This window comes from Streptomyces sp. BoleA5 (genome assembly GCF_000373665.1).
GTDB lineage: Bacteria > Actinomycetota > Actinomycetes > Streptomycetales > Streptomycetaceae > Actinacidiphila.
The window spans coordinates 111,209-165,985 of the sequence record NZ_KB892135.1 but is presented as its reverse complement, the minus strand read 5'-3'; the positions used below and the strand labels follow the sequence as shown (position 1 = coordinate 165,985).

At 73.6% G+C, this 54,777-nt stretch carries 58 protein-coding genes and 1 pseudogene (2 of these 59 only partly in view); 23 read left to right on the top strand and 36 right to left on the bottom strand.

Features of this window, described 5'->3' with window-relative positions:
• The 8 genes from B085_RS0134470 to B085_RS49770 form a co-directional block, all read left to right on the top strand.
• A protein-coding gene (locus B085_RS0134470) for an LLM class flavin-dependent oxidoreductase (RefSeq protein ID WP_026251741.1) crosses the window boundary here: on the top strand, positions 1-474 show its final stretch. The gene continues 633 nt to the left of window position 1, outside the view; 474 of the gene's 1,107 nt are visible here — the last part of the coding sequence; the start codon falls outside the window, past its left edge; it ends in the stop codon at positions 472-474.
• A complete protein-coding gene (locus B085_RS0134465) occupies positions 471-1,103 on the top strand; it encodes an FMN reductase (RefSeq protein ID WP_018563161.1) in 633 nt (210 codons plus the stop codon). Before B085_RS0134470 ends, B085_RS0134465 begins: the two co-directional genes overlap by 4 nt.
• 8 nt (positions 1,104-1,111) lie before the next feature.
• Positions 1,112-1,435 (top strand): GNAT family N-acetyltransferase, encoded by a 324-nt coding sequence (locus tag B085_RS0134460; protein WP_018563160.1) that lies wholly within the window; start codon positions 1,112-1,114, stop codon positions 1,433-1,435.
• A gap of 141 nt (positions 1,436-1,576) precedes the next feature.
• Complete coding sequence (locus B085_RS0134455) at positions 1,577-2,566, top strand: pirin family protein (protein WP_026251740.1); 990 nt, start codon at positions 1,577-1,579, stop codon at positions 2,564-2,566.
• The gene (locus B085_RS0134450; RefSeq protein ID WP_018563158.1) at positions 2,563-2,931 is read left to right on the top strand and encodes a tetratricopeptide repeat protein; all 369 of its coding nucleotides are present in this window, start codon (positions 2,563-2,565) and stop codon (positions 2,929-2,931) included. Before B085_RS0134455 ends, B085_RS0134450 begins: the two co-directional genes overlap by 4 nt.
• Before the next feature lie 140 nt (positions 2,932-3,071).
• On the top strand, positions 3,072-3,797 hold the full coding sequence (locus B085_RS0134445; protein ID WP_234018722.1) for a VC0807 family protein: 726 nt from the start codon (positions 3,072-3,074) through the stop codon (positions 3,795-3,797).
• A gap of 117 nt (positions 3,798-3,914) precedes the next feature.
• Positions 3,915-5,312 carry a carboxylesterase family protein gene (locus tag B085_RS0134440; RefSeq protein ID WP_018563156.1) on the top strand — a complete coding sequence of 466 codons (1,398 nt, stop codon included), beginning with the start codon at positions 3,915-3,917 and terminating at the stop codon, positions 5,310-5,312.
• Positions 5,313-5,361: 49 nt separating this feature from the next.
• Positions 5,362-5,559: a hypothetical protein gene (locus B085_RS49770; protein WP_158689881.1), complete on the top strand. Its 198-nt coding sequence runs from the start codon at positions 5,362-5,364 to the stop codon at positions 5,557-5,559.
• A gap of 117 nt (positions 5,560-5,676) precedes the next feature.
• Here the strand turns inward: B085_RS49770 and B085_RS44740 are convergent, their stop codons facing one another.
• Together B085_RS44740 and B085_RS0134430 are read right to left on the bottom strand one after the other, a co-directional pair.
• Positions 5,677-7,899: an MMPL family transporter gene (locus B085_RS44740; protein WP_051102239.1), complete on the bottom strand. Its 2,223-nt coding sequence runs from the start codon at positions 7,897-7,899 to the stop codon at positions 5,677-5,679.
• A 428-nt stretch (positions 7,900-8,327) separates the two neighbouring features.
• Positions 8,328-9,539: a pyridoxal phosphate-dependent aminotransferase gene (locus B085_RS0134430; protein ID WP_018563154.1), complete on the bottom strand. Its 1,212-nt coding sequence runs from the start codon at positions 9,537-9,539 to the stop codon at positions 8,328-8,330.
• A 107-nt stretch (positions 9,540-9,646) separates the two neighbouring features.
• Here B085_RS0134430 and B085_RS0134425 point away from each other — a divergent pair, with 107 nt between their 5' ends.
• Entirely contained in the window at positions 9,647-10,258 is a 612-nt protein-coding gene (locus B085_RS0134425) for a winged helix-turn-helix transcriptional regulator (protein WP_018563153.1), read from the top strand.
• Between the two features lie 19 nt (positions 10,259-10,277).
• Positions 10,278-11,072: a class I SAM-dependent methyltransferase gene (locus tag B085_RS0134420; RefSeq protein ID WP_026251738.1), complete on the top strand. Its 795-nt coding sequence runs from the start codon at positions 10,278-10,280 to the stop codon at positions 11,070-11,072.
• Positions 11,073-11,188: 116 nt separating this feature from the next.
• Here B085_RS0134420 and lepB read toward each other — a convergent pair whose 3' ends face one another.
• Positions 11,189-11,860, bottom strand: coding sequence for a signal peptidase I (lepB, locus tag B085_RS0134415; protein ID WP_026251737.1), 672 nt, complete (start codon positions 11,858-11,860; stop codon positions 11,189-11,191).
• A gap of 114 nt (positions 11,861-11,974) precedes the next feature.
• Between lepB and B085_RS0134410 the strand changes: the two genes are divergently transcribed.
• On the top strand, positions 11,975-13,450 hold the full coding sequence (locus tag B085_RS0134410) for a glycosyltransferase family 39 protein (protein ID WP_037733031.1): 1,476 nt from the start codon (positions 11,975-11,977) through the stop codon (positions 13,448-13,450).
• A gap of 175 nt (positions 13,451-13,625) precedes the next feature.
• Positions 13,626-14,477, top strand: coding sequence for an LLM class flavin-dependent oxidoreductase (locus B085_RS0134405; RefSeq protein ID WP_018563149.1), 852 nt, complete (start codon positions 13,626-13,628; stop codon positions 14,475-14,477).
• A 27-nt stretch (positions 14,478-14,504) separates the two neighbouring features.
• On the opposite strand, the gene B085_RS0134400 is transcribed toward B085_RS0134405, so the two are convergent.
• The 15 genes from B085_RS0134400 to B085_RS0134330 form a co-directional block, all read right to left on the bottom strand.
• Positions 14,505-15,260: a sirohydrochlorin chelatase gene (locus B085_RS0134400; protein WP_018563148.1), complete on the bottom strand. Its 756-nt coding sequence runs from the start codon at positions 15,258-15,260 to the stop codon at positions 14,505-14,507.
• A gap of 2 nt (positions 15,261-15,262) precedes the next feature.
• Complete coding sequence (locus B085_RS0134395) at positions 15,263-16,156, bottom strand: ABC transporter permease (RefSeq protein WP_018563147.1); 894 nt, start codon at positions 16,154-16,156, stop codon at positions 15,263-15,265.
• Positions 16,143-16,937, bottom strand: coding sequence for an ABC transporter ATP-binding protein (locus B085_RS0134390; RefSeq protein ID WP_018563146.1), 795 nt, complete (start codon positions 16,935-16,937; stop codon positions 16,143-16,145). Before B085_RS0134390 ends, B085_RS0134395 begins: the two co-directional genes overlap by 14 nt.
• A 52-nt stretch (positions 16,938-16,989) precedes the next feature.
• Positions 16,990-18,117 carry an ABC transporter substrate-binding protein gene (locus tag B085_RS0134385; RefSeq protein WP_018563145.1) on the bottom strand — a complete coding sequence of 376 codons (1,128 nt, stop codon included), beginning with the start codon at positions 18,115-18,117 and terminating at the stop codon, positions 16,990-16,992.
• A 224-nt stretch (positions 18,118-18,341) separates the two neighbouring features.
• Complete coding sequence (locus B085_RS0134375; RefSeq protein ID WP_018563143.1) at positions 18,342-19,694, bottom strand: sulfate adenylyltransferase subunit 1; 1,353 nt, start codon at positions 19,692-19,694, stop codon at positions 18,342-18,344.
• A gap of 2 nt (positions 19,695-19,696) precedes the next feature.
• On the bottom strand, positions 19,697-20,632 hold the full coding sequence (gene cysD / locus B085_RS0134370) for a sulfate adenylyltransferase subunit CysD (RefSeq protein ID WP_018563142.1): 936 nt from the start codon (positions 20,630-20,632) through the stop codon (positions 19,697-19,699).
• Positions 20,629-21,174, bottom strand: a complete 546-nt coding sequence (gene cysC, locus B085_RS0134365) for an adenylyl-sulfate kinase (RefSeq protein ID WP_026251736.1) — start codon at positions 21,172-21,174, stop codon at positions 20,629-20,631. Before cysC ends, cysD begins: the two co-directional genes overlap by 4 nt.
• A gap of 32 nt (positions 21,175-21,206) precedes the next feature.
• Complete coding sequence (locus B085_RS0134360; protein ID WP_018563140.1) at positions 21,207-21,914, bottom strand: phosphoadenylyl-sulfate reductase; 708 nt, start codon at positions 21,912-21,914, stop codon at positions 21,207-21,209.
• Entirely contained in the window at positions 21,911-22,090 is a 180-nt protein-coding gene (locus B085_RS0134355) for a hypothetical protein (protein WP_018563139.1), read from the bottom strand. The genes B085_RS0134360 and B085_RS0134355 overlap by 4 nt, the downstream gene beginning before the upstream one ends.
• Positions 22,087-23,784, bottom strand: coding sequence for a nitrite/sulfite reductase (locus B085_RS0134350; protein ID WP_018563138.1), 1,698 nt, complete (start codon positions 23,782-23,784; stop codon positions 22,087-22,089). The genes B085_RS0134355 and B085_RS0134350 overlap by 4 nt, the downstream gene beginning before the upstream one ends.
• Before the next feature lie 169 nt (positions 23,785-23,953).
• The gene (locus B085_RS51745; RefSeq protein ID WP_324603893.1) at positions 23,954-24,037 is read right to left on the bottom strand and encodes a putative leader peptide; all 84 of its coding nucleotides are present in this window, start codon (positions 24,035-24,037) and stop codon (positions 23,954-23,956) included.
• Positions 24,038-24,130: 93 nt separating this feature from the next.
• Positions 24,131-25,168 carry a carbohydrate kinase family protein gene (locus tag B085_RS44735; RefSeq protein WP_018563137.1) on the bottom strand — a complete coding sequence of 346 codons (1,038 nt, stop codon included), beginning with the start codon at positions 25,166-25,168 and terminating at the stop codon, positions 24,131-24,133.
• 26 nt (positions 25,169-25,194) lie between these two features.
• Complete coding sequence (locus B085_RS0134340) at positions 25,195-25,773, bottom strand: GNAT family N-acetyltransferase (protein WP_026251735.1); 579 nt, start codon at positions 25,771-25,773, stop codon at positions 25,195-25,197.
• A 246-nt stretch (positions 25,774-26,019) separates the two neighbouring features.
• Entirely contained in the window at positions 26,020-27,312 is a 1,293-nt protein-coding gene (locus B085_RS0134335; protein ID WP_018563135.1) for a helix-turn-helix domain-containing protein, read from the bottom strand.
• 354 nt (positions 27,313-27,666) lie between these two features.
• Positions 27,667-29,301: an acyl-CoA dehydrogenase family protein gene (locus B085_RS0134330; protein ID WP_026251734.1), complete on the bottom strand. Its 1,635-nt coding sequence runs from the start codon at positions 29,299-29,301 to the stop codon at positions 27,667-27,669.
• Between the two features lie 18 nt (positions 29,302-29,319).
• On the opposite strand from B085_RS0134330, the gene B085_RS0134325 reads away from it, so the two are divergent.
• Together B085_RS0134325 and B085_RS0134320 are read left to right on the top strand one after the other, a co-directional pair.
• Positions 29,320-30,480, top strand: a complete 1,161-nt coding sequence (locus tag B085_RS0134325; RefSeq protein WP_026251733.1) for a YihY/virulence factor BrkB family protein — start codon at positions 29,320-29,322, stop codon at positions 30,478-30,480.
• 52 nt (positions 30,481-30,532) lie between these two features.
• The gene (locus tag B085_RS0134320; RefSeq protein ID WP_018563132.1) at positions 30,533-31,210 is read left to right on the top strand and encodes a helix-turn-helix transcriptional regulator; all 678 of its coding nucleotides are present in this window, start codon (positions 30,533-30,535) and stop codon (positions 31,208-31,210) included.
• Between the two features lie 76 nt (positions 31,211-31,286).
• Here B085_RS0134320 and B085_RS0134315 read toward each other — a convergent pair whose 3' ends face one another.
• From B085_RS0134315 to B085_RS0134295, 5 genes are all read right to left on the bottom strand, one after another.
• Positions 31,287-31,679 carry a VOC family protein gene (locus B085_RS0134315; RefSeq protein WP_018563131.1) on the bottom strand — a complete coding sequence of 131 codons (393 nt, stop codon included), beginning with the start codon at positions 31,677-31,679 and terminating at the stop codon, positions 31,287-31,289.
• A gap of 83 nt (positions 31,680-31,762) precedes the next feature.
• Positions 31,763-32,251 carry a hypothetical protein gene (locus B085_RS44730; protein ID WP_063741123.1) on the bottom strand — a complete coding sequence of 163 codons (489 nt, stop codon included), beginning with the start codon at positions 32,249-32,251 and terminating at the stop codon, positions 31,763-31,765.
• Positions 32,235-32,753, bottom strand: coding sequence for an RNA polymerase sigma factor (locus B085_RS0134305; RefSeq protein WP_420706637.1), 519 nt, complete (start codon positions 32,751-32,753; stop codon positions 32,235-32,237). Before B085_RS0134305 ends, B085_RS44730 begins: the two co-directional genes overlap by 17 nt.
• Positions 32,754-32,833: 80 nt before the next feature.
• Complete coding sequence (locus tag B085_RS0134300; RefSeq protein WP_018563129.1) at positions 32,834-33,466, bottom strand: class F sortase; 633 nt, start codon at positions 33,464-33,466, stop codon at positions 32,834-32,836.
• The gene (locus B085_RS0134295; RefSeq protein WP_018563128.1) at positions 33,463-33,792 is read right to left on the bottom strand and encodes an LPXTG cell wall anchor domain-containing protein; all 330 of its coding nucleotides are present in this window, start codon (positions 33,790-33,792) and stop codon (positions 33,463-33,465) included. The genes B085_RS0134300 and B085_RS0134295 overlap by 4 nt, the downstream gene beginning before the upstream one ends.
• A 287-nt stretch (positions 33,793-34,079) precedes the next feature.
• Here B085_RS0134295 and B085_RS0134290 point away from each other — a divergent pair, with 287 nt between their 5' ends.
• Complete coding sequence (locus B085_RS0134290; protein WP_018563127.1) at positions 34,080-35,144, top strand: hypothetical protein; 1,065 nt, start codon at positions 34,080-34,082, stop codon at positions 35,142-35,144.
• Positions 35,145-35,375: 231 nt separating this feature from the next.
• Positions 35,376-36,497: a ribosome small subunit-dependent GTPase A gene (gene rsgA / locus B085_RS0134285; RefSeq protein ID WP_018563126.1), complete on the top strand. Its 1,122-nt coding sequence runs from the start codon at positions 35,376-35,378 to the stop codon at positions 36,495-36,497.
• Positions 36,498-36,539: 42 nt separating this feature from the next.
• On the opposite strand, the gene B085_RS51540 is transcribed toward rsgA, so the two are convergent.
• From B085_RS51540 to B085_RS0134265, 4 genes are all read right to left on the bottom strand, one after another.
• Positions 36,540-36,674 (bottom strand): hypothetical protein, encoded by a 135-nt coding sequence (locus tag B085_RS51540; protein WP_018563125.1) that lies wholly within the window; start codon positions 36,672-36,674, stop codon positions 36,540-36,542.
• Between the two features lie 624 nt (positions 36,675-37,298).
• Positions 37,299-38,240, bottom strand: a complete 942-nt coding sequence (locus B085_RS0134275) for a carbohydrate ABC transporter permease (RefSeq protein ID WP_018563124.1) — start codon at positions 38,238-38,240, stop codon at positions 37,299-37,301.
• Positions 38,237-39,202 carry a carbohydrate ABC transporter permease gene (locus B085_RS0134270; RefSeq protein ID WP_018563123.1) on the bottom strand — a complete coding sequence of 322 codons (966 nt, stop codon included), beginning with the start codon at positions 39,200-39,202 and terminating at the stop codon, positions 38,237-38,239. Before B085_RS0134270 ends, B085_RS0134275 begins: the two co-directional genes overlap by 4 nt.
• A gap of 101 nt (positions 39,203-39,303) precedes the next feature.
• A complete protein-coding gene (locus B085_RS0134265) occupies positions 39,304-40,608 on the bottom strand; it encodes an ABC transporter substrate-binding protein (RefSeq protein WP_026251732.1) in 1,305 nt (434 codons plus the stop codon).
• A 483-nt stretch (positions 40,609-41,091) separates the two neighbouring features.
• Here B085_RS0134265 and B085_RS46045 point away from each other — a divergent pair, with 483 nt between their 5' ends.
• From B085_RS46045 to B085_RS0134250, 3 genes are all read left to right on the top strand, one after another.
• The gene (locus tag B085_RS46045) at positions 41,092-42,231 is read left to right on the top strand and encodes a hypothetical protein (protein ID WP_018563121.1); all 1,140 of its coding nucleotides are present in this window, start codon (positions 41,092-41,094) and stop codon (positions 42,229-42,231) included.
• 60 nt (positions 42,232-42,291) lie between these two features.
• Complete coding sequence (locus B085_RS0134255) at positions 42,292-42,726, top strand: roadblock/LC7 domain-containing protein (protein WP_018563120.1); 435 nt, start codon at positions 42,292-42,294, stop codon at positions 42,724-42,726.
• A gap of 85 nt (positions 42,727-42,811) precedes the next feature.
• Entirely contained in the window at positions 42,812-43,201 is a 390-nt protein-coding gene (locus tag B085_RS0134250) for a hypothetical protein (protein ID WP_051102238.1), read from the top strand.
• An 11-nt stretch (positions 43,202-43,212) separates the two neighbouring features.
• Here the strand turns inward: B085_RS0134250 and B085_RS0134245 are convergent, their stop codons facing one another.
• The 4 genes from B085_RS0134245 to B085_RS0134230 form a co-directional block, all read right to left on the bottom strand.
• A complete protein-coding gene (locus tag B085_RS0134245; protein ID WP_018563118.1) occupies positions 43,213-44,262 on the bottom strand; it encodes a LacI family DNA-binding transcriptional regulator in 1,050 nt (349 codons plus the stop codon).
• 146 nt (positions 44,263-44,408) lie between these two features.
• Positions 44,409-45,215 (bottom strand): polysaccharide deacetylase family protein, encoded by an 807-nt coding sequence (locus B085_RS0134240; protein WP_386986958.1) that lies wholly within the window; start codon positions 45,213-45,215, stop codon positions 44,409-44,411.
• A gap of 154 nt (positions 45,216-45,369) precedes the next feature.
• Entirely contained in the window at positions 45,370-45,852 is a 483-nt protein-coding gene (locus B085_RS0134235) for a DUF456 domain-containing protein (protein ID WP_018563116.1), read from the bottom strand.
• Between the two features lie 79 nt (positions 45,853-45,931).
• The gene (locus B085_RS0134230; RefSeq protein ID WP_026251729.1) at positions 45,932-46,921 is read right to left on the bottom strand and encodes a helix-turn-helix domain-containing protein; all 990 of its coding nucleotides are present in this window, start codon (positions 46,919-46,921) and stop codon (positions 45,932-45,934) included.
• A 224-nt stretch (positions 46,922-47,145) separates the two neighbouring features.
• On the opposite strand from B085_RS0134230, the gene B085_RS0134225 reads away from it, so the two are divergent.
• Positions 47,146-48,558 (top strand): protein phosphatase 2C domain-containing protein, encoded by a 1,413-nt coding sequence (locus B085_RS0134225; protein WP_018563114.1) that lies wholly within the window; start codon positions 47,146-47,148, stop codon positions 48,556-48,558.
• 86 nt (positions 48,559-48,644) lie between these two features.
• Here the strand turns inward: B085_RS0134225 and B085_RS0134220 are convergent.
• Positions 48,645-49,088, bottom strand: a pseudogene (locus B085_RS0134220) (alpha-mannosidase); the annotation flags it as partial.
• A gap of 90 nt (positions 49,089-49,178) precedes the next feature.
• Between B085_RS0134220 and B085_RS0134215 the strand changes: the two are divergent.
• Positions 49,179-50,594: a glycoside hydrolase family 47 protein gene (locus B085_RS0134215; protein ID WP_037733028.1), complete on the top strand. Its 1,416-nt coding sequence runs from the start codon at positions 49,179-49,181 to the stop codon at positions 50,592-50,594.
• A 19-nt stretch (positions 50,595-50,613) separates the two neighbouring features.
• Here B085_RS0134215 and B085_RS0134210 read toward each other — a convergent pair whose 3' ends face one another.
• The gene (locus B085_RS0134210) at positions 50,614-51,108 is read right to left on the bottom strand and encodes an OsmC family protein (RefSeq protein ID WP_018563111.1); all 495 of its coding nucleotides are present in this window, start codon (positions 51,106-51,108) and stop codon (positions 50,614-50,616) included.
• A gap of 2 nt (positions 51,109-51,110) precedes the next feature.
• Positions 51,111-51,764 carry a GntR family transcriptional regulator gene (locus tag B085_RS51535; RefSeq protein ID WP_018563110.1) on the bottom strand — a complete coding sequence of 218 codons (654 nt, stop codon included), beginning with the start codon at positions 51,762-51,764 and terminating at the stop codon, positions 51,111-51,113.
• Positions 51,765-51,938: 174 nt separating this feature from the next.
• Between B085_RS51535 and B085_RS0134200 the strand changes: the two genes are divergently transcribed.
• Positions 51,939-52,388 carry an ATP-binding protein gene (locus B085_RS0134200; protein WP_018563109.1) on the top strand — a complete coding sequence of 150 codons (450 nt, stop codon included), beginning with the start codon at positions 51,939-51,941 and terminating at the stop codon, positions 52,386-52,388.
• A gap of 108 nt (positions 52,389-52,496) precedes the next feature.
• Here B085_RS0134200 and B085_RS0134195 read toward each other — a convergent pair whose 3' ends face one another.
• Positions 52,497-53,534 (bottom strand): DUF2637 domain-containing protein, encoded by a 1,038-nt coding sequence (locus B085_RS0134195; protein ID WP_026251727.1) that lies wholly within the window; start codon positions 53,532-53,534, stop codon positions 52,497-52,499.
• 389 nt (positions 53,535-53,923) lie between these two features.
• On the opposite strand from B085_RS0134195, the gene B085_RS0134190 reads away from it, so the two are divergent.
• On the top strand, positions 53,924-54,736 hold the full coding sequence (locus B085_RS0134190) for a GntR family transcriptional regulator (protein ID WP_018563107.1): 813 nt from the start codon (positions 53,924-53,926) through the stop codon (positions 54,734-54,736).
• Positions 54,737-54,739: 3 nt separating this feature from the next.
• On the opposite strand, the gene B085_RS0134185 is transcribed toward B085_RS0134190, so the two are convergent.
• Positions 54,740-54,777, bottom strand: the final stretch of a protein-coding gene (locus B085_RS0134185; RefSeq protein WP_018563106.1) for a hypothetical protein. 757 nt of this gene lie beyond the right edge of the window; only the last 38 of its 795 coding nucleotides appear in the window; its start codon lies off the right edge, out of view — the gene reads right to left on this strand; the stop codon is at positions 54,740-54,742.

The window sequence follows — 54,777 nt, the reverse complement described above, 5'->3', positions numbered from 1 at the left end:
ATGGTCGAGCTGTACCGCACGCGTTACGCGCACTACGGCCACGGCACCCCGGAGCAGGCCATCGTCGGCCTGGGCGGCCAGGTGTTCATGCGCAAGAACTCGCAGGACGCCGTCCGGGAGTTCCGTCCGTACTTCGACAACGCGCCGGTGTACGGGCACGGCCCGTCGATGGAGGACTTCACCGAGCAGACCCCGCTGACCGTCGGCTCGCCGCAGCAGGTCATCGAGAAGACGCTGGGCTTCCGCGAGTACGCGGGCGACTACCAGCGCCAGCTGTTCCTGATGGACCACGCGGGACTGCCGCTGAAGACCGTGCTGGAGCAGCTCGACCTGCTCGGCGAGGAGGTCGTGCCCGTGCTGCGCGAGGAGTTCGCCAAGGGCCGTCCCGCGGACGCGCCGGAGGCCCCGACGCACGCCTCGCTGGTGGCGCGCCGCGATGCGCGGGCCCTGGAGGCGAAGGAGGCTGTGAAGTGACCCTCGCACCCCTGAGGCTGGTGGTCGTCTCGGCGGGCCTGAGCACGCCGTCCTCCACGCGGCTGCTCGGCGACCGGCTCGCCGAGGCCGTACGGCGGGCCGTCGCGGACGGCGGCCGTGCGGTCGACGTCCGCGTGGTCGAACTGCGCGACCTGGCCGTGGACATCGCCAACAACATGGTCACCGGCTTCCCCGGCCGCGCCCTGGCGGAGGCCGTCGCGGCCGTGACGCGGGCGGACGGCCTGATCGCCGTCACGCCGGTCTTCTCGGCCTCGTACAGCGGGCTGTTCAAGTCCTTCTTCGACGTCATCGACAACGACGCGCTGTCCGGCAAGCCCGTGCTGATCGCCGCCACCGGCGGTACGGCCCGGCACTCGCTGGCGCTGGAGCACGCCCTGCGGCCGCTCTTCGCCTTCCTGCGGGCCGTGGTCGTCCCGACCGCCGTGTACGCGGCGTCGGAGGACTGGGGCGGCAGCGGCGACGCGCTCACCGACACCCTGCCGACCCGCATCGCCCGCGCCGCGGGCGAGCTGGCGGCGCTCCTGGCGGCACGGCCGTCGGCCCCCGTGACCGCGGTGGATACGGTCGTTCCGTTCGAGCAGCAATTGGCCGCCCTGCGGCCCGAGTAGGAGAGACGATGGCACTGCGCGTCGCCGACAACCCCGGCAAGTCCCGTTTCGAGATCTTCGACGCGGCGGAGGAGGGCGGTGCCGAAGAGGTGGCCGGCTTCGCCGAGTACCACCTGTACCGGGACCAGATCGCGTTCATCCACACCGAGGTGGACCCCCGCTTCGGCGGCCGCGGCCTCGGCGGCGCCCTCGCCCGCGCCGCGCTGGACGCGGCCCGCGAGCGGGGCCTCGCGGTGCTGCCCTTCTGCCCGTTCATCCGCGGGTGGATCGGCAAGCACCCCGAGTACGTGGACCTGGTGCCGGAGGGCGAGCGCCCGCGCTTCGGCTTCTGAGGCCGGCGGCGGCAGCGGGGGAGTGCGGCGGGCGGCGGCGTCGGCGGCGGTCGGGGCGGGCGGAATGGATCCGGTTGGTTGAATGTTAAATCGACCGTGCGGGTCCGGACCGGGCCCGCCGGGACCGCCGAGGAGGGCGTCATGCCTGCCGTGACCGTGGAGAACACCCTGCTGCTGCCCCGGGTCGCCGAACCCGACCCGGTGACCGCGCAGCAGCGCCCCGTCCGCCGGGTGACCTCCGCACCGCAGGGCTTCGAGGGCGAGGGCTTCCCCGTGTACCGCGCCTTCGCGGGCGTGCCGGCGCGGGAGCTCGACCCGTTCGTCCACATGGACCAGATGGGCGAGGTCGAGTACGCGCCCGGCGAGCCCAAGGGCACCGCGTGGCACCCGCACCGCGGCTTCGAGACCGTCACGTACATGATCGACGGCCGCATGGAGCACCAGGACTCGCACGGCGGCGGAGGCACCATCACCGACGGCGCGACGCAGTGGATGACGGCCGGCAGCGGCATCCTCCACATCGAGGCGCCGCCGGAGGACCTGGTCGTCTCCGGCGGGCTCTTCCACGGCGTCCAACTGTGGGTGAACCTGCCGCGGGCGAACAAGTGGAACGCGCCCCGCTACCAGAGCATCGAGGGCCCGGAGTCCGCGCTGCTGTCCTCGCCCGACGGCGGCGCGCTGGTCCGCGTCATCGCCGGAGAGGTCGCGGGCCACGCGGGACCGGGGAGCACCTTCACCCCGATCACGCTGGTCCACGCCACCGTCAGCCCCGGCGCGCGGCTGGTCCTGCCCTGGCGGGCGGACTTCAACGCCCTCGCCTACGCGCTGTCCGGGCGCGGCACCGCGGGCGCCGAGCGCCGCCCGCTGGACGCGCACCAGATGGCCGTGTTCGGCGGCGGCGACACCCTGACCCTGGAGGCCACCGACCACCCCGACAGCCGCACCCCCGCCCTGGACGTCCTGATCCTCGGCGGCCGCCCGATCCGCGAACCGGTCGCGCACTTCGGCCCGTTCGTGATGAACACCAAGGCCGAGGTCATCCAGGCCGTCGAGGACTTCGAGCGGGGCCGGTTCGGACTGGAGCCGGCCGGCCGCATGCCGCACACCACACCCGGAGAGGAGCTCGCGTGAACACCGTCACCACCCAGGGGTCCTACGCCTCCCACGAGGAGACCACGGCGGAGCGCTGGGCGCGCGCCGGCCTCTACTTCGAGGCCAAGGAGTACACCGAGGCGGCCCGGCTGCTCACGGCCGTCGTCGACGAGGTGCCCGAGCAGGTCGCCCCGCGCCTCCTGCTCGCCCGCGCCTACTACCACTCCGCCCAGCTCGGCCGCGCCGAGGAGCAGTTGCGCGTGGTCGTCGAGCGCGACCCGGTCGAGCACTACGCCCACCTGATGCTGGGCCGCACCCTCCAGCGGCAGGGCCGCGAGGCCGAGGCCGCCCCCTGGCTGCGGCTCGCCGCCGCCTTCGCGGGGGAGCCGCTCCCGGAGGACTGAGCCGGTGCCGGGCCCCGGTGAGGGGCCCGGCGGCATCACATGGCGCCGCCGTTCTAAAGGCTGGGCAAAGCGCCCGGCAGGGCGGCGGCGCCGCGCGTATGTTCTCCTGCGGCTTCGGCGGCTACTACGGGGGGAAAGCCGTGTCCGAACGGTCAGGCACGTCGTCCGCGCTCGGCTGGGCGCTCACCATCACGTTCAACATCGTCCTGCCGGTCCTCACCTACGGCCGGCTCACCGACGCCGGATGGAGCGAGTTCTCCGCCCTGCTCGTCTCCGGCGTGTGGCCGGTGCTCGACACCGCCATCACGCTCGCCTGGCGGCGCAAGGCGGACGAGTTCGCCGTCATCACCCTCCTCTTCCTGGTGATCAGCGCGGTCGTCACCGTCGTGGGACCGCACTCCACGCGCCTGCTGCTGGTCAAGGACTCCGCCGTCACCGGCCTGTTCGGGGTGGTCTGCCTCGCCAGCCTGCTCGCACCGCGGCCGCTGATGTTCTACTTCGGGCGGAAGTTCGGCACCGACGGCACCAAGGAGGACGCCGAACGGTTCGACGGCCTGTGGCACTACGAGGGCTTCCGCCATGTCATCCGCATCATGACGGTCGTGTGGGGCGTCGGCTACGTCCTGGAGGCCCTCACCAGGATCGGCCTCTCGTACCGGCTGTCGACCGCCACCATGGTGACGGTCAACTCGGTGCTGTCGTACGCCGTCACCGGTGTCCTCATCGCCTGGACGGTCCTCTACGGACGGCGCGCCGCGGCCCGCGGCAAGGAGCGGGAGCGGCAGGCCGCCGAGGCGGAGGCGGCGGCAGCCGCCCAGGGAGGGGCCGGAGAGGCCGCCGCGGCGCCCGGCGCACCGGGGGCGTGACGGCGGCGGCAGGGCAGGGCGCGCGTTCGGCAGGCCGAGCGCTTCGGTCACCCTTGCCGCCGCGTCGGCCGGGCGGGTCGTGGCCACCGAACGGCCGTTGCCGGTAGACCGGCTGCCATGGAGAGCGAGAGCGGGACCGAAGGGCAGCGGCGGCCGGTGGTCGCCACGGAGCGGGGCTCCGTGCGGGGGGTGACCGAGGAGCGGGGGGTGGCGGCCTTCCGCGGTATCCCCTACGCGGCCTCGCCGGTCGGCGCGCTGCGGTTCGCCCCGCCCGCCCCGCCGCCCGGCCGGCCCGGCGTCCGCGTCGCGGCCCACGCGGGCCCCGACGTACCGCAGGCGCCGTCCCGGCTGGCCGTCGTCACGGGCCCGCACGAGACGCACGGGGACGAGGAGGGCTGCCTCACCCTCAACGTGTGGAGTCCCGAGGGGGCGCTCGAGCCCGGCGCCGCCCCGCGGGCCGTGCTGGTGTGGTTCCACGGGGGCGGCTTCACCACGGGTTCCGGCGGCTGGGACTGGTACGACGGCGCGCGGCTCGCCGCCCTCGGCGGCATCGTCGTCGTCACGGCCAACTACCGCCTCGGAGCGCTGGGCTGGCTTTACCTGCCGGAGATCGGTGCGGACAACCTGGGCAGCCGGGACCAGGCCGCGGTGCTGTACTGGGTGCGCGACAACATCGCGTCCTTCGGCGGCGACCCGTCGCTGATCACGGTGGGAGGGCAGTCGGCCGGGGCGTACTGCGCGCTCTGCCTCGCCATGGACCCCGGGACACGGCCCCTCGTCCGGCGGGTGATCGCCGAGAGCGGGCCGTGGGGGCTCGCACCGCAGGAGCCCGCCGAGGCGGTCGAGGTCGCCGCCGCCTATCTGCGCGTCCGGGGCGTCAGGCATCTGTCGGAACTGCGGGAGATGACGGCCGAACGGATGGTGTCGGCGTACGGGCGGCTGTCGGCCGAGCGCGCCAGGCCCGGCGCGGTCGGACCGCCGATGTACCCGGTGCTCGGCGGGGCCGGCCTGCCCGTCGCCCCGTTGGCGGCGGTTGCCGCGGGCGGTCTGGACGGCAAGGACGTCCTGCTGGGCAGCACGCAGGACGAGATGACGGCCTTCCGCGCCGCCTCTCCGGCCGGCTTCCCCATGGAGGGTGCGACAGAGCGGGTCTTCGGGGCCGGGGTGACCGAGATCGCGTCCCGCTGCGCCGAGCGCGGGCGGCCCGCGTACGCCTACCTCTTCACGCGGCGGCCGCCCGGGGACGACGGCAGGCTCGGCGCCACGCACTGCTCCGAACTTCCTTTCCTCTTCGGCAACTTCGAGGCGTTCGCGGAGGCGCCGATGCTCGGCGCGGTGGACGGGTCCGACCGCGCGCTCGCCCGGGCCTTCGGCGGGGCGCTCGCCTCGTTCGTGGCGACCGGCCGCCCGGACGGCGGCGCGGGAGGCGGGGCGGGCGAGGGGCGCGGGCCGTGGCGGCCGTACGAGCCGGGGACGGGCGCGGAGGTGCGGAGGTTCGGGCCGCCGGTTCATTGACCCTTTCGGGGGATCGCACAGATATTCGAACACGGGATACGCTGCGGGCATGTCGAATTCAGGCGATGAGCGAGACCTCTTCTCGGATCCCGACCGCACCGCGCCGTTCGCGGTGCGCGGTCCGGCACCCGTCCTCGACCCGTTCCGGACCGCCGGCCCCGCGCGTGCGGCCACGGCCCCGGCCGCACGCGCGGCGGACGGCCCGGGGAGCGGGGCCATAGCCCCACTCCCCGGCGCCGAGGGCTGACAGCGCCGTCGCGGCGACGTACGGCGCGGGCCGGCCCTGAGCGGGAGCCGGTACGCCGCGGCCCGGCCCCCGTGGCGTCGGGGGCCGGGCCGGAGCGTCCTCACCGGGTCCGCCGGGTCAGCGGCCCACGCCCGAGGGCTCGACCGCTGCGGGGGCGGTGGCCTGCCGTACCGGGGCGGGCGCGACGGCCGCCTCGTCGTGGGTCATGTCCGGCAGCCAGCCGAGCCACTTGGGCAGATACCAGTTGCGCTCGCCCAAGAGGGACATCACCGCGGGCAGCAGCACACCGCGGATGACGGTGGCGTCGATGAGCACCGCCGCGGCCAGGCCCACGCCCATCTGCTTCATGCTCTGCATGGACAGCGTGCCGAAGATCGCGAAGACCGCCACCATGATGACCGCCGCGCTGGTGACCACACCGGCGGTCGTCGTGATGCCGTGCCGGATCGCGCCCTGTGTGGTCAGCCCGCGCATCCGCGCCTCGCGGATCCGGGAGACCACGAACACGTGGTAGTCCATGCTGAGCCCGAAGAGGATCACGAACAGGAAGAGCGGCAGCCAGGCCACGATCGCGCCCACGCCCTCGGCGCCCACCAGGCCGGCGCCCCAGCCGTGCTGGAAGACGATGGTGAGGATGCCGTAGGCGGCGCCCACCGACAGCAGGTTGAGCACGATCGAGGTGACCGCGATGGTCAGCGAACGGAAGGAGAGCAGCATCAGCAGGAAGGCGAAGGCCACGACGAAGGCGAACACCGGGGGTACCGCGTCGCCGATCTTGTCGGTGAAGTCCATCGACGCCGCGGTCGAGCCGCCGATCGGCGCCGTGAGACCGGCCACATCGCCCAGGGTGCCCGGGCGCACCTCGTCACGCAGGACCTTCAGCGAGGCCTCGGCCTTCTCCTCGTCGGTACCGCCCGTCAGCGGCACCTTCAGGACGGCGACGCCCTCCTTCTCGTGGAGCTCGGTCTTCACCGGGCCGGGGGAGGCGCCCTCGGCCACGGCCGCCCGGGAGAAGGCGTCGATGGCCTGACGTACCTCGGGCGAGGTGATGTCCGAGGCCTTGACGACCACCTGGGCCGGGTCCGGACCGCCGGGGAACGCCTTGTTGATGTCCTCGTACGCCCGAACGACCGGCAGGCCGTCACCCAGTTCCTGGCTCAGGGTCAGGTTCGCGGTGTTCAGGCCGACCGCCGGGACGGCGAGCGCGACCAGCGCCCCGCCGGCCACGGCCGCCGCCACCACCGGGCGGCGCAGCACGGCCCCGAGGATCGCCCGCCATACGCGGGACTCCCCGCCCGTCCCCTTGCCGCGGCGGCGCAGGAAGGGGATCCGGCCCTTCTCGACCCGCTCGCCCAGCAGGGACAGCAGCGCGGGCAGCACCGTGACCGAGCCGAACATCGCCACGGCCACCACCATCATCGTGGCCAGGCCCATCGCCTTGAAGTCGCCGATGCCGGTGAAGAGCATGCCCGCCATCGCGACGATCACGGTCACGCCGGAGACCAGTACCGCCCGGCCGCTGGTGGCCGCAGCGATCCGCAGCGCCGTCTGCGCGTCGTGACCGGCCTCCCGCTCCTCACGTTCACGACGCAGGTAGAAGAGGCAGTAGTCGACACCGACCGCCAGGCCGACCAGCAGCATCACGGAGTTGGCGGTGTCGCTCATGTGGACTGCGTGGCTCACCACGGCCACCAGGCCGGTCGTGGCGAGGAAGGCCGTCATCGCCAGCAGCACCGGCAGCAGCGCGGCCACCAGCGCGCCGAAGGCGATCAGCAGGATGCCGAGCGCGACCGGCAGCGCCGAGTACTCGGCGCGCTGGAAGTCGCTGCCGAACGCGTCGTTGAAGACCTTCTCCGAGCTGGCCGCGCCGAACTGCTCGACCTTCAGGTCCTTGTGCTTGTCCTGGACACCGCTGACGGCCTCGACGACCGGTTCGACCCGGTCGGGCGCTGTCTGCGGGTCGCCCCGCATGTCGAACCTCACCAGTACGGACCGGCCGTCCTCGGAGATCGCGCCGACGTCGTACGGCGACTGGACGGATGCGACCTGGCCGGTGCCCTCGACCGCGGCGACGACCTCCCCGACCACGGCGCGGAACACCGGGTCGGTGGCCTGCAGGGAACCCCCTGCCGCCTGGACCAGCACCATTTCGCCGGCCGGTTCGTCGTTCAGCCCCGCGTCGTCCAGGATGGCCACCGCCTGCCCGAACTCCCCGGGCACCTCCTCCCGGTCCGTCAGGTCGACCCGCCCGGCCATCGAGCCGATGACCAGCGCGAGTACGACGAAGAGCAGCCAGCTCCCGACCGCCGTCCAGCGGTGCCGGGCGCTCCAGCCGCCCATGGCGGCGGCGATGCCCTGTCCGCGCACCGTCCCCGCGGTACGTGCCCTGCCGTGTGCGCTTGCCACGGTTGCGAACCCCCTCGAAGCCGGGCGGTGGAACCTCACCACCGCCTCGCCCTCGACGCTATGGGCCCGCGGGACAGCGCCCCATCCGGCTGACAGGTGAACCGGCGGCGGGTTTCTCCTCCCCAGGGAGTGGGGAAAACCCCCGCCCACGGGAGTGGTGCCCCCTACAACGACCGTCGTCCCGGTGTCCGGCCGCACGAAGACGCGAGGCGGCAGCCCCATGTCCCGCCGTCAGGGTGAGCGGCACGCGGGGGCGGCTCCGTGGTCTGCTTCCTTCTCCCGCTCCTCTGCACAAGGAATCCCAGCGCGCCGGCTTCCCGCCCCCGCATCCTCCCTTCGGGGAACCCGGCGCCTTATCCGGGCTACTGCCGGTAGCCGGCCAGGAAGCGCCCGATGCGGCTGATGGCGGCGTCCAGGTCGTCGGCGCGGGGGAGGGTCAGGATGCGGAAGTGGTCCGGGCGCGGCCAGCTGAAGCCGGTGCCCTGGACGACCTGGATCTTCTCGCGGAGCAGCAGGTCGAGCACGAACTTCTCGTCGGAGCGGATCCGGTGCACCTTCGGGTCCAGCCGCGGGAAGGCGTAGAGCGCGCCCTTGGGCTTGACGCAGCTGACGCCGGGGATCTCGTTCAGCTTCTCCCAGGCCTTGTCGCGCTGTTCGTGCAGCCGTCCCCCCGGCAGGATCAGGTCCTTGATGCTCTGCCGTCCGCCGAGCGCGGCCTGGATCGCCTGCTGGGCCGGGACGTTGGGGCACAGCCGCATCGAGGCCAGCATCGTCAGGCCCTCGAGGTAGCTCTTGGCGTGCTGCCGGGGCCCGGTGACGACCAGCCAGCCGGAGCGGAAGCCCGCCACCCGGTACGCCTTGGACAGTCCGCTGAAGGTCAGGCAGAGCACGTCGGGTGCGAGCTGTGCCGCCGAGTGGTGCACGGAGTCGTCGTAGAGGATCTTGTCGTACACCTCGTCGGCGAAGACCACCAGGTGGTGGCGGCGCGCCAGGTCGAGCATCCCCTCGAGCAGTTCGCGGGGGTAGACCGCGCCCGTCGGGTTGTTGGGGTTGATGATGACGAGCGCCCGCGTACGACTGGTGATCTTGGAGGCGATGTCGTCGAGGTCGGGGAACCAGTCCGCCTGCTCGTCGCAGAGGTAGTGCACCGCCTTGCCGCCGGCCAGGTTCGTCACGGCCGTCCACAGCGGGAAGTCGGGAGCCGGGATCAGCACCTCGTCACCGTCGTCGACGAGGGCCTGGACGGCCATCTGCACCAGCTCCGACACCCCGTTGCCGAGGAAGACGTCGTCCACGCCGACATCGGCGAGCCCGCGCTCCTGGTAGTGCTGGGCGACCGCTCGGCGGGCCGACAGGATGCCGCGCGAGTCGCTGTAGCCGTGCGACGCGGGGAGCGTGCGGATGATGTCCTGCAGGATCTCCTCGGGCGCCTCGAACCCGAACAGCGCCGGATTGCCCGTGTTGAGCCGCAGCACGCTGTGCCCCGCCTCCTCCAGCGCGTTGGCGTGCTCGATCACCGGCCCCCGGATCTCGTAACAGACGTCGGCCAGCTTGCCCGACTGCTTGTACTCCATGCGACGGCCTCCCGATCCGGTCCCGCGGTCCTGCCCGGTACGCTGCTCTCCTTGGTTTTACCAAGTGCGCGCTTGGAAAGTCCAACTCCTTGTCTACACTGGGGATCATGCCGCGCCGAAGTTACGACCAGTACTGCTCCGTCGCCCGGGCCCTGGACACCGTCGGGGAGCGCTGGACGCTCCTGATCGTCCGGGAGCTGCTGGCGGGCCCCCGCCGGTACACCGACCTCCACGCCGACCTGCCCGGCGTCAGCACCGACGTCCTCGCCTCCCGGCTCAAGGAGATGGAGCGCGACGGCCTGGTCACCCGCCGCCGCCTCGCGCCGCCCGGCGCCGCGTACGTCTACGAACTCACCCCGCGCGGCCGGGAACTGCTCGGCGTCCTCGGCGCCCTCGCCGAATGGGGCGCGCCGGAGCTGCGGGACCCCCGGCCCACCGACGCCGTCCGCGCGCACTGGGCCGCCGTGCCCCTCATGCGGCACCTCGCCGCGCTCCCCGGGATCCCCGCGGGGGTCGTCGAGGTCCGCCTCGACGAGGGCGCCTTCCACATCGAACTCGGCGGCGGGACCCCCTCGTACGCCGACGGCCCCGCCAAGCGCCCGGACGCGGTCGTGGCACTGCCCCCGGGAGCCGTCCGGGGCATCGCCGGCGCCCTGAGGGACGGGGATGCCGAGGTCACCGGCGACGGCCCTCTCGCGGACGCCCTTCGCGGGGCGTGAACCGCGGTACGGTGCCCGGGTGGAGCGTCGCCGCGTGGAACTCGGCCGGGTCCAGGAGACCCTGCTCATACCGCTGCGGGCGCGCGCGGACGAGACGCGCCGCCGGCGTCCGCTGACCCGCGACCCCCGGTCGGTGGAGGTGGCCGACGCCCTCGACCGCGACCTGACGCGCGTCGGCGGCCGGCTGAGGCTGCTCGGCCCGGTGTTCCGCGGCGTCGTGCTCGACGAATGGGTACGGGAGTTCCTGGAGGAGCACCCGTCGGGCACCGTCGTCGAGATCGGCGTCGGCCTCAACACCCGTTACGAGCGGCTCGACAACGGCGCCGCCACCTGGGTCGAGATCGACCTGCCGGACGTCATCGCGCTGCGCCGCGAGCTCTTCGCGGAACACGACCGCCGCCGCATGGCCGCGGGCTCCGCGACCGAACCGGACTGGGCGGCGGCCGTCGCGGCCGCCCCCGGCCCCTACGTCTTCGTCTTCGAGGCCGTGCTCATCTACCTCTCCGAGGACGGCGCCCGCTCCGCCGTCGACGTCATCCGCGACCGGTTCCCCGGCTCGGTCCTCCTGATGGACACCGTCGGTTCCGCGGAGGCCCGCCGCCCGCGCGCCGTCAACGTCGGCTGGAGCTGCGACGATCCGGGCGAACTGGCCGCCTGGGGGCTGCGGCTGCGCGACTCCCGGACCCTGTGGGACCTCCCGCCGCAGGCCCGCGCACGGCTCACTCCAGGGCGACGCCTGCTGAGCGCGCTGCTCGACCGCGCCTCGCGCGGCGCAGGCACGCGGCTGAGCCGCTTCGACGTCGACGGGTGGTAGACGCACCGGGGCGGGCGGAGGGTGTTCGTTCGGCTGGCCCGCCGCTGTGCGCCCGCAGGGCGCGAGACGGCGCGGACAGCCGAGCCCTCCACCGTGACCACCCCCGGTCATGGCAGCTACGGCACCGGCGGTACGCGGCTCCAGACCGGCGGCGCGGCCGGGCCGCGCCCGCTGCGGCGGGCGGCCCGCGCCGCGATGCCCAGCACCAGTCCGGTGACGGCCGACGCGAAGCCGAACAGCGGCCCCAGGGCCAGCAGCAGGGGGCCGGTACGGTCCTCCAGCACGCGGGCCCGGACACCGGCGGCGGGGAGGGTGCCCGACTGGTCCCGGACGAAGTAGCGGGAGTCCATGGAGTCCGCGCGGTGGTCGCCCAGCAGGAACAGCCGTCCCTCGGGCACCGTGACGTCGAACGCGGGCGCCCCGCCCGACGGATCCCCGTCCTTCACGTACGGCTCGGACAGCTCCTCGCCGTTCACCGTCACCGGTCCGCCGCGCCGCTCCGCGACCCGGTCGCCGCCCTCGCCGATCACGCGCTCGAGTACCGGCCCGCCCTGGTAACGGCCCTGCCCGTCGATCAGCACCACGTCGCCGCGCCGCACCTCGTCCGCCCCGATCCGCTCGAACAGGAGCCGCTCACCGGGGGAGTAGCCGGGCTCCATGGCCGCGCTGGAGACCGTGCCCGTCGTGTAGTCCGTCCGGGACGTCACCACCGCACCGACCAAGAGCACCAGCCCCACCGGTCCGAGCACCCACGCCGCGATGCGCCGCCGTCTTCCTGCGTCTGTCATGGCCCCTCCCTGGAGTCCGTGTACGGCGACGGTAGGGCACCGTCCTCCCGCCGGAACCATGGCCCCCCGGGTACCGCCCCGGTACCGTCGACGGGGAGCACCGGGGGGTGGGGGATGTCCGCTACGCACGTCCGCGCGCAAGTGGCGCCCTTCGCCGCCGTGCCGGTGCTCGGGGTCGCGGCCGCGGTCGCCGCCGTGCTGACGGCGCTGTCCGGCCGCTACGGCTTCCACCGCGACGAGTTGTACTTCCTCGTCGCCGGCGACCACCCCGCCTGGGGCTACGTCGACCAGCCCCCGCTCACCCCGCTCGCGGCCCGCCTGTCCACCGCGGTCTTCGGTGACACGCCCGCCGGGCTGCGGGTGGTGGCCACCCTCGCCTGCGCCGTGACCGTCGTGACCGTCGCCGCCGTCGCCCGTGAACTGGGCGGCGGGCGGGCCGCGCAGGTGCTCGCGGCGGCGTGCACGGCGGTCTCCGGATTCGTCCTCGCCGTCGGCCACCTGGTCTCCACCGCCACCTTCGACATGCTCGCGTGGGTGGTCGTCTGCTGGCTCCTGCTCAGGCTGCTGCGCACCGGCGACCGCCGCCTGTGGCTCGCGCTGGGCGCGGCCCTCGGCTTCGGGATGCAGAACAAGTACCTGATCGCCCTGCTGGCCCTCTCTCTGCTCGTGGCGCTGCTCGCCACCGGACCCCGGCAGGTGCTACGCGGCTGGTGGCCGCTCGCCGGAGCCGCCGTCGCGCTCGCGGTGGCCCTGCCCAGCCTGTGGTGGCAGGCGGCGCACGGCTGGCCCCAGCTGACCGTGGCGGGCGGCATCAGCGCGGACGACGGCGCCGAGAACCGTGTGCTGTTCGTGCCCCAGCAGATCGTCTTCCTCTCACCGGTGTTCGTCCCGGTGTGGATCGCGGGAGGGCTGCGGCTGTGGCGCGATCCCGCGCTGCGGTGGGCGCGCGCGTTCGTCCCGGCCTACCTCCTGCTCGCCGTCGTGGTGGTCGTCTCGGGCGGCAAGCCGTACTACTGCCTGCCGTTGCTGCTCGTGCTGCTCGCGGCGGGCTGCGTCACCTCCGTCTCCCGGCCGCGCGCCATGTGGCCGGCCGTGGCGCTGACGGCGGTCATCAGCGCCCTGATCTCGCTGCCCGTGCTCCCGCCGGGCGTGGTGGGCGCGGTGAACGGCGTCAACAAGGAGCAGGGCGAGCAGATCGGCTGGCCGCAGCTCGCCGACGCCGTCGCCGAGGCCTGGTCCGACGTGCCCGCCGCCGACCGGCCCCGCGCGGTCGTGTTCGCCCAGAACTACGGAGAGGCCGGCGCCCTGGCGCACTACGGTCCCGCCCGCGGCCTGCCCGCCCCCTACTCCGCCCACATGAGCTTCGCCGACTGGGGCCCGCCTCCTGACTCCGCCACCGGCCCGGTGCTGCTGGTACGTCAGGAGGACTCCGACGGCGTCGAACGCCGTTTCACCGGCTGCCGGCGGGTCGGCCGCGTCGACAACGGCCAGGATGTCGACAACGAGGAACAGCACGCCGCGATCGTCCTGTGCACGGGCCCGAACGAACCGTGGTCACAGCTGTGGCCCGCGCTGCGCCACTACTACTAGGCCGGTACGACACGGGAAAATGAGGGGGCCGGGCCGGGGGAGCCGGGTTACGGTGGCAGCACTCGATGATCACGCTCCCTGAAGGACGCCGCAGAACGGGAGCGGCCCGCACGGTCGGTCGTGCGGTCACGGAGGGGCGGCACCACATGTCCCTGCCCTTCCGGAGGAGCTCCCCATGAAGATCGGACTCGGCCTTCCCGTCGACGACCCCGCCGCGCTGACGACCTGGGCCCGCCGCGCCGACGACGGCCCCTTCAGCAGCCTCGGCCTGCTCGACCGCCTCGTGTACGACAACCCCGAACCGCTGGTCACCCTCGCGGTGCTCGCCGGGGCGACCCGCAGGATCCGGCTGCAGACCGAGGTCCTCATCTCCCCGTTCCGCGACACCGCCGTCCTGGCCAAGCAGGCGGCGACCCTGGACCGCCTCTGCGGCGGCCGCTTCACCCTCGGCATCGGAGTGGGCGCGCGCGAGGACGACTTCCGCGCCGCGGGCGCCGACTTCCACCGCCGCGGCCACCTGCTCGACGAGCAGATGGCGGTGCTTCGCCGCCTGTGGGCGGGCGACCCGTACGGCGAGGGGACCGGGCCGATCGGCCCCGCCCCGGTGACCCCGGGCGGGCCCGAGGTGCTGTTCGGCGGCTTCGTCCCGGCCGCACTCGACAGGGTCGGCCGCCACGGCGACGGCTTCCTGGGCGCCGGAATGCCGCCCAAGGCGATGGACCGGCTCTTCCGCGAGGCGGAACGGAGCTGGGAGCGGCACGCGCGGCCCGGGCGGCCCCGGCTCGTCGCCCAGGCCAACGTCGCGCTCGGCCCGGACGAGGTGGTCTCCGCGGCCCGCGCCAACATCCGCGCCTACTACGCCTTCAGCGGGTTCGCCGACCGAGTCGCGGAGGGACTGCTGACGACCCCGGAGCAGATCCGGGACGCTGTCGCCGGCTACGGGGGCACCGGAGCCGACGAAGTGATGCTGTACTGCTGGGCGTCGGACCCCGGCCAGGTGGAGCGCCTCGCGGACGTCGTGACCTGACGGCCCCTGCCCTGCCCGCGCCACGCCTCAGGCCAGGGCCAGTGACCGACGCGGCAGCAGCGCCTCGTCGAAGCGCCGCAGCAGCAGCCGTGCGACCTCCGGGGCGTCGCCGAGGACGTCGGCGAGGACGTCCGCCCCGGAGGCCAGGGCGCCGCGGGCGATGCGGTCGGGCAGGAAGCCCGGCGCGATGACGTACGGCGCGACGGCGACGTGCCGTACGCCCTCGGCGCGCAGCGCGCGCACCGCCTCGTCCGTGGTGGGAAGGGATGCGGAGGCGAACGCAGGCCGCACGGCGCACCAACCGGTACGCCGCCACTCCCGCGCGATTTCTGCGATCACTGCGATCGCCTCCGGGTCGGAGGAGCCCGCCGAGGCCAGGACGATCCCGGTCGAGGGGCGGTCGCCGGGGCCGAGCCCGGCTTCGCGCAGCCGCCGCTCCAGGGCGGCCTGCAGCAGCGGTGAGGGGCCGAGCACGTCCGCCCGGCGCACGCGCATCCGGGCGTGGCGCGCCGCGGACTCGCGCAGCGCCGCGGGGATGTCCGCCTTGGCGTGGAAGGCGCGGGTCAGCAGCAGCGGCAGCGCCACCACGTCGCGCACGCCCTCCGCGGCCAGCCGGTCCACGACCTGCGGCACGTTCGGCGCGCAATGGTCGAGGAAGGCCGTCTCCACCCGCAGCCCGGGGCGGGCCGCCCGGACCCGCTCGGTCAGGGCGTGGACGGTCGAGGCGTGCCGTGGGTCGCGGCTGCCGTGGGCGATGACGAGGAGGACGTGCCGGGCGCTCACGGTCAGCCCCGTGCCAGCAGGCCGCGGCTGCGCAGCACCGTACGCTCCAGCGGCGCGAACACCAGCAGCTCGATGCCGATGCCGACGACCAGGATCAGCAGGATCGCCGCCAGCACGCTCGGCATGTCGGACAGTTCACGGCCCTGCTCCAGCAACTGGCCCAGGCCCACGCCGAGGTCGGGGGAGGTGGCGATCAGCTCGGCGGCCATCAGGGAGCGCCAGGAGAAGGCCCAGCCCTGCTTGAGGCCCGCGAGGTACCCCGGCAGGGCGGCCGGCAGCAGTACGTGCCGCACCGCGTGGACACCTGTGGCGCCGATCGTACGGCCGGCCCGCAGGAACAGTGGCGGGATCTGGTCGACGCCCGCGACCAGGCCGTTGGCGATCGAGGGCACCGCGCCCAGCAGCACCACGCAGTAGATCGTGGCGTCCGACAGCCCGAACCAGATGATCGACGCGGGCACCCACGCCACCGACGGCAGCGACTGCAGACCCGACAGGATCGGCCCGATCGCGGCCCGGACCACCCGGACCCGCGCCACGAGCAGCCCGAGCGGCGTGCCGATCGCGACGGAGGCCACGAAGCCCAGCGCGCCGCGCGACAGGCTCGTCCAGACGTAGCCGAGCAGCGTGCCGTCGAGCCACTTGTCCTGCAGGGCGCGCCCGACCTCCGCCGGACCGGGCAGCTGGTAGTGCGGTTTGACCTCGAAGTGGTACGCGAGCTGCCACACCACCAGCACCAGGGCGATGGCGACGAGCGGGGGAACGGCCTTCTGCAGCAGCACGCGGGCCAGCGGCACGCGGGTGGCGGACCGGGTCTCCAGGGCGTCGAGGCCGGCCTCCAGCCCCGCGAGGTCGCCGGTGTGCGCGGTGTGCGCCTTCGTCTCAGTGCCGGCCATGTCGGCGGATCTCCCCCCGGAGGTGTTCGGTGATCTCCACGGAGAGCTCGGCGACCGCCGAGTCCTCGATGCGGCGCGGCTGCGGGATGTCGACCGTCCATTCCCGGGCGATCCGTCCCGGCCGCGAGGAGAGCAGCACGACGCGCTGGGCGAGCCGCACCGCCTCGCGGACGTTGTGGGTCACGAAGAGCACCGACAGGCGGGTCTCGGCCCAGATGCGGGTGAGCTCCTCGTGCAGGACGTCGCGCGTGATGGCGTCGAGCGCGGCGAACGGCTCGTCCATCAGCAGCAGCCGGCTGTCCTGCGCCAGCGCCCGGGCCAGCGCGACGCGCTGCCGCATGCCGCCGGACAGCTCGTGCACCCGCTTGCCGTACGCGCCCTTCAGCCGGACGAGCTCCAGCAGCCGCTCGGCCTCCGGGCGCCGCCCGGCGCGCGGCACGCCGCGCATGCGCAGGGCGAGTTCGATGTTCCTGCCCGCGGTGAGCCACGGGAACAGGGCGTGCTCCTGGAACATCAGGGCCGGGCGGCCGCCGGGGGTCTCGATGCCCCCGGCGGTCGTCCCGTCCAGCCCCGCGACCAGGTTGAGCAGTGTGGACTTGCCGCAGCCCGAGGCCCCCAGAAGGCAGACGAACTCGCCCGGGGCGACGTCGATGCTGATGTCGTCCAGCACGTGCGTCTCCGCGCCGGGACGGCCGAAGGACTTCGAGACGTGCTCGAGCCGTGCGGCGTACGGGGCCGCTTCGACCGTCACGGCGGGCTGCTTGGTGAGTGCGGTGGCCATGGCGTCACCTCCTGAGGGCTGGGGCTGCGGGCTTCATCTGTTCTGCCGGGCGTCAGCCGCCGAGACCGGCGTCGTCGATCCCGGTCTTGCCCACGCCCTTGAGGATCTTGTTGAGGAGCGACAGGTCGTAGATGCCCTTGAGGGCGGGCTTCTCCAGCAGGCCGGCGGTGACGGCGTGGTCGGCCTCGGTCTGCAGGGTGGACGCCAGCGGGTCGTCGACCACCTGGATGCTCTTCCACGCCGGGTCGATGACGTCGGCGGGCAGCGGCTTGCCGGAGAGCTTCTCCAGTTGGGCGTTGGCGTCGGCCTTCGCCTTGTCCGGGTTGGCGTTGATCCAGGCGTTGGTCTTCACCGAACCCCGCAGCACGGCCTCGACGACGTCCGGGTGCTCCTTGAGGAACGTCTGGGAGACGATCACGTTGGTGATGACGAACTTCTTGTCAGGCCACAGGTCGCTCTCGTCCAGGAGCACCTTCGCGCCCTCGGCGACCAGCTTGGAGGCGGTGGGCTCGGGCACCCACGCGCCGTCGATCGACCCGGTCTTGTAGGCGTCGGGTGTCACCTTGTTGTCCGTGCGGACCACGGAGACGTCGCCCTTGCCGCTGGTGGCGTCCACCTTCCAGCCCTGCTCGGAGATCCAGTTGAGGAAGGCCACGTCCTGGGTGTTGCCGAGCTGGGGGGTGGCGATCTTCTTGCCCTTGATGTCCTTCAGCGTCGTGATCTTCTCCGGGTTGACGACCAGTTTGACGCCGCCGGAGGCCGAACCGGAGATGATCCTCAGACTCTTGCCGCCGGACTTCGTCCAGCCGTTGACCGCCGGGGAGGGGCCGATCCAGCCGATGTCGATCGAACCGGCGTTGAGGGCCTCGATCTCGGCGGGCCCGGCGTTGAAGACCGACTCCTTGATCGTGGTGCCCGAGCCCAGCTCGTTGGCGAAGAAGCCCTCCTTCAGGCCCACCAGCGGAGTGGCGTGGGTGAGGTTCGCGAAGTAGCCGATCTTCACCGTCGAGGCGGACAGCTTCTTGCTGGTGCCGCTGCTCGCGGCCGCGTTGGTGGTGTCGTCCTTCTTCTCGGATCCGTAGCCGCAGGCGGCCAGGACCAGCAGGGGCAGAAGGGCGGCGCCCGCTGTGAGGCGGCGACGGGCGGACGTTCTCGGGGCGGTGGTGCGATCGGCAGTCACGGGAGGCGATCCTCTCGATGGCCCCGGCTCGCGCCCTCTAGGGCGCGCCGGGGTGGTGGCTGTCTGGTGGTCGTCGGTGCGGTGCCGCCTGCGCGGCGTGAGCGCGTTGCTCGGCCGGGGTCAGCGCGCACATCGCGTGACACCGCCCGTGCCGCTGCCCAGACAGCCGCTGCCGACGCGACCGCCCTCCTTGGCGAATCCCGCGAAGGCGTCGTCGAACGCCATCAGAAGTCCCACCCCTCGTCCTCGCCGGCCGCGTCCGCGGCGGCCGTGGCGGTGCGGGCGGCGAAGGCCTCGCCGGCCATGCCGGCGGTCAGCGTGGTGCCGTCCGCCGGGTCGATCAGCAGGAAGGAGCCGGTGAGCCGCGAGTCGGCGTACGCGTCCAGCGGCAGCGGCTCCGAGGTGCGCAGTACCACCGTGCCGATGTCGTTGACGCCGAACTCGCCCGGATCGTCCTGGTGCTCCAGCCCCCGGGTCAGGTCGATCCGGTACGGGAGCCGCTGCACGATCGCCTTGACCGTGCGCGTGCCGTGCTTCAGCAGCACGCGCACGCCGACCGCCAGCGGCCGCTCGTGCAGATGGCACACGGTCGCCTCGACCTCCCGGGTGGTCGCCGGGGCGGTGCCGGAGGGCGCGATCAGATCGCCGCGCGAGATGTCGAGATCGTCGCCGAGCAGCAGCGTCACCGACTGCGGGGCCCATGCCACGTCGACCGGGGCGCCGAGCAGGTCGATGCCGCTGATCGTGCTCGTCAGCCCGGACGGCAGCACCGTCACCGGGTCGCCGACCCGCAGCACGCCCGAGGCGATCCGCCCCGCGTAGCCGCGGTAGTCCGGGTGCTCGGCGGTCTGCGGGCGGATGACGTACTGCACGGGGAAGCGCGCCGGCTGCGCGCCGGGGTCGCTGCCGACGGGGACGGTCTCCAGGTGCTCCAGGATCGTCGGGCCGCCGTACCAGTCCATGTTCGCCGACGGTGTCACGACGTTGTCGCCGGCCAGCGCCGAGATGGGGATCGTGGTGATCTCCGGGACACCGATCGAGGCCGCGTACGCGGTGAACTCCTCGGCGATGGCCGCGAAGACCGGCTCCGACCAGTCGACGAGGTCCATCTTGTTGACCGCGAGCACCACGTGCGGCACCCGCAGCAGCGCGGCCACCGCCGCGTGCCGGCGGGTCTGCTCCACGACGCCGTTGCGGGCGTCGACCAGGACCACGGTCAGCTCGGCGGTCGAGGCGCCGGTCACCATGTTCCGCGTGTACTGCACGTGCCCCGGGGTGTCCGCCAGGATGAACCGCCGCCGCGGGGTGGCGAAGTAGCGGTAGGCCACGTCGATGGTGATGCCCTGTTCGCGCTCGGCGCGCAGGCCGTCGGTGAGCAGCGCCAGGTCCGGCGCGTCCTGCCCGCGGCGCGCGGAGGCGAGCTCGACGGCCTCCAACTGGTCGGCGAGCACCGACTTTGAGTCGTGCAGCAGCCGCCCCACCAGCGTGGACTTGCCGTCGTCGACGGAGCCCGCGGTGGCGAAGCGCAGCAGGGAGGTGGCCGAGAGCTGCTCGGCGGCGGTGGTACCGGTGGTCATGGCTAGAAGTACCCCTCGCGCTTGCGGTCTTCCATCGCGGCCTCGGAGAGCTTGTCGTCGGCCCGGGTGGCGCCCCGCTCGGTGAGCCGCGACGCGGCGATCTCGGCGATGACGGCGTCGATGCCGGCGGCGTCGGAGTCCACCGCGCCGGTGCAGGACATGTCGCCCACCGTGCGGTAGCGGACCAGACGGGTCTCCACCGTCTCGCCGTCCTTCGGACCGCCCCAGTCGCCCGCGGTCAGCCACATGCCGCCGCGCCGGAACACCTCGCGCTCGTGGGCGTAGTAGATCTCCGGAAGCTCGATCCCCTCACGGGCGATGTACTGCCACACGTCCAGCTCGGTCCAGTTGGACAGCGGGAAGACGCGCACGTGCTCGCCGGGGGCGTGCCGGCCGTTGTAGAGCTGCCACAGCTCGGGGCGCTGACGGCGCGGGTCCCACTGGGAGAACTCGTCACGCAGCGAGAACACCCGCTCCTTGGCACGGGCCTTCTCCTCGTCACGGCGGCCGCCGCCGAAGACGGCGTCGAAGCGGTGCTCCTGGATGGCCTCGGTCAGCGGCACCGTCTGCAGCGGGTTGCGGGTGCCGTCGGGGCGCTCGCGCAGCCGGCCGTCGTCGATGTAGTCCTGTACCGAGGCGACGTGCAGCCGCAGCGCGTGCTCGGCCACGGTGCGGTCCCGGTACTCCAGCACCTCGGGGAAGTTGTGGCCCGTGTCGACGTGCAGCAGCGAGAAGGGGACCGCCGCCGGGGCGAAGGCCTTCAGCGCCAGATGGAGCATGACGATGGAGTCCTTGCCGCCGGAGAAGAGGATCACCGGCCGCTCGAACTCGCCCGCCACCTCCCGGAAGATGTGCACCGCCTCCGACTCCAGCGCGTCCAGGTGCGACAGCGCGAAGGGTTTGCCGGTGCTCTCGTCGACCGCGACTACCGTGGTCACGCGAGTCCCCTTTCCACCAGCAGCGCCGTCAGCAGCGCCGCCGAGTCCTCGACGGTGTGGTCCTGGGTCTCGATCCGCAGATCGGGGATCTCGGGTGCCTCGTACGGGTCGTCGACACCGGTCAGCCCGGATATCTCGCCCGCGGCCTGCTTGGCGTACAGGCCCTTCACATCGCGTACGGAGCAGACCTCCACCGGCGTGGCCACGTGCACCTCCAGGTACGCCGTGCCCCGCGCCTCGTGGCGCTTGCGGACGGCCTCCCGGCTGTCGGCGTACGGCGCGATGACCGGGACCAGCACCTTGACCCCGTTGGAGGCGAGGAGTTCGGCGACGAAACCGATCCGCTGCACATTGGTGTGCCGGTCCTCGCGGCCGAAACCGAGGCCCGCGGAGAGGAACTCGCGGATCTCGTCGCCGTCCAGTACCTCCACGCGGTGCCCCTCGCCGCGCAGCCTTGCGGCCAGCGACCGGGCGATCGTGGTCTTGCCCGCGCTCGGCAGACCCGTGAGCCACACCGTGGTGCCCGCGTCCGTCACACTCATCCGCCCCTCCCGGGAGATCCGTTCCGTCGTCATCAGCCGTGCAGTCCGCACTCGGTCTTGCCCCGGCCCGCCCAGCGGCCGGCCCGGGCGTCCTCGCCCTCCAGCACCCGGCGGGTGCAGGGGGCGCAGCCGACCGAGGCGTAACCGTCCATGAGCAGCGGATTGGTGAGCACCCCGTGCTCGGCGACATAGGAGTCCACGTCGTCCTGCGTCCAGCGGGCGATGGGGGAGACCTTCACCTTGCCGCGCCGGGCGTCCCAGCCGACGACCGGGGTGCCGGCCCGGGTGGGGGACTCGTCGCGGCGCAGGCCGGTCGCCCAGGCGTCGTAGCCGGTCAGTCCCTCCTCCAGCGGCTTGACCTTGCGCAGCGCGCAGCACAGGTCGGGGTCGCGGTCGTGGAGCTTCGGCCCGTACTCGGCGTCCTGCTCGGCAACGGTCTGACGGGGGGTCAGCGTGATGACCCGCACGTCCATGACGGCGGCGACCGCGTCACGGGTGCCGATGGTCTCCGGGAAGTGGTAGCCGGTGTCGAGGAAGACGACGTCGACGCCCGGGGCGACGCGCGAGGCCAGATGGGCGACGACCGCGTCCTCCATCGAGGACGTGACGCAGAACCGCGAGCCGAAGATGCCCGTGGCCCAGCGCAGGATCTCGGGCGCCGGGGCGTCCTCCAGGTCACGGCCGGCCTGCTCGGCCAGCGTCCGCAGTTCGTCCGCGGTGTGCCGCTGCGCGGTGGTCACGAAGGGCCTCCCTCGCCGGTCCCGGTCCGCAGCCCCCGGGCCAGCAGGCCCAGGAACTTCAGCTGGAACGCGCGGTTGCACGACCGGCACTCCCAGGCGCCGTGCCCCTGCTCCGCGGGGTGAAGGTCCTCGTCCCCGCAGTAGGGGCAGTGGAAGGGTGCGGCACGCTCGCTCACGACAGCGCCTCCTCGCTCGCCCGCGTCACCCACTGCGCGAAGCGCTCGCCGTCCGTGCGCTCGGCCTGGAAGCGCTTCAGGACACGCTCGACGTAGTCGGGCAGCTCGTCCGCGGTGACCTTCAGGCCGCGGACCTTGCGGCCGAACCCGGCCTCCAGGCCCAGCGCGCCGCCCAGGTGCACCTGGTAGCCCTCCACCTGGCGGCCGTCGTCGTCCAGCACCAACTGGCCCTTGAGTCCGATGTCGGCGACCTGGATGCGGGCGCAGGCGTTGGGGCAGCCGTTGACGTTGATCGTGATCGGCTCGTCGAACTCGGGGAGCCTGCGTTCGAGTTCGTCGATCAGCGAGGAGCCGCGCGCCTTGGTCTCGACGATGGCCAGCTTGCAGAACTCGATGCCGGTGCAGGCCATCGTGCCGCGCCGGAAGGGGGAGGGCCGCACCTGCAGGTCCAGCGACTCCAGCCCCGCGACGAGCGAGTCGACGCGGTCGAGCTCCACGTCCAGCACGATCATCTTCTGCTCGACGGTGGTCCGCAGCCGGCCGGAGCCGTGCGCCTCGGCCAGCTCCGCGATCTTGCTGAGAGTGGCACCGTCCACCCGGCCGACGCGCGGCGCGAAGCCGACGTAGTAACGGCCGTCCTTCTGGCGGTGCACGCCCACGTGGTCCCGCCACTGCTGGACCGGCTGGTCGGGGGCGGGGCCGTCGGTCAGCGCGCGCCCCAGGTACTCGTCCTCCAGCACCCGGCGGAACTTCTCCACGCCCCAGTCGGCGACCAGGAACTTCAGCCGGGCGCGGTTGCGCAGCCGCCGGTAGCCGTAGTCGCGGAAGATCGAGATGACGCCCTCGAAGACGTCGGGGACCTCCTCCAGCGGCACCCACGCGCCCAGCCGGACACCGATCTTGGGGTTGGTGGACAGGCCGCCGCCGACCCACACGTCGAAGCCCGGGCCGTGCTCGGGGTGGCGGACGCCGACGAAGGCGACGTCGTTGATCTCGTGGGCCACGTCCAGCAGCGGCGAACCGGAGATCGCCGACTTGAACTTGCGGGGGAGGTTGGAGAACTCCTTGTTGCCGACGATGCGGCGGTGGGCCTCGTCGACGGCCCAGGTGCCGTCGACGATCTCGTCCTCGGCGATCCCGGCGACGGGCGAGCCGAGGATGACACGCGGGGTGTCGCCGCACGCCTCGGTGGTGGACAGGCCCACGGCCTCCAGCCGGCGCCAGATCTCGGCGACGTCTTCGATGCGGATCCAGTGCAGCTGGATGTTCTGCCGGTCGGTGATGTCGGCGGTGCCCCGGGCGAACTCCTGGGAGACCTCGCCGATGACGCGCAGCTGCTCGGTGGTGAGCCGGCCGCCGTCGACGCGGATGCGGAGCATGAAGAACTTGTCGTCCAGCTCCTCCGGCTCCAGGATCGCGGTCTTGCCGCCGTCGATCCCGGGCTTGCGCTGGGTGTACAGGCCCCACCAGCGCATGCGGCCGCGCAGGTCGGCGCCGTCGATCGCGTCGAAGCCGCGGTCCCGGTAGATCGTCTCAATGCGTGTCCGCACGTTGAGACCGTCGTCGTCCCGCTTGAACTGCTCGTTGGCGTTGAGCGGCGTCATGTGGCCGACCGCCCACTGGCCCTCGCCGCGGTGGCGGCCGACCTTGCGGCGCGGCGCGGCGGCGTTCGGCTGGTCAGGCGTGGAAGCCATGGAGATGCAGTCCTTCTGGCAGGCTGGAAAGAGTCGGTCGTAGCGCAAAGAGTCCCCATGGCCTGCGGATACGCCGGAACACCGCGAGCAGCGCATGGCGTGGGCGCTTCATCGCGCCCGCGAGACCGGGGACGGCCGGATCAGTCCTGGACGGGACGGCGGCGAGTGCTCAGCGCGCCTGACAGATGGCGCTGGACATGCGTCCGAGATCGACGTGCAGCCGACCTACCAAGGCGATTCCAGTGCGAGACATGTCGAAAGCGTGTCACGCGAATCTCGGGCCAGTCCACCGTTATCCATATGATGGACATCCGCATCCCGCATGGCGAGACGTCTGCTATGTCCGTCACCTGGCAGGGCTCGCCGGGCGCAGGAAATCTGCCGCGATGGCCCGGAATCCACCGTGCCCACGGGTCCCCACGTGCCGCAGCTTGTGGCCCGCCAGCGCCGAACCCAGCCGTACCCCCGCGCCGAGCAGCGCGCGGTCCGCGACCAGCGCCGCCAGCAGACCCGCCGCGAAGACGTCGCCCGCCCCGGTGGCGTCCTCGACCTCCCCGTCGGGCAGCGGACGGTGGGCGTAGCGCTCCACGGTGCCGGGGCGGTGCACCTCGATTCGGTCCGGGTACTTCACCACGGACACGCCCTCCCGCCCCTTCCGCACATGGCCGAGTCGCTCGAACTCCCGCCCGTTGACCAGCAGGTAGTCGCTCATCGCCGCCATGGCCAGCACATCGGCGGTCGGCTCCGCCGACCAGGCGTGCCCGGGGTCGAAGCTGATCAGCGTCCTCGGCGAACGCCGCCGCACCGCCGCCAGCAGCCGGTGCAGAGCCGCCCCGCCGTCCGGATCCAGGAACGAGGTGACGTGGACCGCCCGGGCCGCCGCCAGGTAGTCCGCGATCTCAGGGAAGCGCTCCCGCACATGGGCGGCGATCCGCGTGTTCGCACCGGTGTGGGTCAGCAGCGTGCGTTCCCCTCCGTCGTGCACGGACAGGCAGATCCCGCACAGCCGGTCCGGGTCCGTGGCCACCAGCCGCCGGTCGATGCCGAGCCCGTCGAGGACGGCGAGCGGGCCGGCCGCGCCCAACGGGTCCCGGCCGGCGACCCCCACGTAGCCGAGCCGCAGCCCCCGGCCCAGGCGCCCCAGCGCGTGGAGGGTGTTGAAGGCCGAGCCACCCGGCTCCGGCGTCAGCGGCACCCCCTCGTCGCGCAGCCACTCCAGGCCGGCGCGGACGGACGGTTCGTCGACCATGCGCTCGCCGCCGCTCTCCGGCGGCCGCCGCAGCCGCATGTGCGCGCCCAGCCGGGCCAGCACGGGGCTGCCGTTCAGGGCGGACGCCCCTGTGATGAGGTCCAGGTTGAGCGCCCCGACCCCGACCACGTCCATACCCGCCCCTTCCCTCCGGCCGGTCCCTACCGGGCTCCCGGCCAGGGCCCGGTCACGGGCCTCTTCTCCTCTTCCCCCGTCTCGGTGCGGAAGATGCGGAAGCCGCGCTTCTCGTAATTGGCCAGTGCGTGCGGCCCGTCCAGGCTGCAGGTGTGCACCCACACCCGCTTCGTCGGGGCGCGGTCCGGCAGGCGCTCCGCCAGGTCCCAGGCGCGGGCGATGCCCACGGAGAGCAGGTGCCCGCCGATCCGCCGGCCCCGGAAGGCGGGCAGCAGCCCGAAGTACGCGATCTCGACCTGGCCGTCGTCCTGCGGGTCCAGTTCGATGTAGCCGGCCGGGGTGTCCCGGTCGTACGCCACCCAGGTCTCCACGCCCGGGCGCTCCAGGAAGGCCCGCCACTGCTCGTACGACCACGGCAGGCGGTCCGTCCAGGCGCAGTCCGCGCCCACCGACGTGTAGAGGAATCGGCTGAACTCCGGGGACGGTACCTCGGCCCGCACGATGCGGACGCCCGACGTCGCGGGGTCCGGCTCCAGGGAGGGCCGCAGATCGGCGTGGGAGGTCTGCTCCAGGGACCACGTGGTCACCGTGACGCTAGTGCTCATGCGCCACATTCTGCGGCCTCGGCCCTGTCGTCAAAGTCCCTCCTGCCCCGCGCCGCCTGGCACGGCACCTCGCTGCGTTGTCGAATCGCCCGAGTAGCCCACTACGAGGACGATTCTCCGCCTTGCGATGCACCGCACCAGACGGCGCGGGGCCCGCCTCCGGGCGGCCGGAGCTACTTTGACGACACGACCTCGCGGGCCCGGCGGGTCCCCGGCTCGCTGCCGCGGCCCGTCGGGCCCGTCCCCTCACTTCCCGAACCGCGCCGCGCGCACCGCCGGCGCCGTCGAGTGCGGCAGCAGGTCCGCGGGGTGGTCGGGGCGCACCACCGCGACCTCGACGCCGTCGGCGAAGCGGTAGGGGCGGTGGTCGAGCACCCCGGCCAGGGTGCGGCGCAGGCGGGACATCTCGGCGCGCACCGTCACGGTGCGGGAGGGGTCGCCGAACAGGTCGCCGGCCAGTTCCGCGGCGCTGCGGCCGTCCCGGTGCAGGGCCAGCACGAAGAGCAGTTCGGCATGGCGCGGGCTGAGCTCCTGCGACCAGCCGCCGGTCGCACCGGAGACGCTCACCGTCCACGTACGGGGCCGGCCGAGGTCCAGCACGACGTGCCCGGCCCCGGGCGCCACCTCCTCCGGCGGGACGACCCGCACCAGCCACCCCCCCGGCAGCGGTTCCAGGGTGCAGGTGCCCAGCGCGGGCACCCAGGTGCGGCCGGCGATCGGCGCGGCGGGCAGCGTGATCCGTTCCACCGGCGGCATCCCGGTCACGGCGGCCGTCCAGCCGTTGGGATCGACGACCGCCGCCCGCCCCGGCATCCGGGCGAGCAGCGGGGCGGAGACCGAGCGCAGCCGGTCCACGGCCGCCCAGTGCAGGCTGCGCAGTTCGGCCTCGGCGACCTTGGTCACCGCGGTCACCAGCGACAGCACCGCGGGGTGCATGCCGGCCGCGGGCCCGCTGACGTCCACCGCGCCGAGCAGCCGCCCGTCGCGCGGGTCCATCAGCGGTGCCGCGGCGCAGGTCCACTGGTGGTGCACCCGTACGAAGTGCTCGGAGGAGTGCACCTGCACCGGCCGCCCGGTGACCAGGGCGGTGCCGATCGCGTTGGTGCCGACGGCCTCCTCCGACCACGAGGCGCCCTCCGAGAAGCCGAGCCGGTCCGCGCTCCTGCGGACGGCCAGGCTGCCGTCCCGCCACAGCACCCGCCCCTCGGCGTCGGTGACCACCATGATGTGCCGGGCCTCGTCGGCGACCGAGACCAGCCCGTCGCGCAGCGCGGGCATGACGTCGCCCAGCGGGGTACGGCGCCTGCGCACCTCGATCTCGTCGGCGGTCAGCATGCCGGCGTGACTGCCGTTGTCGGGGTCGACACCGAGGTCCAGGGCGCGCCGCCAGGAGTCCTGGATGACCGGTCTGGCCTCGGCGCCGCCCGATCCGCCGCCCAGCGCGGCGTCCCGCATCCCGGCCAGCAGCCGTGCGGAACGACGCGGTTCCTGGACGGACTGGACCGACAACGACCGTGCGTCGATCGGAACCTGGCTCATGGTGCTCCCCGCGTCCGTGTGCGCAGCGCTTTGCGCGCCCCGGCAGTGGCCGCGCCGGTTCTCCGCTGCCACACCATGTGCATATGGTGCCGTCGGGGCGGTCCCTCCGGTGGGATATCCGGCCAATACCTTGCAACTGTCTGCAACGGTTGCGAATATGCGCGCACTCGACGGACAGTGACGGCGCATCACGCTACTCGTACGGAACCCTGAATCCGTGCGACGGTGAGGCGAGACCGGGGGTGGTGCCGAGTCGGCGCGGCACCACCCTCCGCGGCGCGGCGGCGGAACGTTTCCCCGAGGGTCCCGGTCCTTCCGCCGGGACCGCGGGCGTACCGCCGCCGCACCCGCCCCTCACTCCCGCGGCTGTGCCCGCTCCACGATCGCCGCCAGGTCCAGGCCGCGCGGCAGCGTGCCGAAGGTCGCACCCCAGTCCCCGCCCAGCCGCGAGGCGCAGAAGGCGTCCGAGACCTCCACCGGGGCGAACCGCACCAGCAACGAACCCTGCAGCACCAGCGCCATCCGCTCCACCACCCGGCGCGCCCGCGCCTCGACGCCCTCCAGATCGGCCAGCTCCGTCAGCAGCGACGTGATCGCCTCGTCCAGCCGGTGGTCCGCGCCGCGCGCCCGGCCGATCTCGCCCAGGAAGGCGTTCAGCGCCCGCGGCTCCCGCTGCAGCACCCGCAGCACGTCCAGGGCCTGCACGTTGCCCGAGCCCTCCCACACCGAGTTCAGCGGCGACTCCCGGAACAGCCGCGGCAGCCCCGACTCCTCCACGTAGCCGTTGCCGCCCAGGCACTCCAGCGCCTCGGCCACCAGCGGCGCGCAGCGCTTGGTGACCCAGTACTTGGAGACCGCCACCGCCAGCCGACGGAAGTGCCGCTCGTGCTCGTCGTCCGCGTCGTACGCCGCCGCCAGCCGCAGCACGGTCGTGGTCGCCGCCTCCGACTCCAGCGCCAGGTCCGCCAGGACGTTCCGCATCAGCGGCTTGTCCACCAGCGGCCCGCCGAACGCGCCGCGGTGCCCCGCGTGGTGCACCGCCTGCGCCACCGCCTGCCGCATCAGCGCCGCCGAACCGGTCGCGCAGTCCAGCCGGGTGGCCGACACCATCTCGATGATGGTCGCGATCCCGCGCCCCTCCTCGCCGACCCGGCGCGCCCACGTCCCGTCGAACTCCACCTCCGCCGAGGCGTTGGAGCGGTTGCCCAGCTTGTCCTTGAGGCGCTGGATCAGGAAGACGTTGCGCGAGCCGTCCGGCAGCACCCGCGGCAGCAGGAAGCAGGTCAGCCCGCCGGGCGCCTGCGCCAGCACCAGGAAGGCGTCCGACATCGGCGCCGAGCAGAACCACTTGTGGCCGGTGAGCAGGTACGTGCCCTCCTCCGCCAGCGGCTCCGCGCGCGTGGTGGTGGCCCGCACGTCCGACCCGCCCTGCTTCTCGGTCATCCCCATCCCGAACAGCGCCCCGGGCTTCTCCCCCGGAGCCACCAGCCGCGGGTCGTACACCCGCGACCCCAGCCGGGGCTCCCACTCCCCGGCCAGCGCCGGGTCCGCCCGTAGCGCCGGCACCGCCGCGTGCGTCATCGACACCGGGCAGCCGTGCCCGGCCTCCGCCTGCGACCACACCAGGAAACCCGCAGCGCGCCGCAGGTGGCCGCCGGGGCGCGACCACGCGTCGGTCAGACCGGACGAGACCGCCCGCCCCAGCAGCCGGTGCCAGGCCGGGTGGAACTCGACCTCGTCGATCCGGTGCCCGTACCGGTCGTGGGTGCGCAGCACCGGCGGATTTGTGTCGGCGGCCTCCGCCCACCCCCGCGCCTGCGCCGAACCGGCGACCCGGCCGAGCTCGCCGAGCTCCCGGTCGACCTCCTCCCGGAGTTCGGGTGCGACGTGCCGCGCCACCCCCTCCACCAGGGCGGTGTCGGCGGCGTACACGTCATACCCGACCAGGGGCGGAGGCTGGTTGGTCACGGTGTGTGTGGGGGGACTCATGACGGTTACGGTAGGCGCGTGCAGGCAGCAGACGAAACACCCGAGCGGCCCAGGCGAGGCCGTCTCCACCGGGCGCGGGCCCTCTACCGGAACGTGTCCAAACGCAAGGTGGGCTGGCTGCTGCTCAAGGACACGGTCGACTCCTGCATGGAGTACCGCGTCACCGGACTCGCCGCCGAGGCCGCCTTCTTCGTGCTGCTGTCGCTTCCGCCGCTGCTGCTGAGCCTCGTCGGCGCCATCGGCTACGTCGACGGGATCATCGGCACCGACACGATCGGCAACATCCGCCGCAACATCCTCGACGCCGCGGCGACCGTACTGTCCGACAAGGGCGTCGACCAGCTGATGCGGCCCCTGGTCGACGACGTCTTCGGCGGCGGCCGGCCCGACGTGATCTCCATCGGCTTCGTCATCGCCCTGTGGTCCGGATCGCGCGCCCTCAACGTCTTCGTCGACACGATCACGATCATGTACGGGCTGGAGGGCAGGCGCGGCATCGTCAAGACGCGGCTGCTGGCCCTGCTCCTCTACATCGTCGCCCTGGTCATCGGCGCGGTCGTCATGCCGCTGATGGTCGTCGGACCGGACGCGGTGGTGTCGCTCCTGCCATGGAGCGAGGCCGTGATCCGGATACTGTACTGGCCGGTCGTCCTCGTGCTGTCGATCGCGTTCCTCACCACGCTCTACCACGTCTCCGTGCCGGTGAGATCGCCCTGGTACGAGGACATGCCGGGGGCGGCCGTCGCCCTGCTGATGTGGGTCCTGGGCAGCTTCGTGCTGCGCATCTACCTCACCCAGACCGTCGAGGGCCCGACCATCTACGGCTCGCTGGCCGCGCCCGTGGCCGTGCTGCTGTGGATCTTCGTGTCGGCCTTCGCGGTGCTCGTCGGAGCGGCCGTGAACGCGGCCATCGACCGGGTGTGGCCGTCGATCGAGACCGCGGCCGCCCGCGAGGAGAACGCCCGGGCCAGGGAACGCGCCGCCGCCGACCTCGTCGCCGAGGCCGCCGCCCGCCGCGCCGCGTTCGAGTCCGGTCCGGACGACGAGGTCGGCCCGGAGGACCCGCCCGCCGAATTCCCCGAGCGCTGGGCGGGCTTCCTTCCGCCGGAGGACGTACGGTCCCGGCTGCGCGGCCGCCGCCCCCCGGGCAAGGACGGCGGCAGGCAGCCGCGCGGCTGACACGGACCCGGCGCGGTGCCGGTGGCCGGGTGGCCGGTGTCATGCTGGGACGGTGTACCGGGAACGGACCTCGACGGTGCCGGGTGCCGTGCTGTGGACGAAGACAGCGGGTGCCGGGGCGGCCCGCGTGCTGCCCGACGGCTGCATCGACCTGATCTGGGGCGAGGACACCGGGCTCTTCGCGGCGGGGCCCGACACCACCGCCCATCTCTCCGGCAGCCCGCCCGGCACGCGCTACGCGGGGCTGCGCTTCGCCCCCGGCGTCGGGCCGGCCTTGTTCGGAGTGCCGGCGCACGAACTGCGCGACCGCCGCGTGCCGCTGGACGCACTGTGGCCCGGCGCCGAGGCACGCCGGCTCACCGAGCGTGTGACCGCGGCCGCCGACCCCGCCGCCGCCCTGGAGTCCCTGGTGCTCGCGCGCGACGTCCGGCACGCGGCGCCCCCGTGGGGCCCGGGGATCGCCGCGAGCCTGGCGGCCGGCGCCCGCGTCGGCACGGTCGCGGAGGACACCGGGCTCAGCGAACGCCAGCTCCACCGCCGCTGCCTGGACGCCTTCGGCTACGGCCCCAAGACCCTGGCCCGCATCCTGCGCCTCCAGCGCGCCCTGGAGCTGGCACGGAACGGCCACGCCTTCGCGGAGGTCGCCGTCCGCGCGGGCTACGCGGACCAGGCCCATCTGGCCCGCGACGTCCGCGCCCTCGCCGGCGTCCCGCTCGGCGAACTGCTCTAGGCGGCGGGCGCCGCGCCGGCGGTTCGCGCCCTTCGGGCGCGAGACGAACCCGCACCCACCCACTCGCAGGTATCCGCTAGGAGAACCTCGCGAAGAGGTCGACCGGGTTCCCGTCCGGGTCCAGGACCACGGCGTACCGCATCCCCCAGGGCGCGTCGAAGGGCTTCAGATGCCCCACGTACCCGGCCCCGGTCAGCTCGGCGAACGTCTCGTCCACCTCCTCCGGCGCGTCACAGGCGAAGGCCAGCGCCATCCGGTGACCGCCCTGCGGCGGCTCCCACGAGGGGTCGAAGGAGCGGACGATCTCCACCGTGTCCCACGCCATCCGCAGTCCCCCGGGCAGCGCCGCCTCCACGTGCGGCTCCGCCTCCGCCCCGGCGGGGATCTCCAGCCCCAGCCTGCGGTAGAAGGCCAGTGAGGCGGCCATGTCGGCCACGACGATCTCGACGACATCGAAACGAAGAGTCATGCCGCAACCGTAGGCGCGCCCCGCCCGGCCCGTCTTGAACGAATCGGACACGCACTGTGCCGGTCGGCGCGGCTCAGCGCCGGTCAGCGTCGGGAGACGGCCGGGGCGTCCTCCGCGGGGTCGCCGAGCGGGGTGGCCGAGACGGACCGGGACTGGCGGGCGGTGGAGGCGGCGCGTCCCGGGTCGGTGGAGCCGGTGCGGCGCGGGTCGGGGGAGCCGGTGCGGCGGTCCGGGCCGTGGCTCTCGGACGGCTCCGGGACGGGGGACGTCGTCGGGGGCGGCGAAGGCGGCGGGTCGGCCGCCGGGGGGACGGACACCGCGGGCACGTTCGGTCCGACAGCGGGGTCCCGCCCCGGGGAGGACAGCAGATGCAGGGGTACGGCGACCGCCGCCGCCACCGCCAGGGACACCCCCGCTCCCGCGGCGGTCCGCAGCAGCCTGCGCCGCGCCGCCGCGCGGCGGACCTCGCGGAAGCGGCCGGGCGGCGGCCCGAGGAGCACCGTGCCGGGACCGAGCAGGGCGCTCAGCTCGGGGTCGCGTTCCTCGTCCGGACCGTCAATGGGTGTGATCAAGGCTTCTCCTGAGTCCGGCTCGCAGCATTTCCCTGGCCGCGTGGAGGTCGGCCTTCACGGTTCCTTCCTTCCGTCCCGTCGCGGCCGCCACCTCCCGGACCGGCATATCGGCGTAGTAGTGGAGCAGGATGGGCACCCGCAGCCGCTCGGGCAGCGACTGGACGAGCATCCGCACCGAGGGGTCGGTCTGCCCGTCGCGCCCCCCGCCCTGCCCGTCGACGAGGACCTCCGCGGTGGCACGACGCATGGCCCGGCGTTCGCGCTCCACCTTCCGCCAGTGGTCGCGCACGATGTTGGCGGCGGTGACGTAGAGGAAGCCGCGCGGTTCGTCCACGCTCGTCCAGCGGGCCCACAACCGGGTGAAGGCCTCCGAGGCGATCTCGTGGGCCGTCTCGTCGTCGTCGACCAGCCGCCGGCACCAGCCGGCCAGGCGCGGGTACAGGGCGGCGAACAGTTCGGACGCCGCTTCGTCCCGGGAAGACCGTTTCAACACTCTCCACATTCCGTCGTTCATCTTGCCGCAGGCGTGCCGGCGGGCGGCCGGACGGGGGCGTGCAGCCCACCGGCCCGGCCGCCCGGCGGCTAGTCGCGGCCCGCCGGGGCCAGGGAGGCGTACACCACGACGTTGTCGCGGTATCCGCTCCCGTCGGCGGTGCGGGGGCCGCCGCAGGTGATCAGACGCAGCTCGGGGCGGTCCACGTCGCCGTAGACCTCCTCGGTCGGGAACCGCGCCTTGGCCACCGTCTGCACCCGGTCCACGGTGAACCGCGCGGACGCGCCGTCCCGCAGCCCGGCCACGACCCGGTCGCCCGGGCGCAGCCGTGCCAGGTCCCGGAAGACCCCGTCGCCGAAGCGGCCGACGGTGACGTGGGCCAGCAGCACCGACGGGCCGAGCTGCCCCGGCGTGGGGGAGTGGCGGTACCAGCCGGCGGGCGAGTGGCGCGCCACCGGCGGGACCTCCACCGTGCCGTCCGGGGCCAGTCCCAGCTCCATGACCGGGGTGTCGACCCCGATCGCCGGGATCCGCAGCCGCACCGGCACCGAGCGGGCGAGCGGAGGCGGCGGGGACGGATGCGTCCGGGCGGCCAAGGGCGGCGCGGAGACGACGGGCGGCGCGGCGACGGGACCGTCACCGGACCCGCCCGCGCATCCGCCGGCCCAGGGCAGGACCGCCAGGACCGCGACGGCCGCGACCCACCTCGCGCCCGGGGTCATCCGGCGGTCGTGCGCCTGCGTCGCGCCACCACGAACGTGCCGCCGGCCAGGAGCAGCAGGCCGCCCGCGGCCGCCGTCACCACCGAGCCGTCGGGACCCTGCGCGGCGGCCGGGGACTGCACGCCGGTGTCGGGCGCGCCCGCCGGCACCGTGCCGACCTGGCGGGGGGACGGTGCGGCGGACGGCTCCGCCGACGGCGCCTCGGCGGGCGCGCTGCTGCGGGCCGGCGCGGGCCGGGTGCTCGGCCCGTCGGCGAACGCGGGCGCCGTCCCCGCCAGCACCGCGGTGCACGCCAGGGCAGCGGCGGTGAGAACACTCCTGCGCATGTGTCGATCTCCTTCGTCTCCCGCCCGTGCCCCGGGGCGGGGCACGGGCGGGCTCTGGCAACTGATCGGGCGGAGAGACGAGGCGGCCCCGCAGCCGGTTGTAAAGAACGGGCAAAGTCGCTTTCGTGGGGCCCCCGGTGAACGGCGGGCGAAGCCGCGGCGACCGCCCGGAGCCGCCGACCGGCCGGGCGTCACGGTTGGGCAACACCCGGTTCACCGCCGCAGCCGTACGTCCCGGCGTGCGCATCATGAGATCCGGGTGGGGATGTCAAAGGGGGCGGGCAACGGTGGAGTTCACGGTGGAGCGGACGCTCCGGAGACGGGGCCGGCGGTGGCTGACCGGGGGCCTGGCCGCGATCGGGGCGGCCGTGGTGTGGCTGGTCGCCTCGCGGAGCGCGGCGGCGCCCCTGGTGGTCGGGTTCCTGGCGGGCGTCGCGGCCTGGAGCGGTGCGAGGGACCTGCGGAGGGCGCGGCGGCCGTTCCGGCTGCGGGTCGACGCGTTCGGCATCACGCTGCAGGACGCGGAACTCGCCTGGGAGCAGATCGACGCGGTCTCGCTGTGGCACGTCCCGAACACCGGTGAGGACAGCGAGACCACCACGCCGCCCAAGCCGCGGCTCACCCTGTGGACGGCGCCCGGCGTCGCCTTCCCCCGCGAGCCAGACCGCGCCCGCGGCGCCCGGCCGCGTTACACGCTCGTCGACTGCGAGGACCTCGACCAGAGCGTCTCCGAACTGACCGCCGTGCTCGCCGAGCACGGCGGCGCCGCCTTCGAGACCGCGCCGCGCGCCGTGCGCCCGCCGATCCCGGTGACCGTCTCGGGACCGGAACTGCGCGTGCCAGGCGGGGAGCGGCAGTTCGTCGACGGGCGGCGGGCCGGCACCTGGACGCTGGTCTGGGCGGCGCTCGCCCTCGTCCTCGGCTACTCGTTCTGGGAACTCGTCCACGGCCGAACCGTCGGCCCCGAGCCCTTCACCGCCTTCGGGCCGCTGGGCGCGATCGGCTGCTGCTGTCTGACGGGGCGGTCGTACCGGCGCTGGCGCAGGCCGCTGAGGCTGCGCGTCGGACCCGCCGGGATCGGGATGCGCGAGGTGACCCGCGAGGAGTCGTTCTTCCCCTGGCAGGACATCGCCGCCGTCACGGTGGGCCGCCCGCCGGCCACCGGCGACACCCGCCCGTGGCTGGTGGTGTGGCCGCTGCCCGGCAGCCGTCCGCACGACAACCCCTCCTACCTGGTCGACGGCCACAAGGCCTTCGCCCTGGTGCGCCTCGACCGGCTGCCCGGCGGGGCGGAGGCCGTCGTCCCGGTGGTGCGGGAGTACGCGGGGGAGCGCTACGCCGAGACGGCGTGAGCCGCCGGCGGAAAACCGGTTGCGGGGTCTCCCGGGGCACCGGCTAGGGTGTCCCCGTCAGACCGCGAGTGAACCGGGAGGTGTTGGAGAGATGACTGTCGCCGTGATGGGCGCTGCCCGCATCCAGAAGATCATCAACCTCACCTCAGCGGTCGCCGGCTGACCCGGCCCGTCGCGAAGCACCCGACGGCGCAACCCCGTGCGACCGCCCTCCCGAAGGGCTCTCCTCCGTTGACCAACGGATCCGTCCCGCAGCCGTCCACCGCGCTCACCGCCTACGGCTGGGACTCCGCATTCGACTCCGACTTCGCCGTCCACGCGGAGCGGGGACTCACACCCGGCCGCATCGTCCGCGTCGACCGCGGGCTGTGCGACGTCGTCCTCCCCGACGGCACGGGCGGTCTGAGGACCGTACGCGCCGACACCGAGGACGTCTTCACCCGCGACCCCATGAAGGTCGCCTGCACCGGCGACTGGGCCGCCGTCGACGAGACGCCGGACGCCGGCCCCGCGGTACGCGCCCTGCTGCCGCGCCGCACCACCTTCGTCCGCTCCACCTCCTCCAAGCGCTCCGAGGGACAGGTCCTCGCGGCCAACGTCGACGTGGCGGTCATCGCCGTGTCGATCGCCGCGGAACTCGACCTCGGGCGGCTGGAACGCTTCGTGTCGCTGGCGTGGACCAGCGGCGCGCAGCCGCTGGTCGTCCTCACCAAGGCCGACCTCGTCGACGAGCCCGCGCACCTGCTGGACGACGCCCGAAGCGCCGCGCCCGGCGTGGAGGTCCTGGTCGTCAGCGCGGCCACCGGCCACGGCGTGCCGGAGGTGGCGACGGCACTGGCCGGGACCACGTCCGTGCTGCTCGGGCAGTCGGGCGCGGGCAAGTCCACGCTGACCAACGCCCTGCTGGGCCGTGTGGTCCAGGAGGTGCAGGCCATCCGCGACAGCGACGGCAAGGGCCGGCACACCACGACCACCCGCGACCTGCTGCCGCTGCCGGGCGGCGGGGTGATCATCGACACCCCGGGGCTGCGCGGGGTCGGACTGTACGACGCCGACGCCGGTCTCACCCAGACGTTCTCCGACATCGAGGCACTGGCCGGCGCGTGCCGCTTCCAGGACTGCTCCCACGATTCCGAACCCGGCTGCGCGGTGCTCGCCGCACTGGACGACGGCACCCTGACCCATCGCCGGCTCGACAGCTACCGCAAGCTGCTCCGTGAGAACGCGTGGATCGCCTCCCGCACCGACGCCCGGCTCCGCGCCGAGATGCGGCGCGAGTGGAAACTGCGCTCCGCCGCGGGGCGCGAGATGTACGAGCGCAAGCGCGGCGGCGGCCACCGCAAGGTGTACTGACCGGACCCGGCCCGGCTCCCCGGCAGGGAGCCGGGCCGGCGGTCATCCGGCTCCGTTGTGGCGCTCGCCCCCGCCGCGGCGCAGGGTCAGCGGGCTGCCCTCGTGCCAGAAGGTGTAGACGATGCTGCCGAGGCCGAGCGCGACGATGACGACGCCGAGGACGATCGAGTAGACCATGGCTCCTCCAGCCCGTTCGGGGTGCGCTTTACCGCACCTTCACCTTCGATGTCCGAACGTGACCTTCCCGTGGCCGTACCGTCTCACACGCGCGACGGCCCAACTCACAGTCGCACGGCCCGGGTTGTACGCATCTGCGGCTCATTTCGGCGGCAGGCGGCCCGCGGCGACGATCCCGGCGTACCCCAGCGGGCACTGTCCTTGGGCGTGCGGCGCCGGCGACCCTACTCGACGCCCACACCATCCAGTTCGGATCCGGGGCAAGCGCCGGTTCGGCCGCTCGCCGAAGGACGGGGGTGCGCCCTCACCCCTCGCGCTCGCCGTGACGCAGGCAAGCCCTGCGGGGGAGGTGCCCCTGGCCACCGGTGCGCGCACTCTTGCTCGGCGTGCGACCGGGAGGCCTCCCGCTGGAGGCAGCTTCCGGTGGTGCGGGGAGGGGTGGGGTGGGGTGGGCCCCCTTCACCCCCCACCGGGCGTTGGTCGCCGAACGATACGGAGGGGGCGGGGGAGGTGGGGGCACCCCCGGCCGAAGGCTGGGGGAGGGAGGGCGGGCGGGAGAACCGCCCGCCGCAGGCGCGAACAACCCGCACACGAGCAACCGGCCGCAACCACGACCACCGGCCCCTACCCCTTCACCGCCCCCTGCATGATCCCGCCCACGATCTGCCGCCCCAGCAACCCGAACACCATCAGCACCGGCACCGTCCCCAGCAGCGTGCCCGCCATGATCACCGACTGGTCGTGCACATACCCCCCGCCCAACTGCCGCAAGGCGACCTGCACCGTGGGCTCCTGCGACGTGAGCGCGATGATCGGCCAGAAGAAGTCGTTCCAGGACGCCATGAACGTGAGCATCGCCAGTACCGCCATCCCCGGCCGGGCGACGGGGACGACGATGCTCCAGAAGATCCGAGCCGTCGAGGCGCCGTCGACGCGGCCTGCCTCGATCAGCTCGTCGGGCAGCGACTGCGAGAGGTACTGCCGCATGAAGAAGACCCCGAACGCCGAGACCAGCCCCGGGAGGATGACGGACTGGAGCTGGTTCACCCAGTGCAGCTCGGCGACGAGCATGAAGAGCGGGATGACGCCGAGCTGGGGCGGGATCATCATCGTGCCGATCGTGAGCGCGAGCAGCGCGTTGCGGCCCCGGAAGCGGAGTTTCGCGAAGGCGAACCCTGCGAGGGTGGAGCACAGGACGGTGCCGACCGTCACCGAGCCGGAGACCACGAGGGAGTTCAGCAGCGCCTTTCCGATGTCGGCCTGTTCGAGCACCTGGCGGAAGTTGTGCGCGAGGTTGCCGCCGGGCAGCAGCGCCGGCGGGCTCGCGGCGAGCTCCGCGTTGGAACGGGTCGCGGCGACGATCGTCCAGTAGAAGGGGAAGGCGGAGATCACCGCCGCGAGGACCAGGACGGCGTAGGCGAGGCGGCCGCCCTGGTGCTGCCGGCCCGCCCGGCCCGCCCGGCCCGCCCGGCCCGCCCGGCCCGCCCGGGCCGGGCGGAGGCGGGGGAGGGAACGTGCGGTCCCGGCGGCGCGGCCGGACCGCGGTCGTGTGAGGAGCGCGCTCACCGGCGGGTCCCCTTCCCTGAACGTCGCCGTGCCAGCGCGGTGTTGAGCAGCACGAGCAGGACGATGAGGACGAACGTCACCCAGGCGATGGCGGCGGCGCGGCCGAGGTGGAAGTAGCCCCAGCCCTGCTCGTACATGTAGAGGCCGAGGGTCTGGTACTGGTGGGAGATGCCGCCCGAGATGCTCCCCTCGAACAGCAGCGGTTCGCCGAAGAGCTGGGTGGCCCCGATCGTTGAGACCACGATCGTGAACAGGACGGTGGGCCGCAGGCCGGGCAGCGTGACGTGGAGGAACTGCCGCCACCGCGAGGCGCCGTCGAGTTCGGCGGCCTCGTACAGCTCCCCGGGGACGGACTGCATCCCGGCGAGGTAGATCAGCGCGTTGTAGCCGGTCCACCGCCAGGTGACGATCGTGGACACCGCGATCTGCGAGGCGACGGTCCCGGACTGCCAGTCGACGGGCCCGATGCCGGCCAGCCCGAGCACCCAGTTGACCAGGCCGAAGTCGCGGCCGAAGAGCTGGGCGAAGACGAGGGTCGCGGCGGCCACGGACGTGGCGTACGGCAGGAGCATCGTGACGCGGAAGAAGGTGCGTCCGCGCAGCTTGTAGTTGAGCAGGTGGGCGAGGCCGAGCCCCATGAGCAGCTGCGGCACGGTGGAGACGACCCCGATGGTGAAGGTGTTGCGCAGCGCGGTCCAGAAGAAGTCGTCGTGCAGGAGCGCGGTGTAGTTGTCCAGGCCCCGCCATGCCATCTCGCCGGGGGTCTGGAGCTCGACGCGGTAGAGGGAGACGTACGCGGTGTAGAGCAGCGGGAACAGCCCGAACGCGGCGAACAGCGCGAAGAACGGGGCGATGTAGGCGTAGGGCGACAGCCGGGCGAGCAGTCGTCGTGGGGGCGCCGCGGGCGCCTGGGCGGCCGGGGGCCGGGCGGGGGGCACCGGCGCTGTGGCGGTCAGGGTCATGGGGCGGGACCTTCGGCTAGGGGGAGTACCGGGGCGGTGCGGCCGGGCGCGGAGAACCGGGGAGCGGTCCCACGCGCCCGGCGCCGGCGGGTCGGGGGCCGTCAGCCGACGGCGTTCTCGACGCCCTTCCGTACGTGGCTCCACGCCGTCGCGGAGTCCGTGCCCTTGCGCTCGACCTCACCGAGCGCGTTGGTGATCTGCTGGTTGACGTCACCGTCGTGCACGCCGAGCACCTGCACCGGCGAGGCCTCGGCGGCGGCGCCGAAGATCCGCCCGATGGGCGCGTCGCTGAAGTACGGGTCGGTGACGTCCCTGACGGACTCGATCGCCCCGATGTTGGAGGGGAAGCTGCCCTGCTTCTTGAAGAGCTTGGCCTGCTGCTCCGCCGCCGTCAGCCACTTGACCAGCGCGAAGGCCTCCCTGGCGTGCGCGGAGCCCTTGGGGACGGCGAGGTAGGACCCGCCCCAGTTGCCCGCGGCGCCGCCCGGGAGCGGGGCGACGTCCCACGTGCCCCTGCCCGCGCCGCCGGCCTGGCCCTTGATGTAGCCCAGCATCCAGGCGGGGCAGCCGATGGTGGCGAAGGAGCCGCTGCTGAAGGCCTGGTTCCAGGCGGGGGTCCACTGGGCGAGCTTGGCGCTCAGCCCGTCCCGGGCGGCCTTCACGGACAGGTCCCAGGCAGTCCTGACCGCGGCGTTGCCGTCGTAGATCAGCTTGCCGGAGGCGTCGTAGTAGCGTTCCTTCTCCTGGCCGACGATGACGGAGTAGAGGCTGCCGACGCTGTCGAGCCAGGCGCTCTTGGCCCCGGCCTTCGCCTTGTACTGCCTGCCGAGTTCCAGATAGCCGTTCCACGTGGCCCACTTCTGCGCCAGTTCGGTCCGGTCGGTGGGCAGACCGGCCTGCTCGAACAGGTCGGTGCGGTAGCAGATGGCCTCGGGGCCGACGTCGGTGCCCAGTCCCAGAGTGCGGCCGTCGGCGGTGGTGGCGGCGGCCCACTTGGCGGGGGAGAAGTCGTCCTTGAGGTCCGCGGCGCCCAGGGCGCCCAGGTCCTCGAACCTGTCTGCCTGCTGCTGGGTGACCGACGCGATCCGGCCCACCTCGATGCCCTGGACGTCGGCGAGGCCGCCGCCGCCGGCCAGCCTGGTCTGCAGGGCCTTCCAGTAGTCGGCCTCGTTCTCGGTGCTGCTCTGCTTGATGGTGACGCCGGGGTGGAGCTTCTCGTACTCGTCGTACAGGCCGGCTTCCTTGTAGCCGAAGGTGCCGAACAGATCGACGGTGATCGTGACCTTGCCGTCCTTGTCCGCGGACGTGCCGGTCGAGCCGGATCCGCAGGCGGCGAGGAGTGCCCCGGCGAGTGCGACCACCCCGAGTCGGAAGGTGACGCTTCTGGCGGCTCGGGCAGTGGGCATGGAAGCCTCCCATGGCTTCTGGACGGGTGAGAGCACCCCCGGTCACGGCGCTTGAGAGCGCTCTCAAGCGATGCCCAGGAGAGTGCCGCCGCAGCTGGTGATTCGTCAAGAGTCGAATGGATAAAGGCCGGTGGGGCGGCTCCGGGTCCCGTGCGTCTCCACGTCCTGACGGCATCGCCGGCCGGTGTCGTGACCCTCCGCGAAGCTCTCCGCATGCCTGCGGTCGTCGTCGCGGAAACGCTCGTGAAAGGGCACGGAATTGACATCCACAGGACTCGAATATTCGTCCTCGGTCATGTCGTGCGATGGCCGGAGAGGCATGCCCGAGGGCTGCTAGAAATTACCCGCCGGCGTGAATGTTCGTGCACGAGTACGACTTTTCCGTGCCTCCCGTCCCTATGTCCGCGAGCCCACCCGCCCGTATGCCCGTATGCCCGAACAGACGCAGCAAGGGGAGCGATGACCTCGGCACCATCCGGTTCCGTGCCCGCCCGGAATGCCGCTCACGGTCTGCTCGGCCGCGCGCTGTCCAGGTGCCGCGACGAACGGGCCACCGGGGTGCTGCACGTGCAGGGCAGCCCCGGCGGGGCCTTCCATCTGCTCGACGGTGCGGTCGTGGCCGTGGAGAGCCCCGGGGCGCCGGGGGTCGGCACCCTGCTCGTCCGCTCCGGGCGCATCGACGCCGACGAGTGGAACGCCGCCCACGACGCCGCCGCTACGGGGCTGTTGCCGGGCGCGGCGATCGCCGCCGGGGGGCGTCTCGGCACGGCCGAGTTCCAGGTGCTGCACATGATGGCCGTTCAGGACGCGGTCTTCGCCGTGCTGGCCGGACGGCTGGACAACTGCGCCTTCGACCCCGACGCGCCGGGTGCCCGACCGGCCGCCCTGCCGCAGGGCCTGGCCCCGGGGGTGGAACCGGAGGAACTGCTGGTCGAGGCCGGTCGCCGGCTTGCCGCGCTGGCGTCGCTGCCGCGTCGGGTCTCCCCCGACCGCGACCGGGTCACCGCCGTGGGGCCGCCCGCGTGGGCCGACGAGCCGCTGGCCCCGGTGCGCCGCGAGATCCTCGGCTGCGCCAACGGACGGCGCAGCCCCCGGGACATCGCGTTCCTCATCGGGCGCGGGGTCTACACGATCACCGTGGAGGTCGCCCGGATGTGCGCCGAGGGCCTCGTCGAGACCGTCCCGGCTCCGCCGGCGCCCGCGCAGCCGCCACCGGTCGCGGACCCGTCGCCCCCCGTCGCGGACCCGGCGGCCCCCGTCGCGGACCCGGCGGCCCCCGTCGCGGACCCGGCGGCCCCCGTCGCGGACCCGTCGGCCCCCGTCGCGGACCCGGCGCCGCCGCCCCCCGAGCCGTTCGCCCCGGCCCCCGCGGAGCCGGCGGGACCCGCCGCGCCGCGCCCTCCCCTCGCTCCCCGGGAGGACCTCGCGAACCCGGGCCCGTACCCGCACCCGCCGGAACGGGAGCCGGGGGAGGCCCCCGGCGCGGCCCCGGCCGCCGAGGGCCTGCCCCGCCGCGAACCGGGCGCCAGCGGTATTCGCGAGGCACTCGACGCCGGCCGCCCGCAACCGGGCTGGAAAGGATTTCTCCGGCCGCGAGGACGGAGCCGGACCGATTCCCCGTGACCGAAATCCCCGGGGACCGACGCAACACCGACCGAAGGGAATTCAAGGAGGTGCACGTGCATGAATCATGACGCCCTGGTCGCCGAGATGCGCACTTTGCGGGACCGGGTGGTCGGCGTCACCGACACGGTCGTGGCGGCCGTCGACGGCCTGCTGATCGCCGCCGACACCGAGGACGCCATCGACCCCAACGGCCTCGCCGCGCTGGCCGCGGCCAGCCTCGGGCTCGCCCGGCGGATCGCCGCGGCGGCCCTGCGCGGCCCGCTGCGCAGGACCGTGACCTGCAGCAGTGGCGGCTACACCGCCGTCTACGCGGTCGGCGAGACCGCGATCCTCGTCGTCGTGGGCGACGAGGGCATGAACGTCCCCCAGCTCCACGTCGAGGCCCGGTCCGCCGTCGAGCGCATCGGCGCGATCCTGCTGGCCCCCGAACCCGGACCGGGCGCCGTACCTGCGCCGGACTCCGCGTACGACCCGGAGGGAGTCCTCGGATGACGCCCCCGCCCCCAGCGAAGACCACCGAAGGAGTGCTGTGAGCACCACCGGAAAACGCCCGCACGGCAACCTGTCCGACCAGGTCATGGGCCTGGTGAAGAACCTGCGCCAGGAGGTCCCCGACTGCCTCGCCGCCGGTGTGGTCGACATGTCGACGGGCATGCTGCTCTCCGTCGACACCGTCGACAGCCATCCGCCGGAGGTGCTGGACCTGCTCGCCGCGGCGACCCTCGACCTCTTCCAGGGGCGCACGGTGGTGATGATCGAGGACGTCTTCAAGGAGCGCCGCGGAGTCACCAGCGACGCGCACTACTTCCAGGAGATCCTCGTCAACAGCGACAACCTGACCCACCTGTTCATGCGCAACAACCTGAACGAGGAAGTCGTCGCCGTCGTCGTATGCCGCCGTTCGGTCAACGTGGGGATGCTCTTCGCCCAGGCCCGCCGCGTGGTCAAGGAGCACAGCACGCTCTGAGCCCCGGCCGGTCAGGCGCTGGCGCGCCGCACCAGCCGGGTCGGTGTGACGAGCGAGGACAGCGGGCGGCCGCCGCTGTCCTCCTCCGACCGCCGTTCCAGGCCCCGCACGAGCAGCCGGACCATCAACCGGCCCATCTCCTCGATCTCCTGGCGGACCGTCGTCAGCGGGGGGTCGGCCAGCTCCGCGACCGAGGCCATGTCGTCGAAGCCGACGATCGCGACGTCCTCCGGCACCCGGCGGCCCCGTTCGCGCAGCACCCGCAGCGCACCGCAGGCCATCAGGTCGGAGGCGACGAAGACGGCGTCGACGTCCGGCGCCCGGTCCAGCAGCTCGGCCATGGCGCGGGCCCCGCCCGCCTCGGAGAAGTCGCCCTCGACGACCAGTCGCGGGTCGGCGTCCATCAGGATGTCGTGGTAGCCGTCGAGCCGGTCCACCGACGCGGTCTGGTCCAGGGGGCCGGTGACGGTCGCGATGCGCTCCCGCCCCAGGGAGAGCAGGTGGCGTACCGCCTCGCGGGCCCCGCCGCGGTTGTCCGAGTCCACGTACAGCACGCTGCGGTCCCCGTCGGCCGCCGGCCAGCCAGGGCGCCCGCCGAAGACGGTCGGCAGCCCGATGCGGCGGGTGATGCCGGGCAGCGGGTCCTCGGCGTGCAGCGAGAAGACCAGCGCGCCGTCCACGTGCCCGCCGGACAGATAACGGCCCACGCGCTCGTAGTCGGCCGTGCCCTCCACCAGCAGCAGCACCAGCTGCGAGTCGTGCACCGCCAGCTCACGGCTGATGCCGAGCAGCTGCTGCGCGAAGAAGGGGTCCGCGAAGACCCGGCTCTCCGGCTCCGCGACGACGACGGCGACCGCCCCGGTGCGCCGCGTGACCAGCGAGCGGGCCGCCTGGTTGGGTACGTAGCCCAGCTCCTCGACGGCCCTGCGGACCTTCTCCACCAGCGCCTCGCGCACTCCCGTCCCGCCGTTCACGACGCGCGACGCGGTGGCCCGGGAGACGCCGGCCCGTTCGGCGACGGCCTCGAGCGTCGGGCGCGCTCCGGAGATCTGGTCGGACAAGGGGTGCTCCTCTCGGGACGGCAACAGCGTAGTCCCTCCCGGGAGCAGGGAGAGAGCGCTCTCGCCGCAGCTCGGAGCCGGTTTCTGAGAGCGCTCTCTGCCTCCTTTGCGCGAGCGGCCGGCCGATAGGTCGACCGCCGGGGCGGTCAGCGCACCGGGAAGCCGAAGGTGTAGCCCTGCTGCTTCAGCCAGGGAAGGACCTGCCGCAGCGCCTCGACGGTCTGGCCGCGGTCCCCGCCCGCGTCGTGGAAGAGCACGGTCGGCCCGTTGGAGATCTCGTTCCTGACGGTGGAGACCAGCGCGGCGGTGCCCGGCTGCTTGAAGTCCTCGGAGTCGACGTTCCAGCCCAGCGGGCGCATGCCGCGGGACGCCGCCAGCTGGCGGCTGTACGGGGTGAAGGCGCCGCCCGGAGCGCGGTAGTAGAGCGGCCTGACGCCCCCCGAGGCGCGGGTGATCATGCGTTCGGCGTCCAGGATCTCCTTCGCCTGGTACTGGCGCGACTTGCCGTTCATCGTCGTGTCGTGCGTCACGGAGTGGTCGCACAGCCGGTGCCCGGCGGCCACCACCGCCTTCACCAGGCCGGGGTGGGCCCGGGCCTGCGTGCCGACCATGCAGAAGGTCGCCTTCACGCCGTTGTCCTCCAGCACCTGGAGGATCTGCGGCGTCCACCGCGGGTCGGGCCCGTCGTCGATGGTGATGTTGACGCCCCGCGGGCCCTTGTCGGAGGCGTGGGCGATGTCCATGTTCACCACGGGGGCCGGCAGCGCGGCGTCCGGCACGGAGGTCTGCCCGGGTATCGGCCGCGGCTCGGCGGAGGCCGTCGGCTTCGCCGGACGCTGCGCCGCCTGCCGCCCGTCGGCGGTGCCGGCCTGGGCGGTCCACACCGACGCCAGCGCGGCCACCCCCGCCACGCCCAACGCCGCCGCCAGTATTCGGCCGTTCGTCCCCCGCATCCCGCTCCACCCCATGTCCGCACCGCTCCCCGAGTCCTGTTGTTCCGCGTTCCGTACGTGCACACGGGAGGACGGGGGCTGGGCGCCGGTGGATCCGGCTGTTACGGAGCCCTGACGGTCCTGTCGGCGGACGGCGACGGTACGGGCCGCGCGCCTATGAGGTGAGGACGGCCACCAGCCACGCCCCGGTGACGAGCAGGCACGCGAACAGCTCGGCCAGCAGCGCCGTTCCGGCGGCCCGCATCGCCGTACGGGTGGAGGACCAGGCCGCGCCGTGGCTGCCCAGCCGCATCCGCTCCCCGCCGTAGAGGGCGAGGGTGAAACCGGCCGGCGCGCCCACGACCGGCAGCAGGAAGAAGCCGGCGACTGCCCACAGCCCGGCGACGAGGAATGCCTGCCGTGGCACCCCGGCCTCCCGTACCGACCGGGCGGGCAGCAGGAGCTGGACGGCCTGGTTGAGCAGCAGCACACCGGTGGCCGCCGCCAGGACGCCCCAGGACGACGAGGTGTGCAGATGCGTCGCCCACCACAGGACGGCGGCCCAGCACATCAGCGGGCCCGGCGCTCCCGGTACGAGCACGCCCAGCAGTCCGGACAGCATGACGGCACCGATCAGGCACAGCTGTCCGGTCCCCATGCGCCCAGCGTGCCGGAAGCCGGGCCCCGGCGCCCCCTGGTTTTCCGCCCTTGCCGGCCGCCGGCCAAGTACGCCCCGTTCAGAGGGGATTGCGCTCCACCCAGCCGCGCTCGTACGCGTGCCAGCCCAGCTGCAGCCGGGTCGTCACGTCGGCCAGCTCCATCAGCCGCTTCACGCGTCGCTGCACCGTGCGCAACCCCACCTCCAGCTGCTTGGCGACGCTGGCGTCGGTGAGCCCGGCCAGCAGCAGCGACAGGATCTGCAGGTCGACGGCGTCTGGCGCGTCCGGCGACTCCTCGTACGGGGCGCCCCCGGTGTCCAGCCGGATCGGCAGGGCCTCGCGCCAGACACTCTCGAAGAGCGCCATCAGCGAGTCCAGCAGCCCGCTGCCGTGGACGACCAGCGCGGCCGGGCCGCCCGCGTCCCGGGCCATGGGCACCATCGCCAGCGAACGGTCGGCCACCACCAGCTTGGTCGGGACACGGTCCACGATCCGCACCCGTTCCTCGCGGCGGAGTGCGGCGGTCAGTCCGGCGATGCCGTTCGGCCCGCTGACGACCTCGCGCTCGACGACCACGCGGAAGCCCACCCCGCGTTCGACGGCGCGCTCCTCGGCGGTGTTCTCCATCCCCGACACCACCATCGGCGTGCCCGTCACCAGGGCGCAGACCTCCTTCTCCGCGCCCAGTTGGAGCTGGTTGAAGCGGTGTGCCACCGCGCTCGCCCCGGTCACCACCTCCACCAGGTCGTGCGCCGAGGGCTCCGCGGCCTCGCCCCGGTACTCCTGCGCCAGCACGGCGGCCGCCAGTTCGGCCTGCTCCAGGTGGTGCCTGTGCTGGGTGAGCAGGGCGCCGAGCGCCACCGTGGGCGGGGCGGCCACCCAGCGGCCGGGCCGGGCGGAGGACTGCGCGACGAGACCCTGCCGCTCCAGCAGCCGCAGGACGCGGGCCGCCTCGTCCTCGGGCATGCCGAGCCTGCGCGAGAGGTCGACGACCTCGGCGGCACCCAGCCCCACCAGGGCGCGGTACGCCGCCTCCTGGGCATCGTCGAGCCCTACGGCACCGAGCACGGGCACCCCTTCCGGATCCGGCGAACGCAACACGCGGGTATGGCGGAAATGAGCCATGGCGTAATCCCGCCGCCCGCCATCATCCCTGCTCGAACCGCTGTCCTGGCAAGGTGTCCCCACTGGATCGTCCGACGTGCTGCCCGAGGAGGGGGCCGGCCGCCCGTCGGGCCATTCGCGTTCCCGAACCCTGTTTCGCCGCGCGCCCTCCGGTGGACAATAGGGGCATGAGTCAGCAGGGGGAGACGGACCGCCGCCAAGAGGACGAGTGGTGGCGGCAGTTGTACGGGCAGCCCGACCCCGGGGGCCGCGAGCCCGGTGACACGCTCGACGACCGCTACAGCTCGGCCCTCACCGCCCTCGGCGAGGAGGCGGACGGCGGCGGTACGGTGCCGGCGCAGGCCGCCCCGCAGGACACGGCTCCGCCGGCCGCGCCCGGTGACGGCCGGTACACCGGCGCCCATCCGGCGCGGGCCCCGGGCGGCCGGTCCGGGGCGGGCCCCGACGAGAACGACGCCGGCCCGCCCGACACCCTGCGGCTGCGCCGCCCGGCACCGCCCCCGGCGACCGCCCCGCGCCCCTGGCAGTACCAGGGCCCGCCCCACCCCCAGGCGGCGCCCCGACCGGCCTCGGAGCCGCCAGGACTGCCCCCGGGCTGGGCCCCGGCCGAACCCGCCCCCGAGTCCCCGCCGTCCGAGGCGCCCCCGGGACCCCCGGCCCCCGCCGCCCCGCCCGTCGGGTCCGCACCGACCGTCCTGCCGCCGCCCACCCCCACCGAGGTGGCGTACGTCGGCGACGGCCCGCCCACGTACGACCCCGAGCCCACCGCGTGGCCGGCGGCCGACCCGGACGCCCTCGACGACCTCGTCCCGGACACCGAACTCGACGGCGCCCGCTACGGCCTGCTGACAATCAGGACGGCCTCGGTGCGCGGCGACTCCGCCCGCTACCGCGGCGAGCCGCGCCGCGACGCCGTCCTGACCGCCCGCTTCGGCGGCGGCGACGACGCGCTGCTGCTGATCGCCGTCGCCACCGGCCCCCGCACCTCGGACACCGCCCACCGCGCCGCCCGCGACGCCTGCACCTGGATGGCGACGGCGGTGGGCCGCAGCCAGGCACGGCTGAGCGAGGACATCCGCGCCTCCCGACGGGGCTCCCTCAAGTCCGGGCTGCACCGCCTGACCGACCGCTGCTACGGACGGCTGCGCGCCCGCGGCGAGGACCTGGGCCTGGAGCCGGCCGACTACAGCGCCACCCTCCGCTGCCTGCTGCTGCCCGCCGACCCCGACTGCCGTATCCGGCTCTTCTTCGGCGTCGGCGACGGCGGGCTCTACCGCATCCGCGGCGGCGAGTGGCAGGACCTCGACCCCTGGCGGCCCGACGAGCACGCCGAGACGGAGGACAGCCCGGCCGTACGCTTCCGCTTCCGCGCCTCCGTGGCCCGTTCCGGCGACACCCTTCTGCTGTGCAGCGGCGGCCTGGCCGGGCCGCTGCGCGGCGAACCCGCCCTCGCCGCCCGCCTGACCCAGCGGTGGGGTGCCGCCGGGCCCCCGGGCCTGGCGGCCTTCCTCGGCGACACCCAGACCCGGGTCAAGGGCTACGCCGACGACCGTACGGCGGTCGCCGTCTGGGACGCCTGACGCGGTGCGGGGGTGAGCCGCAGCGTCAGGATCTGGAACGGGCGCAGCGCGAGGGCGACGGTGTCGCCTTCGCGCCCGGCGTCCACCAGCGGCAGGCCCACCCGCTCGCCCCCGGCGGCGGGAGAGGCCACCGGGACGTGGCGGTTGAGCGGGTGGACGCCCTTGACCGGCACCCCCTCGGCGTCGTACACCATCCCCTCGGCAACGAAGCCCGGGCCGTCGGTGCCGAACCCCGGGTCGATCACGGCCTCGACCCGGCGGCCCCTCCAGGCAGCAGGCACCGTGCCCTCCAGCCGGAACCAGCTGGTCGACCACGGCGGCCCCCAGGGCGTGCCCACGGAGAACGGTTCGAACGTTCCGTCCGACCACGCCTTCAGGGCCTCTCCGACCGGCAGCGGCTCACCCCGCCGGTCCTCCACGTGCCACACCGACATGCCCAGCGGCACCCGTGCGGCGTAGCGGGCGGGCCGGACGAACTGGTTCATGGCCCTGGTCAGGCGGCCCTCGACCAGCAGACGGTCGTCGTGCATCTCAGCTCCTCGGGTCGGCTCACCGGATGGATTCCCCGTCAATGCGCTGGTGTCCCGTAACGCCCGGAAGGCGGACGGGGTTTTCGGGGCATGAGAAAAATCGCGCGTCCCCGCGGACTCTCCCGGCGCGGATTGCTCGGCGCCGCCGCCCGGCTCGCCCCCCTCGCCGCCGTCCCCTCCGTGTCCCTGCCCGGGTCGGCGGCGGCCGCCACCGACCCGTACGCGGCGCTCGCCCGCGCGTCCGTCACCGAGTTCCGCAGCGCCTGGGACGCCTACCGCAGACTCGCCTGGGGCCGCGACGAGTTGCGGCCGCTCACCGGCGCCGGCTCGGACTTCTTCATCCCCGGCAGCACCCTCGGCCTGACGATCATCGAGGCGCTGGACACCCTCTACCTGATGGAGCTGGACGAGGAACTGGACGCGGGCGTCCAGTGGGTGCGCGACGACCTCGTACTCGGCCAGGACGCCCCCGTCCAGGTCTTCGAGACGATCATCCGCATGGTCGGCGGGCTGCTCTCCGGGCACCTGGCCACCAAGGACACGGTCCTGCTCGACCGCGCCCGCGAGCTGGCGGACCGGCTGCTGCCCGCCTTCACCCGGTCGCCCACCGGGGCCCCCTACCGCTATGTGAACCTGGCCACCGGCGCCGTCTCGGGCAAGGAGAACCACCTCGCCGAGATCGGCACCTGCATCACCGAGTTCGGCGAGCTGTCCCGGCTCACCGGGGACCGGAAGTACTACGACGCCGCGAAGAAGGCCCTGCGCGCCGTCTACGAACGCCGCTCGCGGCTGAACCTGCTCGGCACCGGCATGAACGTCGAGACCGGCGCGTGGACCGGCACCACCGCCACCCTCGACCCGCCCGTCGACTCCTTCTACGAGTACCTGTGGGACGGCTGGGAGCTCTACCGCGACGAGGAGCTGCGCACCTGGTACTCCACGCTCACCGCGGCCGTGCTGAGGCACCTGACCGAGCGCCGTTCGGGACGGCTGTGGTTCCGCCAGGCCGACATGCGCACGGGCGCAGCCACCGGGCACGCGCAGTCCGAGCTGACCGCCTTCTACGCCGGACTGCTCGCCCAGAGCGGTCGCGTCGCCGAGGGCGAGGCCTACCACGACAGCTGGGCGGCCGCCCTGCGCTCCTTCCGCCTGCCGCCCGAAAGCCTCGACTACCACGGCATGCGCGCCCTGGACGCCTCCTACCCGCTGCGCCCGGAGTACGTGGACTCCTGCCTCTTCCTGTGGCTCGCCACGGGCAAGGAGCTCTACCGGCGACGGGCCGCCGAGATGTTCCGGCGGCAGAGGCAGTACTGCAAGGTGGCCAACGGATACACCGTGGTGCGTGACGTGACCGCCCGTCCCATGAAGCTGGGCGACCTGACCCCGGCCTACTGGTTCAGCGAGAACGCCAAGTACTACTACCTGCTGTTCGCGCGGGCGCGCCGGTTCGACTACCGCTCCAACTACCTCACCACGGAGGGCAACGTCCTGCGCGGACTGCGCTGATCCGCGCCCCGAAGGCCGCTCAGCCGCCCGCCGCGACGGTGACCTGCGCCTCGTGCGCCACGGGGAAGGCGACCGAGCCGGCGATGAAGCACAACCGGTGGGCTTCGGCGTGCAGCTCGACGGCGGCCTCCACCATGGCGGCGGAGGCCACCTCCACCCGGGGCCGCAGCAGGGCCCGCGTGAAGTGGCCGCCGCCGTCGCCGGTCTCCTCCATCGTGCCCTCCGCACGGTCGGTGTAGGAGGTGACCACCACTCCGGCGACGGTGCACACGTGCAGATACGAGAGCATGTGGCACTGCGACAGCGCGGCGAGCAGCAGCTGTTCGGGGTTCCAGCGGGCGGGGTCGCCGCGGAAGGCCGGGTCCGAGCTGCCGGGTATCGGCGGCACGGGCAGACCGGGCGCGGCGACCTCGTGCTCCCGCCCGTAACCGCGGTACGTGCTGGTGCCCGTGCCCCGGTTGCCGGTCCAGACGACCTCGGTGGTGTAGGTGTGGCGCTTGCTGATGTCGGGCACGGCTAACGCTCCTCCTCCGTCCCGCCCCGCTCGTGGGCGGCGCAGGTGTCCATGACGTGCTCACGGGCGGCCGCGTGGGCCTCTTCGGCACGGCCGGCGGCGATCGCGGCGAGCAGCCGCAGGTGTTGCGCGGCGACCTGGTCGGGGCGCTCCGGCGCGGCCAGCGACCGGCGTGTGGAGACCTGGATCTGGTCCCACAGCCGCTCCAGCGACGCGGCGGCCACCGGGTTCGCCGACAGGGCGGCGATCCGGCCGTGGAAGCGCCGGTTGTGCCGGACGGCCTCGACCAGCCTGCCGGCGGCCGTGGCCTCCTGGGCGTCCGCGGCGATCCGCTCCAGCGCGGTCAGCTCCGCGGGCGCCATCTCCCCGCGCCGCTGCCGCTCCGCGGCCAGCTCCGCCGTCAGACCCTCCAGCACGCCCCGTACCTGGTAGGCGTGCCGCAGCGCCTCCGGCCCCAGCTCGACCACGCTCACCCCGCGCCCCGCAGAACGCACCAGCCCGTCGGCGACCAGCGCCCGGAACGCCTCCCGCACCGGTGTACGGCTCATGGCCAGCACCGCCGCGGCCTCGAGCTCGGTGAGGCGCTGGCCGGGGGCGTACACCCCGTCCAGGATCAGTTCCCGCAGCCGCGTGCGCGCGGCGTCCGTCTGCTGCACCCCTTCACTGTATCCATTGCATGCACGGTATGCAATGTATGCAATGGATACAGTGAATACATCGCGTACAGGAGCGCTCCGTCCGCGGCCCATGACTGGAGGTGGTCGCGGTGGGGCATGCATTGCGCGTAGATGTTCGAACCCGAATGGGCGTCAGCGGCCGGAGCGGAGCCGATGGAACGTCAGCCTGTCCAGCAGGGCGGCAGGGAGGCCGGGGGGCCCGTCGAGGCGTGCCGGCTGCACCGGCCCCTCCAGCACGCCGACCTGCCGGCCGTCGCCGACGTCCGCAGGCTGCTGCGCGAGGCGTTACGGAACTGGGGCGTGCCCGCCCTCGCCGACACCGCGGAACTCCTCACCACCGAACTCGTCACCAACGCCCTGCGGCACACCGACCGCGGCGCCGTCCTCACGGTGACGCTGCAGCCCGGCCCGGCCCACTGCCTGCGCGTGGAGGTAAGGGACTTCACGACCCGCCACCCGCGACTGCGCGCCCCCTCCGACCGCCGCACCTCCGGCCGCGGACTGCTGCTCGTCCAGTCGCTCGCCGACGCCTGGGGGGTCCGCCCGGACGGCGACGGCACAGGGAAGATCGTCTGGTTCGAACTCGACGCGGAGGCCGGCTGATCCGCCCCTGACCCGGTGCCCCCTGACCCATCGCCCCCCGACGCGCCGCCACCCCGGCCGGGGTACCGGGCCGGGGCAGCGCACCGACGGGACGTCGCGGGCGCGCGATCAGCCGTACTGGCGCTCCAGGTCGGCGAGTTTGCGCTCCAGCGAGTCCAGCTTGGGGAGCGCCATGGTGTCGTCCTCGGAGGTGAGGTCGATCGTCGTACGGGCGGTCTCCTCACGCACGGGCGAAAGGGCGGGCCGGGAGCGCGCGGGCAGTTCGGCCTTCTCCGGTTCTATGGCAGGCTCCGCGCCGGACTGGGCACCCGCCGCGGCCGAGGAGGGCAGCTCGTACTTGCTGCCGCCGCGGTTCCAGATGCGGTGCTGCCGGTTGATCGCCTTGATGCGGGCCCGTTCCAGGCGCTCGTGCCCGCGGCGGCGCATCGCCTCCTGCTCCTGGCGGGCACGTTCCTCGCGGACCTCCTCGACGGCCTCGTCGAGGGTGCGGACGCCCTCGAGCAGCATCAGCGACCAGGCGCCGTACGTCTCGCGGGGCGCGCGCAGCCAGCGGACCATGCGGATCTGCGGCAGCGGCCGCGGGATCAGCCCCTGCTCGCGCAGGGCGGCCCGGCGGGTCTGCTTGAGGGCGCGGTCGAAGAGCACGGCCGCCGAGAGCGACATGCCCGCGAAGAACTCCGGGGCCCCGGCGTGGCCGCCGCCGCGCGGCGCGTGGACCCAGTTGAACCATGCCGCCGCGCCCGCGAACAACCACACCAGCATGCGGGAGCCCAGCGCCGCGTCACCGTGGCTCGCCTCGCGGACGGCGAGCACCGAGCAGAACATGGCCGCGCCGTCGAGCCCGAAGGGCACCAGGTACTCCCAGCCGCCGGACAGGCCGAGGTTCTGCCGGCCGAAGCCGACCAGGCCGTGGAAGGACAGGGCCGCGGCGACCGAGGCGCACCCGAACAGCAGGACGTAGGAGGCCGTTCCGTACAGGGCCTCCTTCTTGCGGCGCCGCTCCTCCGCGCGCTCCCAGGAATCCCCCTGGCCCGCGTCCTCCTTGCGGGCCTTGCGGTTGCGCAGGAACACTGCCGCGGCGGCGAGGACCGCCAGACCCACGGCGCACGGGAGCGCCCAGTCCAGCGTTGTGTCCGTAAGTCTCATCGTGCGATTCCTTGCGTCGCAGTACCGTCGCGCTCGGGCCGCGAGACGGCGTCCGCGCGCCATCCTGGCGAACACCTGGAACGTGTGATGCGGTTTCAGGGCAAGAGAACGCCAACGGAGGGGCGGTGTGGGGCGGGATCGACAGAATGCTCGAACTGGGTAGCGGGACCGGTTCAGTTGAGCGAGTGGAAACCTGTGGCCTGACGGGCGGCCGGATGACATCGGTGAAAGATCCACACGAGGTGTGCCACCACCCCTCGGACGATCTTGGCCGGGGGAGAGCGGGCCCACGGGGGCTCGAAGCCGGTCGCCGAGCGTGTTGCAATAGACGGCGGCGTACATTCCCCACGAAAGTGCGCCAGCGCACACGACTGCCCGAAGGAGCCCCTGTGGAGTACGCCCCCCGCGCCCAGCGGCGCCCCGCGGCGCCCGCCGCCGCGGCCCCCGGGCTGCCCCCCGGTCACGACGAGCGGGTCCGGGGCGCCCATCCGCACGCCGAGCCCGGCACGCAGGCCGCCCCGGAGCGGGCCGAAGGTCTTCCCCGGCCGCGCCGGCTGCCCGAGCGGTCCACCGTGCGGGACCAGGTCCTGCGCGCCTTGCGCGGCGCCCTGCTCACCGGAGAGCTGCGCCCCGGGGCGGTGTACTCCGCGCCCGCGCTCGCCGAGCGCTTCGGGGTCTCCGCGACCCCGGTGCGCGAGGCGATGCAGCTGCTGGCCCGTGAGGGCGCGGTGGAGGCCATGCCGAACAAGGGCTTCCGGGTCGCCGAGCGCAGCAGCCGGGACCTCGCCGAGCTCGCCGAGGTGCGCGCGCTCCTGGAGGTCCCCGTCGTACTGCGCATGGCCCGCACCCTGCCCGCGTCCCGCTGGGAGCAGCTGCGCCCGCTCGCCGAGGCCACGGTGGCCGCCGCGGCACTGGGCGACCGCGCCGCCTACGCCGAGGCCGACCGCGCCTTCCACCGCGCGCTGCTGGAGCTCTCCGGCAACCGGCAGCTCGTCGCCGTCGCCGACGAGCTGCACCGCAGGTCGCAGTGGCCGGTCACCGAGGACCACGGCCACGCCCGCCCCGGCGCCGCACCCGTGCGCGGCATCAGCGCCCGCCTGGTCGCCGACGCCACGCAGCACGCGGCGCTGCTGGAGGCACTGGTCTCCGGCGACCTCACCGCCGCCGAGTCACTGGTGCGCCGGCACTTCTCCGGGGCGTGACGCTCAGCCGGCGTCCGGCGCCGGCTCCCCGGGCAGCTCCT

What these genes read in the sequence shown, in the direction of transcription:
- B085_RS0134460 (WP_018563160.1), top strand. Translation starts at nt 1,112, where the DNA reads ATGGCACTGCGCGTCGCCGACAACCCCGGCAAGTCCCGTTTCGAGATC.
- B085_RS0134455 (WP_026251740.1), top strand. Translation starts at nt 1,577, where the DNA reads ATGCCTGCCGTGACCGTGGAGAACACCCTGCTGCTGCCCCGGGTCGCC.
- B085_RS0134440 (WP_018563156.1), top strand. Translation starts at nt 3,915, where the DNA reads ATGGAGAGCGAGAGCGGGACCGAAGGGCAGCGGCGGCCGGTGGTCGCC.
- B085_RS49770 (WP_158689881.1), top strand. Translation starts at nt 5,362, where the DNA reads ATGTCGAATTCAGGCGATGAGCGAGACCTCTTCTCGGATCCCGACCGC.
- B085_RS44740 (WP_051102239.1), bottom strand. Translation starts at nt 7,899, where the DNA reads ATGGGCGGCTGGAGCGCCCGGCACCGCTGGACGGCGGTCGGGAGCTGG.
- B085_RS0134430 (WP_018563154.1), bottom strand. Translation starts at nt 9,539, where the DNA reads ATGGAGTACAAGCAGTCGGGCAAGCTGGCCGACGTCTGTTACGAGATC.
- B085_RS0134425 (WP_018563153.1), top strand. Translation starts at nt 9,647, where the DNA reads ATGCCGCGCCGAAGTTACGACCAGTACTGCTCCGTCGCCCGGGCCCTG.
- lepB (WP_026251737.1), bottom strand. Translation starts at nt 11,860, where the DNA reads ATGACAGACGCAGGAAGACGGCGGCGCATCGCGGCGTGGGTGCTCGGA.
- B085_RS0134410 (WP_037733031.1), top strand. Translation starts at nt 11,975, where the DNA reads ATGTCCGCTACGCACGTCCGCGCGCAAGTGGCGCCCTTCGCCGCCGTG.
- B085_RS0134405 (WP_018563149.1), top strand. Translation starts at nt 13,626, where the DNA reads ATGAAGATCGGACTCGGCCTTCCCGTCGACGACCCCGCCGCGCTGACG.
- B085_RS0134395 (WP_018563147.1), bottom strand. Translation starts at nt 16,156, where the DNA reads ATGGCCGGCACTGAGACGAAGGCGCACACCGCGCACACCGGCGACCTC.
- B085_RS0134390 (WP_018563146.1), bottom strand. Translation starts at nt 16,937, where the DNA reads ATGGCCACCGCACTCACCAAGCAGCCCGCCGTGACGGTCGAAGCGGCC.
- B085_RS0134375 (WP_018563143.1), bottom strand. Translation starts at nt 19,694, where the DNA reads ATGACCACCGGTACCACCGCCGCCGAGCAGCTCTCGGCCACCTCCCTG.
- cysC (WP_026251736.1), bottom strand. Translation starts at nt 21,174, where the DNA reads ATGAGTGTGACGGACGCGGGCACCACGGTGTGGCTCACGGGTCTGCCG.
- B085_RS0134350 (WP_018563138.1), bottom strand. Translation starts at nt 23,784, where the DNA reads ATGGCTTCCACGCCTGACCAGCCGAACGCCGCCGCGCCGCGCCGCAAG.
- B085_RS51745 (WP_324603893.1), bottom strand. Translation starts at nt 24,037, where the DNA reads ATGTCTCGCACTGGAATCGCCTTGGTAGGTCGGCTGCACGTCGATCTC.
- B085_RS44735 (WP_018563137.1), bottom strand. Translation starts at nt 25,168, where the DNA reads ATGGACGTGGTCGGGGTCGGGGCGCTCAACCTGGACCTCATCACAGGG.
- B085_RS0134340 (WP_026251735.1), bottom strand. Translation starts at nt 25,773, where the DNA reads ATGAGCACTAGCGTCACGGTGACCACGTGGTCCCTGGAGCAGACCTCC.
- B085_RS0134335 (WP_018563135.1), bottom strand. Translation starts at nt 27,312, where the DNA reads ATGAGCCAGGTTCCGATCGACGCACGGTCGTTGTCGGTCCAGTCCGTC.
- B085_RS0134330 (WP_026251734.1), bottom strand. Translation starts at nt 29,301, where the DNA reads ATGAGTCCCCCCACACACACCGTGACCAACCAGCCTCCGCCCCTGGTC.
- B085_RS0134315 (WP_018563131.1), bottom strand. Translation starts at nt 31,679, where the DNA reads ATGACTCTTCGTTTCGATGTCGTCGAGATCGTCGTGGCCGACATGGCC.
- B085_RS0134305 (WP_420706637.1), bottom strand. Translation starts at nt 32,753, where the DNA reads ATGTGGAGAGTGTTGAAACGGTCTTCCCGGGACGAAGCGGCGTCCGAA.
- B085_RS0134300 (WP_018563129.1), bottom strand. Translation starts at nt 33,466, where the DNA reads ATGACCCCGGGCGCGAGGTGGGTCGCGGCCGTCGCGGTCCTGGCGGTC.
- B085_RS0134295 (WP_018563128.1), bottom strand. Translation starts at nt 33,792, where the DNA reads ATGCGCAGGAGTGTTCTCACCGCCGCTGCCCTGGCGTGCACCGCGGTG.
- B085_RS51540 (WP_018563125.1), bottom strand. Translation starts at nt 36,674, where the DNA reads ATGGTCTACTCGATCGTCCTCGGCGTCGTCATCGTCGCGCTCGGCCTC.
- B085_RS0134270 (WP_018563123.1), bottom strand. Translation starts at nt 39,202, where the DNA reads ATGACCCTGACCGCCACAGCGCCGGTGCCCCCCGCCCGGCCCCCGGCC.
- B085_RS0134265 (WP_026251732.1), bottom strand. Translation starts at nt 40,608, where the DNA reads ATGCCCACTGCCCGAGCCGCCAGAAGCGTCACCTTCCGACTCGGGGTG.
- B085_RS0134255 (WP_018563120.1), top strand. Translation starts at nt 42,292, where the DNA reads ATGAATCATGACGCCCTGGTCGCCGAGATGCGCACTTTGCGGGACCGG.
- B085_RS0134250 (WP_051102238.1), top strand. Translation starts at nt 42,812, where the DNA reads ATGGGCCTGGTGAAGAACCTGCGCCAGGAGGTCCCCGACTGCCTCGCC.
- B085_RS0134240 (WP_386986958.1), bottom strand. Translation starts at nt 45,215, where the DNA reads ATGCGGGGGACGAACGGCCGAATACTGGCGGCGGCGTTGGGCGTGGCG.
- B085_RS0134235 (WP_018563116.1), bottom strand. Translation starts at nt 45,852, where the DNA reads ATGGGGACCGGACAGCTGTGCCTGATCGGTGCCGTCATGCTGTCCGGA.
- B085_RS0134225 (WP_018563114.1), top strand. Translation starts at nt 47,146, where the DNA reads ATGAGTCAGCAGGGGGAGACGGACCGCCGCCAAGAGGACGAGTGGTGG.
- B085_RS0134215 (WP_037733028.1), top strand. Translation starts at nt 49,179, where the DNA reads ATGAGAAAAATCGCGCGTCCCCGCGGACTCTCCCGGCGCGGATTGCTC.
- B085_RS0134200 (WP_018563109.1), top strand. Translation starts at nt 51,939, where the DNA reads ATGGAACGTCAGCCTGTCCAGCAGGGCGGCAGGGAGGCCGGGGGGCCC.
- B085_RS0134195 (WP_026251727.1), bottom strand. Translation starts at nt 53,534, where the DNA reads ATGAGACTTACGGACACAACGCTGGACTGGGCGCTCCCGTGCGCCGTG.